The sequence below is a fragment of the Nonomuraea sp. NPDC049400 genome, from assembly GCF_044466425.1.
In the GTDB taxonomy this organism is placed as follows: Bacteria; Actinomycetota; Actinomycetes; order Streptosporangiales; family Streptosporangiaceae; genus Nonomuraea.
The window spans coordinates 1-57,264 of record NZ_JBITMP010000017.1 but is presented as its reverse complement, the minus strand read 5'-3'; the positions used below and the strand labels follow the sequence as shown (position 1 = coordinate 57,264).

Genomic DNA, 57,264 nt, shown 5'->3' with positions numbered 1-57,264 from the left:
GGCGAGTGGCCGGCCCGCTTGGCCGGGTCGAGCGGGCGGAAGGGGCCGTTCGGCGCGAAGGGCTCGCCGTACGGGGTGTAGTCGACGCGGGTCTTGGGCTCCGGCCGGTACGGCGGGACGGGATGCTGGGCCGTCGCCTTGGCGTCTTCGCTGTCGGCCCTTGCTTCGGCGGCCCTTCCCTCGGCGGCGCTTGCTTGGGCGGCGCTTGCTTGGGCGGCCCTCGCTTGGGTGGCGCTCGCCTCGGCGGCGCTTGCTTGGGCGGGGCTTGCTTCTGCGGCGCTTGCCTGGGTGGCGCTTGCTTGGGCGGCACTGGTCTGGGCGGCCCTTGCTTCGGCGGCGTGCGCTTGCGCGGTGGCCTCGTCCACCTCGATCGGCGGCTCCTGGGCGGTCCGTCGGACCGGCTCGGGTCCCTTGACCGGCGGCGCTTCAGCGGCAGGGGCGCTGGGAGGGACAGGGGCGCCGACGGAGGCACTGCGCCTCCTGCTCAGGCGTTCGGGCATCGAGCGGGCCAGCGCCAGCAGGTCCACTCCGCTCGAGTGGGCGGCGAGCAGGGAGACGGCCAGGAAGACACCCACCACCAGCGTGCCGGTGTCGAGCCAGACCGTGGCCAGGTTGAGCGCGAGCCCGAAGGCCAGCACCGCCGTCAGCAGCGCCATCACGGCCTCGGCGTCGAAGTCGCGGCGCGTCCACTGCTCGATGATCCCCGGCTTGCCGTTCGGCTCCTTCATCAGCAGGAACGCCGCCAGGTAGAGGAACAGCCCGATGCCGGAGCCGAGCAGGAGCATGACGAAGCCCACACGGAACACCACGGGATCGATGCCGGTGTGCCGCCCGAGACCGGCGCAGACTCCCATGAGGAAGCGCCCCTCGCTGCTACGTCGCAGCGCCCGGGGCGGGGCGTCCGGTTGTCTGGGTGGAGCTTCTGTCATGGAACCATCGTGGACCCACGCGCTGGGTGCCCGCATCCGGGACACCCCTGACCCGACCCGGGGGTTGTTCCCTGATGCCCGCAGTGCCCCCGACATGTGACTATGGCCATGTTATGGCTGACCAGAAGACTCTCGCCGAGCCGACCGGCGACGCGCCCTACCGGCGCATGATGCGCCCCATGGAGGGCCGCCTGCTCGGCGGTGTCGCCCAGGGGCTGGCGGCGCAGCTCTCGCTCGATCCCGTGGTGATCAGGCTGATGTTCGTGCTGCTCAGCGTGGTCGACGGGATCGGCATGGTGGCGTACGCGGTGCTGTGGATGGTCACGCCGCGGCAGCCGTACGAGGGGCAGCCGCCGCAGCGGGACTGGAGCCAGCTCGCGGCCTTCAGCGCGATCGGGGTGGCGCTGTTCGCGTTCGGCTGGCTCACGGGGGCCTCCAAGGGCGGGATCGCCATGTTGCCGTTCGCCGTCGGCGGCATCGGCGCGTTGATCCTCTGGCAGCAGGCCGACCCGGAACGCCGCAAGAACTGGGTTCGCGGGGCGACCACGAGCATCAGGAAGAACCGGGTCCGCACGCTGCTCGGGGTGGCCCTCGTGGTGGTCGGCGCGGCCGGCTTCCTGTACGCCCAGGGCGAGCTCGCACAGGCCAGGCCCGGGCTGCTGTTCACCGTCGTGGTCGTCGGCGGTCTGGCGGTCATCGCCGCGCCCTGGCTCGCCGGTCTGTGGAAAGAGTTGCAGCTGGAGCGGCGCGAGCGCATCAGGCAGGAGGAGCGGGCCGAGGTGGCCGCCATGGTGCACGACTCGGTGCTGCACACGCTCACGCTCATCCAGCGCGTCGCCCACGACCCGCGCGAGGTCACCAGGCTGGCCCGCTCCCAGGAGCGCGAGCTGCGCAACTGGCTCTACCAGCCCGCCCAGGACGCCGACGCCACGGTGGCGGCGGCCGTACGCAGGATCGCGGCCGAGGAGGAGGACGCGCACGGGGTGCCCATCGAGGTCGTCTGCGTCGGGGACACCGCCCTCGACCCGGCGGGCAAGCTGGCCGCCACGCTCAAGGCGGCCCGGCAGGCGATGGTCAACGCGGCTAAATACTCTGAGAGTCCGTCTATTTCCGTCTATGCGGAAGTGGAGGGTGAAGAGGTCACGATTTTCGTGAAGGATCGGGGTAAGGGCTTCGACCTCGAGGCGGTGCCGCTCGACAGGATGGGCATCAGGGAGTCCATCATCGGGAGAATGGAGCGCCACGGGGGAGTGGCCAGGGTGCGTACCTCGGTTGGCGAGGGCACGGAAGTGATGTTGACGATGAAGGTGGAGAAGGCATGACGCGCGTGTTGATCGTCGACGATCACCGGCTGTTCCGTTCCGGCGTGCGCGCGGAGCTGGGCGACTCGATCGAGGTGGTCGGCGAGGCCGAGGACGTGGAGACGGCCGTCAAGGCGATCGCCGAGCACAAGCCCGACGTGGTCCTGCTGGACGTGCACATGCCTGGGGGCGGGGGCCAGGAGGTGCTGCGCCGGGTGCTGGGCGCGGGCTCCCAGGTGCGCTTCCTCGCCCTGTCGGTCTCGGACGCCGCCGAGGACGTCATCGGCGTGATCCGGGGCGGTGCCCGGGGCTACGTGACCAAGAACATCAGCGGCAAGGAGCTCACGGACGCCATCCGGCGGGTGGCCGAGGGCGACGCGGTCTTCTCGCCGCGACTGGCGGGCTTCGTCCTGGACGCGTTCGCCTCGTCGGAGGCGCCGTCCATCGACCCGGAGCTGGACTCGCTGACGCAGCGAGAACGCGAGGTGCTGCGGCTGATCGCGCGCGGGTACGCGTACAAGGAGATCGCCAAGGAGCTCTTCATCTCGGTCAAGACCGTGGAGACCCATGTCTCGTCGGTCCTGCGCAAGCTCCAGCTCTCCAACCGCCACGAACTCTCCCGCTGGGCCACCGCCCGCCGCCTGGTCTGACCCGCGCTTCCCCTCTGGATAGTTGGTCACTCGTGCGTGGTTGGACCGTTATGGGATAGTTATCGCTGATCCGCCCACAAATCTCCCGTCTCAGTTGTCACACAGGAAGGAGAAAAACACATAGTCCAGGAGTACCCCCTTGAAACGCGTCCCCCGGATGCTGCCGGCCCTGGTCGCATTGGCCGCCCTGACGGCCTGTGCGGCGGAAAGCGCCCACGTCCCGCAAGCGCAGGCCCCGGTGGTGAAGGCCGTCAGCGCGGCAGGCGTCACAGCGCCGGCGAAGAAGGTCAAGCTTGATATAGCTGACATAACCCCGATGGGGGAGAAGTCCGAGAAGGTGGGCGTCGGCTTCCCGATCATCGTCACGTTCGACCGCGACGTCGAAGACAAGGCGGCCGTGGAGGCGCTGCTGGAGGTGCAGGCGGACAAGCCGGCCGAGGGCGCCTGGCGCTGGGTGTCGGCGCGCAAGGTCATCTACCGTACGAAGACGTACTGGAAGCCCCACCAGAAGGTGCTCTTCACCGCCCGCCTGTCGCAGCTCCCCGGCAACACCGGCGCCAAGGACGTCTCCCGCCGCTTCGCCGTGGGCACGCAGAACATCTCCGTGGTCCACACCCGCAAGCACCAGATGAGGGTGTACCGCGACGGCAAACTGGCCAAGAAGATCCCGATCAGCGCAGGCAGGGGCGGGCTGATCAGGAACGGCGTGGACGTCTACCTCACCACCAGCGGCGTTCACCTCACCATGGGCAAGAAGGCCGTGGAGACCATGACCTCCTCCTGGATGGGCGTGACGGACCCGAAGGACCCGCGCTACTACAAGGAGCAGATCCCATGGGCGGTCCGCATCTCCGACAGCGGTGAGTACGTCCACCAGAGCGCCGGCTACTACCACTTCCTCGGCCGCTCCAACCAGAGCCACGGCTGCGTACGCGCCACTCCCGCCGGGGCCAAGTGGTTCTACGGCATCGCCCAGCGCGGCGACGTCGTCAAGATCACCGGTACGAAGCGCAAGCTGCAGTGGAACAACGGCTGGAGCTACTGGCAGCTCAACTGGACCCAGTGGAAGAAGGGCAGCGCCCTGAAGAGCTGAACTTCCCCGAGCCCCGCCCTCCACCGGGGGCGGGGCTCGGCGCGTCAGAGCTTCTCGAGCGGGGCGTACGCCAGCAGCAGCGTCTTCTCCCCGCCCCCGCCAAAGTCGATCTTCACCTTGGTCTTCTCCGCCACCCCGTCCACGGACACCACCGTGCCCAGGCCGAACGCGTCGTGCGTCACCCGGTCACCGGGCGCGAGCGAGGGCACCTTGCGCCCACCGCTCTTGGCCGGCGCGGGGCGGGCGGCGGGCTCCCGGCGGGTGGCCGCGCTCCAGGCGGACTTCTCCGGGTCCGTACGCCAGTCGATGAGCTGCCCCGGCACCTCGTTCACGAACCGCGAGGCCGGGTTGAACGACGGCGCTCCCCAGGAGCTGCGCACGGCCGCACGCGTGAGGTAGAGCCGCTTCTGCGCCCGGGTGATCCCGACATATGCCAGCCGCCGCTCCTCCTCCAGCTCCTTGGGCTCCCCGAGCGACCGGATGTGCGGGAACACCCCGTCCTCCATGGCCGTCAGGAAGACGACCGGGAACTCCAGCCCCTTGGCCGTGTGCAGGGTCATCAGGGTGACGACCCCCTGTCCGCCGTCCGCCTCGGGGATCTGGTCGGCATCGGCCACGAGCGACACCTGCTCAAGGAACTCCACCAGCGTGCCCTCCGGATTGGCCTCCTCGAACTCGGAGGCGACGGAGATGAGCTCGTTGAGGTTTTCCAGACGCGACTCGTCCTGCGGATCCTCGGAGGCCTCCAGCTCGGCGCGGTAGCCGGTGGCCACCAGCACCTCCTCGGCCAGCGCCGACGGGGGCATGCCCTCGGCCTTGGCGATGAGCTCCTCGAGCATCGCGACGAACTCGCGTACCGCGTTGAGCGAGCGCGTGGCCATCCCGTACGCCTCGTCGGCGCGGCGCAGCGCGTCCCAGAACGAGATGCGCTCGCGCGACGACAGCGCCTCGATCGTCGCCTCGGCACGCTCGCCGATGCCGCGCTTGGGCACGTTGAGGATGCGCCGCAGCGACACCACGTCAGCGGGGTTGGCGAGCACGCGCAGGTAGGCCAGCAGGTCCTTGACCTCCTTGCGCTCGTAGAAGCGCACGCCCCCGACCACCTTGTACGGCAGGCCGGTGCGGATGAAGATCTCCTCGAACACCCGGGAGGCGGCGTTGGTGCGGTAGAAGACGGCGACCTCGCCCGGCTTGACGTCCTCCTCGTCGCTGAGCCGATCGACCTCCTGGGCCACGAACATGGCCTCGTCGTGCTCGTTGTCGGCGACGTAGCCGACGATCTTGGGCCCGTCGCCCTGGTCGGACCAGAGGTTCTTGGGCTTGCGCGACTCGTTGCGGGCGATGACCGCGTTGGCGGCGGCCAGGATGTTCTGGGTCGAGCGGTAGTTCTGCTCCAGCAGGATCGTCCGCGCATCCGGATAGTCGCGCTCGAACTCCAGGATGTTGCGGATCGTCGCACCGCGGAAGGCGTAAATGGACTGGTCGGCGTCGCCCACCACGCACAGCTCGGACATGTCGGCGCCCGGCCGGACCAGCTCGCCGTCGGTCGTGCGCAGCTCGGGATGCCCGACCAGCTCCCTGATCAGGATGTATTGGGCGTGGTTGGTGTCCTGGTATTCGTCCACCAGCACATGCCTGAACCGCATCCGGTAGTGCTCGGCCACCTCGGGGAAGAGCTGGAACAACGTCACCGTGTTCATGATGATGTCGTCGAAGTCCATCGCGCCGGCCTCGGTCAGCTTGAGCTGATAGGCCTTGTACGCCTGCGCGAGCGTCTTCTCCAGATGCGAGCCCGCCTTGTCGAGCGCGGTCTCGTAGTCGATCAGCTCGTTCTTGAAGTTGCTGACCTGGGCCGAGAACGAGCGCGGCGGGTAGCGCTTCGGATCGAGCTCCATCTCCCTGCAGACCATCGCCATGAGCCGCTGCGAGTCGGCCTGGTCGTAGATCGAGAAGCTCGACGGGAACCCCAGCCGCTTGGCCTCCCGCCGCAGGATGCGCATGCAGGCACTGTGGAAGGTCATCACCCACATCGCCTTGGACCGCGGGCCGACCAGCTTGTCGATGCGCTCCTTCATCTCACGGGCGGCCTTGTTGGTGAACGTGATCGCCAGGATCTCGCCCGGATGCACATTGCGCTCGGCCAGCAGGTACGCGATGCGATGCGTGAGCACCCGCGTCTTCCCGGATCCCGCCCCCGCCACGATGAGCAGCGGACTGCCATGATGGATCACGGCCTCGCGCTGCTGCGGGTTGAGGCCGTCGAGCAGGGGGTGGTCTACAGAGACTTGGGTGGGCACCTACCTAGGTTAAGACGCCCCACCGACAATCGTTGACCGGAATGCCATCAGAGGGGCGCGCGGTTGTCCTTCGTAGAACATCAGAAAGGGGAGCCATGCTGCCGGAAGCCGAGATCAACAGGGTCCTTGTGGTGACGGCCCACCCAGATGACGTCGATTTCGGAGCGGCGGGCAGCGTGGCGCTGTTCGTCGACAAGGGCGTCGAGGTCACATACCTGCTGGTCACGGACGGAGATGCGGGCGGCAACGAACGCACCCTGGACAACTCCGGCATGGCCGAGCTCCGCAGGACCGAGCAGCGCACCGCAGCCAAGGCGGTCGGCGTCACGGACGTGCGCTTCCTCGGCTACTCGGACGGGCAGGTGGTGCCCTCGCTGGAGCTCAGGCGCGACATCTCCCGTGTCATCCGCCAGGTCAGGCCGGACCTGGTCATCACCCACCATCCGGATCGCAACTACCACCACGTCGCCCCCAGCCACCCCGACCACCGGGCGGTGGGCGGCTCCGCCCTGGACGCCGTCTACCCGGACGCCCGCAACCCCTACGCCTTCCCCGAGCTGCTCAAGGACGAGGGCCTGGAGGCGTGGACCGTACGCGAGGTGTGGCTCAACGGCGGCTCGACCCCCAACCACTGGGTGGACATCACCGAGGCCATGGACCGCAAGCTCGCGGCCTTGCAGTCACATGTGAGCCAGATCGCCCACGTGGAGGGCTTCGTCGACTTCGTCAAGACCCGCTTCGCCACCTGGGCCGAACAGGCCGGCTTCCCCGCCGGTCACTACGCGGAGGCGTTCCAGGTCGTCCCGACGGCTTGAGCTCTGCCTAGGGGGTCGAGCCTGGCGGCACGACCCAGAGCGACGGCTGCCCGGTGGCTTCGGAGATGATGTCGAAGCCGCGGTCGTAATGCAGGATCGTCGCCCCGTGCACCTGCGCACAGGCGGCGATCAGCAGATCGTTCGGCCCGACGGCTCGGTGGTGCGACTTGCGGGCGAGCATCGCCTGAACGTCCAGCGCCCAGACGGCCACCTCCGTAGCCGATCAGGGCAGCCCTACTCTCGCTTGGCGGCGATCCGGGCGAAGAGGTAGCCGAGGGAGTTGGTGGCGAAGTGCAGCATGGCCGGGGTCAGGAGGCCGCCGTGGCGGCGCAGCTCGCAGAACAGCACCCCGGCCGCCGCCGTGGACACCACGCTCCCCGCCACCACCCGTGCGGTGTCGAGGTGGGTGGGGGACTCGCCGGCCGTCAGGGCGCCGAGTGCGGGGTTGGCGCGGGCCATGTCGATGGCCGGGAGTATGTGCCACAGGCCGAACAGTGCCGAGGAGATCGCCGTGGCGGCGACCGTGCCGCGGCGCTGGCGCAGCATGGCGTGAAGGGCGCCTCTGAAGCCCACCTCCTCCAGCAGGACGGTGCCCAACGGGACCTGGAGCAGGGCCTCCTCCAGGGCGCGGGCGTGCGATAGCGACAGGGCGCGCTCGTCGTGGAAGAGCGGCCGGGTGCGGGGATTCGCGATGCCGACGGTGTAAACGGCCGCCACCGCCGCCGCTAAGGCGCCTCCCGCCACGGCGCCCCGGCGGCCGTGCTCGAACCCCAGCTCCTGCCACGACAGGCCGGACCGGCGAGCCATCGCGACCAGGGCGGCGGTCGCGGCGGCCGACGTCAGGGGCGCCAGGCGGGGGGCGACCTTGTTGTTCATGATGTTGGCCGCGGTGAGCACGGCGATCGAGCGGAGCAACACCCTTGCAGGCTACGTCGCGCCCCTGCTCTGCGAGGAGCGGCGCCGTCCGGCACGGGGCGGGGCGCGGCAATGCACGCCGGCAGCGCGCCCCCGGTCGCGGGTGGTTTGCGGCATGCACATCCGCCGTGAGCCGCCTGAGAAGGAGGCCCCGCCGGCGATGTGCCCGTCGTCGCGGAAGTCGGGCGCCGGCGAGACGTCTACGCGTTCGGTCGCTCGGGCGGGGCGCTACGAAGCGGCGGGGCGGCGCCAGCCGGTGGGGAAGCGGGTGCGGCGGCGCTCCTCCGGGGTGAGGCCGCCCCAGATGCCCTCCGACTCGCCCGCGCGTAACGCGTACGAGCGGCACTCCTCGATGACCTGGCAGCGCGCGCACACCGCCTTGGCGCGGGCCTCCTGCAAGGGGGTGGGGGCGAGCGGGAAGAAGAGGTCAGGGTCGCTGGACCTGCACGCACCCCTGCGCAGCCAGCCGATCTCCGCCAAAGGCATGGGTCAAAGGTAGAGCGTGGTCATGATCAGACACATCATCCTCTGGGTTGACCCAGGCATACATCCCCGAGTCTGATCCGTGCGCAGGCGTGTACATCCCCGGAAGTCTCAGCCGGCATGGTCAGCAGGCGCCCACTCCGTCACTCCAGCCCGTCGCGAACGACGCCTGGCGCTGCTCCGCCGTCCCATGCGCAGCCGGGTTCAGCCAGTCGTCCGTCGGGTCGCCGGCGGCCTCCAGGCTCAGGAGCAACTCGTCCTCGTCACCTGACTGTGCCTGGAGCGCCCCCGAGCCGACCAGGGACGAGAGGGTGCCGCCCGCGTAACAGTCGGCCTGGAGCTCCATTTGTACGTTCAGCTCGAAGTCGGTCTGGAGCTGCGCCTGCACGGCATGCCCGAACTCATGCGGAATGATCACATAGACCGACCCGTCGCCCATTTCGTTCCAGAGCGCCTCCATCCAATCCTGGTCGTAGGCGATGAAGTGGCCGACCGGGCAGTAGAAGGCGTTGTTCGAAACGGCCGGCTCGCCGCCGCAGCGGGGGCCGGAGTTCCCGGAATAGGGGACAAAGTCGGTGATAGGTCGATAAGTCTGGTTGAGCTGCTGGAAGTACTGCTTCCAGAACGCCTCCGTCAGCGTACGCGCGGTCCGCACGTCGTCCTCGAACGAGTCGGCCCCCTGCGCGTCCATGGACCGCGGCCGCACCAGGCCACAGCCGCCGAGCAACAGGACCAGGCCGATGATCAGGATGCGTTTCACGAGCGTCACACGTCCCAATTGTGCACGGGCTCATTGCTGTGCATCCGCTCGATGTAGCCAAGGGTCATGGATCGCAACGCCTCATGCCGATCTCCCCCGTGCGCGCGTACGCGTGCCACCTGCCAGCTCGCCCCCGTACGACCCGTCAGGCAGCGGCCCTCGATGATGCCGAGCAGCCGGTCGGCGACGGGGCCGTGCACGCCCCACTCGGCCAGCCCATCGCGTGCCATCGGCAGCAGGCGGCGCAAGATCAGCTCGGCCGCGGGCACCTCTCCCATCCCCGGCCAGTAGAGCCGCGCGTCCAGCCCGTGCCGGGCCGCCGCGCTGAGATTGTCCTCCGCCGCCCGGAACGACATCTGGCTCCAGATCGGCCGTTCGGCGTACGGCAGCACGCGCATCAGCCCGTAGTAGAACGCGGCGTTGGCCGCGATGTCGGCCACGGAAGGCCCGGCAGGCAGCACGCGGTTCTCCACGCGCAGGTGCGGCACCCCCTCCACCACCGCGTACACCGGCCGATTCCACCGGTAGATCGTGCCGTTGTGCAGGGTCAGCTCGTGGAGCTGCGGGATGCGTCCCTGTTCGAGCTCGGTACGCGGGTCCTCGTCCTCGCAGAGCGGCAGCAGGGCGGGGTAGTAGCTGACGTTCTCCTCGAAGAGGTCGAAGACACTCGTGATCCACCGCTCCCCGAACCACACCCTGGGCCGCACGCCCTGCGCCTTCAGCTCGGCCGGCCGCGTGTCCGTGGCCTGCTCGAACAGGGCGATCCTGGTCTCGCGGTGCAGCTCCTTGCCGAACAGGTAAGGGGAGTTGGCCGCCACCGCGATCTGAGGCCCCGCGATGGCCTGGGCGGCGTTCCAGTGCGCGGCGAACGCCTCAGGGCTGACCTGCAGGTGCAGCTGCACGCTGGTGCACGCGGCCTCGGGAGCGACGCTGTCGGCGTGCGTGTCCAGGCGTTCGACACCTTCGATGGCCAGGTGCAGGTCCTCCCCGCGGGCCGCGAAGATCTGCTCGTTGAGCAGGCGGTAGCGGGGGTTCGCGGAGAGCGTGCCCTCGCCGATGTCCTGCTCGCGCAGCGTGGGCAGGATGCCGATCAGGACCAGGTGGCCGTTCTGGGAGCGGGCGCGCTCCTCGGCGTGGTTGAGCCGCGCCCTGACGTCCTCCTCCAGGCGCAAGGCGCCGTCGCCGCCCAGCTCCTGGGGTTCGATGTTGATCTCGATGTTGAACTGTCCCAGCTCCGTCGCCCAGTCCGGCTGCTCGATGGCGGCCAGCACCTGGGCGTTGCGCATGGCGGCCTCGCCGTACGCGTCCACGATGTTGAGCTCGATCTCCAGCCCGGCGAGGGGCCGTTCGTCCTCGAAGCGGGATTCGCGGAGCATCTGGGCGAAGACGTCGAGACATCGACGCACCTTTTCCCGATATTTCCGGCGGTCGTCCCGGCTGAAGACGACGACTGGCACGTCCCTGCCCATAACAGGAAATGTCGCACGCCAGCGCCGACAAGACCAGCCCGGACCCGCCCAATGGAAAGCCCCGCGTGGCGAAAGAACCACGCGGGGCTTTCCAAACTCAAGCGATCAACGAGCCTGCATGATCTCGCGCATGAGCCGGGCGGTCTCGGAGGGGGTCTTGCCGACGCGGACGCCGACCTTCTCCAGAGCCTCCTTCTTGGCCTGGGCGGTGCCCGCGGAGCCCGACACGATCGCGCCCGCGTGCCCCATCGTCTTGCCCTCCGGCGCGGTGAAGCCCGCGACGTAGGCCACGACCGGCTTGGTGACGTGCTGCTCGATGTACGCGGCAGCCCGCTCCTCGGCGTCGCCGCCGATCTCGCCGATCATCACGATCGCGTCCGTGCCCGGGTCCTCCTGGAACGCCTGGAGCGCGTCGATGTGCGTCGTGCCGATGACGGGGTCGCCACCGATGCCGACCGCGGTCGAGAAGCCGAAGTCACGCAGCTCGTACATCAGCTGGTACGTGAGCGTGCCCGACTTCGAGACAAGGCCGATGCGGCCGGCGGTGGTGATGTCGGCCGGGATGATGCCCGCGTTGGAGGCGCCGGGGGAGGCGATGCCGGGGCAGTTGGGGCCGATGATGCGAGTCTTGTTGCCCTTGGCGACGGCGTAGGCCCAGAACTCGGTCGAGTCGTGCACCGGCACGCCCTCGGTGATCACCACGCAGAGCGGGATCTCCGCGTCGATGGCCTCCTTGACCGCGTCCTTGGTGAACGCCGGCGGCACGAAGACGACCGACACGTCCGCGCCGGTCTTCTCCATGGCCTCCTTGACCGTGCCGAACACGGGCAGGCCCTCGTGCGTGATGCCGGCCTTGCGGGCGTTGACGCCGCCGACGACGCGGGCGCCGGAGGCGAGCATGCGGCGGGTGTGCTTGGTGCCCTCACCACCGGTCATGCCCTGAACGATGATCTTGCTGTTCTCAGTCAACCAGATGGCCATGGGTCATGCACCTACCGCAGCGAGCTCGGCGGCCCGCTTGGCCGCGTCGTCCATCGTGTCTACCAGCTCGACCCGCGGGAGCGCGGCGTCGGCCAGGATCTGCCGCCCGAGCTGGGCGTTGTTGCCGTCGAGGCGGACCACAAGCGGGTGGGTCACGGCCTCGCCACGGCTCTCCAGCAGCTTGAACGCCGAGACGATGCCGTTGGCGACGGCGTCGCAGGCGGTGATGCCGCCGAAGACGTTCACGAAGATCGACTTGACGCTCGGGTCGGAGAGGATGATCTCCAGGCCGGCGGCCATGACCTCGGCCGAGGCGCCACCGCCGATGTCGAGGAAGTTGGCGGGGGACGGCTTGCCGGGGAACTCCTCGCCCGCGTAGGCCACCACGTCGAGCGTGGACATGACCAGGCCCGCGCCGTTGCCGATGATGCCGACGTTGCCGTCGAGCTTGACGTAGTTGAGGTCCTTCTCCTTGGCCTTGGCCTCGAGCGGGTCCTCGGCCGCCTTGTCGGCGAGCGCCTCGTGGTCGGCCTGGCGGAAGGTGGCGTTGTCGTCGAGCGTGACCTTGCCGTCGAGGGCCTTCACCTGGCCGTCGGCCGACAGGATCATGGGGTTGACCTCGACGAGCGTGGCGTCCTCGTCGACGAAGCAGCACCAGAGCTTCTCGATGAGCTCGGCGGCGCCGTCGAGCGCCTTCTCCGGCAGGCCGCCGGCCACCGCGATCTCACGGGCCTTGGCGCGGTCGATGCCCGTCAGCGCGGAGACCGGCACCTTGGCGACCTTCTCGGGTGAGGTGTGAGCGACCTCTTCGATGTCCATGCCGCCCGCGGCGGAGCAGATGGCGAGGAACGTACGGTTCGCGCGGTCGAGCAGGAAGGAGAAGTAGTACTCCTCCGCGATCGCGCTGGCCTCCTCCACGAGCACCTTGTGGACCGTGTGGCCCTTGATGTCCATGCCGAGGATGGCGTCGGCCTTGGTGACCGCGTCGGCGGCGTCGTCGGCCACCTTCACACCGCCGGCCTTGCCTCGGCCGCCGGTCTTGACCTGGGCCTTGACAACAACGCGGCCGGTCAGCTCCTCGGCGGCCGACCGCACCTCCTCCACGTTGTGTGCGACGATGCCGCGTGGCACCGGGATGCCGTAGTCGGCGAAGAGCTCCTTCGCCTGATGTTCGAACAGGTCCACGAGGGTCCGTCCTCTTCCCTTGGTCGCTCACCCTCTGTCGGGTTTGCGCCCTGCTTTTCCGACTGATGTTCGACGCCCCGGGCAACCCGTGCGTGCCGGGCGTTTCCGCCAGTGAAGCCTAGCCCGAAGCTTGACCTACCCAGGTCATCGGGGCATGGTTCTCCCGCTGTGTGACGCTGATCTCACTTCTCCAGGACACCCTCTGCACGAAAAGTGCACCGTTTTGGCGGCCTGTACCCCGCGTCCCGATATATGTTCGTGATCTTCTATTGGCAGGATTCTGCTCCCTCTCCTTTTGAATCCGAAGGAAACGTATGAAGCGAATTCTCGCGGGCCTGGCGTTAACCACGGCCGCAGCGCTCGTGGCCGCGACGCCTGCCGCGCAGGCCGCGCCGGTGGATCCGGTGAAGGCGCTGAAGAAGCAGTTCGTCCCGGGGCACGGGGTAAGGATCTCCGAGAAGACCCGGCTCACCGTGAACGGTAAGAGCACCGGGGCCACCACGCGGACGTCTGGAACGTTCGAGTTCGGCAAAACGGGCGTCGTCGCGTCCGATGTCAAGAACCACGCCACCGGCAGCGACAAGTCCCTGGCGGGCCTGTTCGCGCCCCCGCGCACCATCACGGTCGGCGGCCACACCTATCTCCAGGGCGGTCCGTTCAGCGAGGACCTGCCCGAGGGCAAGACGTGGGTGCGCTACCCGGGTCAGGCCTCCGGCGGCACCTACAACCAGGTCATCGACATCTTCGATCCCAAGGTGCTGAAGGCGATCGTCTCCCGCGCCAAGAGCTTCAAGGGCGGCACGTACAAGGGGGCCATGACCTACCAGGACCTGGCCAAGGTGTACGGGGAGAAGCTCAGCGGCCCGCTCGGCAAGATCAAGATCGACTACGCGCTGAAGGTCAACTCCAAGGGCCTGGCCACCCAGCTGACGTCGGGCTGGACCATGGACCTCGGCGTCCTGGGCAAGACCCGCTCCGTCACCGAGACCCGGTACACCGGGTGGGGATCCAGGGTCAAGATCAAGGCTCCGGACAAGGACCTGTGGATCGACGTCGCGGACCTCAGCGAGGACAGCCAGATCCCGCAGGAGATCCCGGACAACGCCCTCAACTCGCTCGCCAACTAGCTCGTCCGGCCTCCTCTCGCTTCGTGGGGGGCGGGAGGGGGCCTTCTTGGGGACACAAGGTCATCCCGAACGAGGCGCTCGCCTCAGGTGGTCGCGCCGGGCGGGCATCGAGCGCATGTAGGCCCGTCGGATTTGGCGCACAGCCGGCACACGTGCCTTCCGGGCGTCCCGGCGCGTGGCCGTCGGCGGTCTCCATCGGCATCTCGCAGCTGTCGCTCGTCCTCTCTGAGCAGCCCGCGGAGCAACCCGTGGTGAGGCCGCGGCGAAGGACGCCCGCCCTTCGTCCGTGACCCGGACGAACACCCGCCGCCGGTAGCGCTCGTCCCTGATCCTGGCCGCCAGGCCGCGTTCCCCGACCCGGTTGACGAGTTCGATGGTCGCGGCCTTGGACAGTTGGAGGTGCTCGGCCGGCTCGCGCAAGGTGAGTGGCCCGGCGGTCTGCAGGTGGCCGAGCGCGGCGTGCATCCTGGCGGTGGGTCGTACTCCGGCGACCGATGCCGGTCTAGCCGAGCCGGGACTCCCGGATGCCTGCCCATTCGAGCGAGTGCCTGATGCCCTCCTCGATGGAGTGGCTCGCCCGCCAGTCCAGCAGGTGGTGGGCCAGGTCGCTGCGGGTGTAGGCGCCGGCCACGTCGCCGGGGCGCGGGGGCGCCTCGACGACCTCGATCGGCCGGTCGACGACGCGGTTGAACGCCTCGGCCAGCTCCCGGACGGTGGTGCCCGCGCCGGTGCCCAGGTTGATCACGTCGGCCTCCAGCGCGTCGAACCGGCGCAGGGCCGCCACGTGGGCGGTGGCCAGGTCCCAGACGTGGACGTAGTCGCGGATGCCTGTGCCGTCCCTGGTCGGATAGTTCGTGCCGGTGATCTGGAAGGGCACGCCGTCCTCGTACGCCTCGATCATCTTGCCCAGGGCGTGGCTGGGGCGGCGCAGCTGCAGGCCGGTGCGCATCTGGGGGTCGGCGCCGATCGGGTTGAAGTAGCGCAGGGAGAGGATCTTGATCGGGTGGCCGGCGGCGATGTCGGCGAACATGGCCTCGCACACCGCCTTGGTCCGCGCGTAAGGGCTCTGCGGGTCGAGCGGGGACTCCTCGTTCACGGTGTGGTCGTCGCCCGTGCGGTAGATGGACGCGGAGGAGCTGAAGATCATCCGGGTGCGGCCGTTGCGGAGCAGGTGATCGACGAACTCGAGGCTTTTGGCGACGTTCGCGCGGTAGTAGCCGATGGGGTCGGCCACGGAGTCCGGCACGACGATGAGCGCGGCGCAGTGAACGACAGCCTCAATATCCGGATTTTCGGAAAATATCTTGTCAATCAGTGGGCCGTCGCTGATATCCCCCTCATAGAACACCCGCCCCTGAGCGAACTCCCGCCTACCCGTGACGAGGCTGTCCAGAATGACGGGCTCGATCCCGGCGTCGAGACACGCGGACGCGACGGTGCTCCCGATATATCCGGCCCCACCAGTAACCAATACACGCATCCCAGCTCCCTAGCGTCGGCCAGTTTTTGGAACCCATCATCTTGTACGGCGGAGCGCGGTGGGCGCCACCCGCCGCACCTGACCGGCCACCGTGACAACGCGCTCTGGGCCCCCCTCGCGCGGCGACCGGACCCCGTGGGGCCGCCCCCGTACCCCTGCGCCGGGAGGCTCGCGGGTTCACAAAGTGGGCAAGGGGCGGCGCGTCAACCAAGCGCTGGTCGGGAAACCTTGAGAAAATCGCCTACTGTGACGGCGATTCTCGACCAGTTGCGCACTGCCCCCCGGTCGGTGCTCGGCAAGCTCCCCGGGGTCTCGGGCGACGACGACGAGACCAGGCGGCCGCTACCCGTGTCGGGGATGCTGGCCGCCGCATGCACGCTGGGCGTCGGGCTGGCCGCACTCACCACGCTCACCCTCGTCGGCTGGATCGCCGCGCCGCGCGGCACGCTGGGTTCTGGGCTGCCGGGCGTGTTCCGCACCGCGGCCCAGCTCTGGCTGGTCGCGCACCACGCCGGGTTCGCCATACCCGGCGGGCGGGTCGGGCTGCTGCCCCTGGGGCTGACGATCCTGCCCGCCGTGCTGCTCTATCGCGCCGGCCGGTGGATGGCGCGCGATGCGGACCTGCGGCTGCGACTGCCTGCGCGGCTGCCGAAGAACAGCCCGAAGGAGCAGGCCGGAGCCCGCCGGCGGGCCCAGCTGGTCCTGGTGGTGCAGGCCGGGGTGTCGCTGGCGGCCCCGTACGCGCTGCTCGCGGGGTTGATCGCGCTCGCGGCGAGCAACGAGATCACCCAGCCGTACATCGGCGAGGCGCTGCTCAGCCACTTCGCGCTGGCGTTCGTCGCGGGGGCGTTGGCGACGGCGCGGATGATCGGCCCCTGGCGGGTGATGCTGCGGCTGTTGCCCGAGCGGGTACGCGCGCTCACCGTCGGAACGGCGGTCGCCACGGCCGTGTTGCTCGTGGCCGGGCTCGCGCTGGTGCTGGTCGCCGTCGTGCTGAACTTCGGGCAGGTCAAGGAGCTGTCCGACGTGCTGTCGCCCGGGTTCGTGGGCGGCGTGCTGCTGTTGCTGCTGCAACTGCTCTACCTGCTGAACGCCGTCATCTGGGCCTCCTCCTACATCGCCGGGCCCGGGTTCGCGATCGGCGCCGACACCCTGGTCGCGCCCACCGGGGTGCAGCTCGGCACGGTGCCGAGCCTGCCGCTGCTGGGGGCGTTGCCGGAGAGCGGGCCCGTGCCGGCGTGGATGATGGCGGTGATCGCGCTGCCGTTCGCGGCGGGGGCCGTGGCCGGGGTGATGGTGGCCAGGATCTCGCCGTCGCCGTCCTATGAGGCCGCGCCGCTCTGGGGGTTCCTCAGCGGGGTCGTCACCGGGCTCGTGGCGGGAGGGCTGGCGGCGCTGTCCGGCGGGCCCATCGGCGGCGGCCGGCTGGCCGCGGTGGGGCCCTCGCCCTGGGAGGTGGCGCTGTCGGTGGCGCTCGAGGTCGGCGTGGCCGCGGGCATCTCCGCCGGGGTGACCAACCTGCTGCTGCTCAACAAGCGTGCTCGCGCGCCGCTCGACAAGGCGGCCGCTCCGGTGCGCAAGGCCGGGGCCGCCATCGCGAAGGCGGCGAGCAAGGTGGGGCTGGCGGAGTCCGACCCGCGCCCGTTGCCCGGCCACTGGATGGACGCCACCGAGGCCGACACCCAGGAGATCCCGGTCATCAGGGACGACTGGCAGGACGAGCACGCCTCGGCCGAGGCGGAGACCCTGGCCCAGGCCCGCCCGCGCCAGCCCGAGCCGACCCGCCCACCGCGCAAGGACATCGTGGACGAGTCGGACGACCGCGGCGGCCATGTGATCTACGTCGACCCGTACGCCTGGGACCGCGATTAGTCCACCCGTACGCCTGGGACCGCGATTAGTCCACCCGTACGCCTGGGACCGCGATCAGTCGACCCGTACGCCTGGGACCGCGTTCAGGCGGCACCGGCGCCGGTCACGAGCGAGGGCGGCCCCGGTCCTGTCCGGCTGGGCCGCGCCCCGGCTAGGGCTGCATGGCGCCGAGCATCTCCAGCACGTCGGCGGGGAGCTTGCGCTGGGCCGCCTCCCTGAACTGCGCGAAGCATTCGCCCTGCGCGGAAACGGTGCCCGCGCCCTTCATGCACTCCTGGTAGGCCGAGTATTCGTCCATCAGGTAGAGCTGCATCCCCGTGGCCATGGCCGACAGCGCCAGCGCGATCGACGACACGGTGATGCCGCCCACGGCGGCGCCTGTGGACCGGCCCGAGGACCTCAGCAGCGGGTAAGCCCGGATCCCGGCCATCAGCGCGAACAACGCCATGACCAGTCCGGCGAGCGGCAACATGAACGTCATGGCCAGCGCTGCGATGGACAACCAGATCGCTCGGCGGCCCGCCGAATCAGCGGGCTGCTGGCCTGCCGGTGCCTTCACCGGTGTCGACACCTGACCTCCTCTGCGTCGCCGGGCGAGGAACAGATACTCTGACAGCCCTACCCTGTTTCCTCTTTGGAGTGCGCGTGTCAAAGGCTGGGCGGCTCGTCGTCCTCGTCTCCGGCTCTGGAACCAACCTACAGGCCCTGCTGGACGCTTCGGCCGACCCGCAGTACGGCGCTCGCGTGGTCGCGGTCGGCGCGGACAGGGATGGGATCGAGGGTCTGGCCAGGGCAGAGAGGGCCCACGTCCCGACTTTTGTTGAAAAATTGGGCGACTATGCGACACGGGCGGAATGGGATGCCGCCATCGCGGCCAGGATCGCAGAGTACGAGCCTGACCTGGTGGTCTCGGCGGGCTTCATGAAAATTTTGGGTCAGCCGACCCTGAGCGCCTTTCCCGTGGTGAACACCCATCCGGCGCTGCTGCCGTCGTTCCCCGGCGCGCACGGCGTGCGGGACGCGCTGGCCCACGGGGTGAAGGTGACCGGCTGCACGGTGATGCTGGCCGACGAGGGCGTCGACAGCGGGCCGATCATCGCCCAGGAGGCGGTGCCCGTGCTCGCGGATGACGACGAGACGGTCCTGCACGAACGCATCAAGTCCGTCGAACGGCGCCTGCTCGTCGACATCGTCGGCCGGATGGTCCGCGAGGGCTGGACGGTCAGCGGACGTATCGTCCGCATCGGCTACGAAACAGGAGGGGAATCCACGTGACTCGCATCGCCATCCGGCGCGCGCTGATCGCTGTTTACGACAAGTCCGGGCTTGAGGAGCTGGCGAGGGCCCTCGAGGGCGCAGGGGTGGAGATCGTCTCGACCGGCGGCACGGCCGCCGCGATCTCGTCGTACGGGATCCCGGTGACGAAGGTCGAGCAGCTGACCGGGTTCCCGGAATGCCTGGACGGGCGGGTCAAGACGCTGCACCCGCGCGTGCACGCCGGGCTGCTGGCCGACGTCACCAAGCCGCACCACGTGGCCCAGCTGCAGGAGCTGGAGATCGACCCGTTCCAGCTCGTCGTGGTGAACCTCTACCCGTTCCAGGAGACGGTGGCCTCCGGCGCGTCCGACGAGGAGTGCGTCGAGCAGATCGACATCGGCGGTCCCGCCATGATCAGGGGCGCCGCGAAGAACCACAACACCTGCGCCGTGGTGGTCGACCCCGCTTTCTACGGCGACGTGCGCAACGCGCTGGCCGAGGGCGGCTTCACGCTGGCCGAGCGCACGCGGCTCGCGGGCCTGGCCTACGCGCACACGGCCTCGTACGACGTGGCGGTGGCCAACTGGTTCGCGCGGACGTACGAGGACGGCGAGTTCCCCGGGTTCACGGGGGCCACGTACGAGCGCAAGGCCACGCTGCGGTACGGCGAGAACCCGCACCAGCGCGCCGCCCTCTACGTGGGTGGCACGGATGGCCTGGCCAACGCCGAGCAGCTGCACGGCAAGGAGATGTCGTACAACAACTACCTCGACTCCGACGCCGCGTGGCGGGCCGCCTGGGACTTCGCCGAGCCGTGCGTGGCCATCATCAAGCACCAGAACCCATGCGGCATCGCCATCGGCACCGACGTGGCAGAGGCGCACCGCAAGGCGCACGCGTGCGACCCCGCGTCGGCGTACGGCGGCGTGATCGCCGTCAACCGCGAGGTCACGGCCGAGCTGGCCAGGCAGATCTACGACATCTTCACCGAGGTCGTCATCGCCCCGTCCTATGAGGCGGAGGCGCTGGAGGTGCTGCGGGGCAAGAAGAGCCTGCGCCTGCTGCGCTGCCCGGAGGGGCCGTCGCGGCAGAGCGAGCTCCGCGAGATCGACGGCGGGCTCCTGGCGCAGACCGTGGACAAGGTGGACGCACCCGGCGACACGGCCGCCCAGTGGGAGCTCAAGACCGGCACGCCTGCTTCGCCCGAGCAGCTCGCCGACCTGGAGTTCGCCTGGCGCGCCTGCCGCTCGGTGAAGTCGAACGCCATCCTGCTGGCCAGCGACGGGGCGACCGTGGGCGTGGGCATGGGCCAGGTCAACCGGGTGGACTCGTGCCGCCTGGCGGTCGCCAGGGCGGGGGAGCGGGCGGCTGGGGCGGTCGCGGCCTCGGACGCGTTCTTCCCGTTCGCGGACGGGGCTCAGGTGCTGATCGACGCCGGCGTACGCTTCATCGTGGAGCCAGGCGGCTCGGTCCGGGACGAACTGGTCATCGAGGCCGCCGAGCAGGCCGGAATCACCCTCTACTTCACCGGCACCCGCCACTTCTTCCACTGACCCGCCACCTTCCCCGTCAGGGCAGCCGCACTGCCCTGACCAGGGAGGTCCTCGGGTTCAGCGTGACGGAGGCGCTCGAGCCCGCCGTGACGGGGGCGTTTGGGCCGCCCGCAGTAGTTGCCGGGCCCGATACGGGCCCGCGCAGACGACGCGACACGGTCGCACCGGGCTCTGGACGCGAACACGTGTGGTTCTCAGGCGCTCACTTGACCGTATCGCTGATGGCACGAGCGGACTGGTCGGCGTGGGCCACATGGGCCCGCCGCCATCAGTTGAACAGGCTGACGATCAGGTCCATGCTGGGTGTGACCGGTGCGAGGCGGTGCCGTGGCGGTTCGATCCCCATGAGGTTGCGGACGAGGAAGTCCCACTTACGCCGGTTGACATGGTGTTCGTAGCCGATGAAGAAGTGCTCGGCGCCGGGGACCACGAGGAGTTCGACGTCCTTGTCGGCGGCGATGAGCCGTTCCGCCAGCCGCAGCGAGTGGTGGACGTGGACGACGTCGTCCACACCGCCGTGGACCAGCAGGAGCCGGCCGTCGAGTCGGTCGGCCAGCTCCACGTTCGACGAGCGAGCCCAGGCGGCCGGGTCCAGGCCGTCGTAGGCTTCGGCGAAGTGCAGGTGGAACAGGCGGGTGTCGTGGTTGCCGGATTCCGCGACGCCGACCTTGTAGACGTCGGGGAAGGCCAGCATGGCGCGGACGGCGGCGAAGCCGCCGCCGGAGTGGCCGGTGACCCCCACGCGGTCGAGGTCCATCCAGGGGCGGGTGGCGGCCAGCTGCCGCAGGGCGGCGACGTGATCGTCGATGCCGCCCGCGGCGGCGTAGTTGCCGTAGGAGGCGTCGTGAAAGGTCTTGTCCCGGCCCGGGGTGCCCCGCCCGTCGACGCCGACCACGACGAAGCCGAGCGCTGCCAGCACCTCGGCGTCCTGACCGAGGATCCCCGGGTCGAAGGCGGGCGAGACCCGGGCGGTCTGCGGGCCGGGGTAGACGTGGTCGATGACCGGGTAGCGGCAGCCGGGGTCGAAGTCGTGCGGGCGGTAGAGGATCCCGTAGATGTCGGTGACGCCGTCGGCGGCCGTGGCACGGAATCGTTCCGGAGGAGCCCAGCCGGTCGCGAGCAGCGGGATAATGTCGGCCTGCTCCAGTTCGACCAGCACCCGTCCGTCCCAGGCGCGCACGGTGGTGACCGGAGGGTGCTCGACGGTGGAGGCCGAGTCGATGAAGCAGTCCTTGCCGGGACCGACGGTGACGATGTGGTGCAGGTCATCGTCGGTGATGCGGGCGAAGCCGGTGCCGTCGAGGTTCACCCGGCACACGGACTGACGGTAGGGGTCCTCGGCGACCAGGCCGGAGGCGGAGAAGTAGGCCACACGGGCCGCCTCGTCCACGTGCAGGATGCGCTGCACCGCCCAGGTGCCCGAGGTGACCTGCCTGATCGGCGTGCCGGTGTGCCCGTCGTACAGGTAGAGATGGCCCCAGCCATCGCGCTGGGAGTACCACAGCACCTGCGAACCGCCGGACAGGACATGGATGATCGGCGCCGGCCCCGCCTGGTGCGGTTCGACGCGGGTCGGGCCGCTCTCGCTCAGCACCCTGTGCACCTGCCCGGTCGCGGGGTCGAGCCGGTTCAGGTGGAGGGCCCGCTGGTCGCGTGGCTGGCTCAGGTAGTACACGGCCGAGCCGTCCGCGGCCCACCAGGCCCAACCCGAGGCGATCGGCGACTGCAGCGGCATGGGTTCCGGGCCGGTGCGGGCCTCGACGACGTGCCCGGTCGCCGCCTCGATCACCACGAACTCCCCTTGCGACATGTGGACGTCACCGGGGTAGGCGTAGCGCTGCGTGACCGGCCGCGGGACGCCGCCGTCCGCCGGCAACGCCTCCATGACCTGGGTTCGGCGGACCTCCCGCTGGTCGGTGCGGTGGGTCAGCACGCGCGTGGAGTCAGGTGACCAGGCGAGGGCGGGCGGCAGGTGGCTGCGCAACCCGAGCTTGTTGGGCAGCACCGAAGGGGCGAACGGCGTGGCGCCGTACTCGTAGTCCTCCTGGCCGTCGGTGGTCAGGGGCCACTCACGGCCGTCGGCCACCGAACGCGCCCACAGATCGTGACCGCGCAGGAACGCAACCAGCTTGCCGTCCGGCGAGGGCACTTCGAGGAAACCGGCGCCATGGGCGGTGGCCTGGGCGGCGGGCGCACACGTGTAGGTGTCCAGGCAGCAGCTCCAGAAGGAGCCGAAAGCGAAGAACTCGACCGATTCTGCGCTCAGCTCGATGGCGGAGAACGGCAGTGCGGCCGGGTTCACCTCCTGCCCGCTGGCCGCCGCCAGCGCGGCTGCCAGGCGGTCGTGGTCGAAGGCCGGCTCGCGGGATCCTGCGGCAGGGTGGGCGAGGATGAAACGCTTGCCCTCGGGAGTGTCCACCGTGTACCAGAAACGATCCCCGTCCCACTGCGGATTGATCTTGCCGCCGCGCACCAGCGCCGCCCGGTTGTGCCGAAGCAGGCGCTCGGCCGCCTGGTACCGGGTTGTGTCCATCGTTATCACTCCACGTCACGCAACCTTAGAGAAACGATTCGTTTCGTTTTGTATGAAGGATGACATCGGGTGCGGAGTATGTCAAAACGAATCGTTTCGTTTAGGGTGGTGGGCATGACGAGAACCCCGAACCCGGACCGCCGCCGGGACGCAAGCCGCAGGGCGACCCTCGCCGCGGCCCTGGAGCTGTGCGCGGAGCGGGGATACGCGGCGGTAACCGTCGACGCCATCGCCGCCCGTGCCGGTGTCAGTAAAGCGACCATCTACCGGTGGTGGCCCGCCAAGAGCGCGATCGTCCTGGATGCGGTCGACGAGGCCGCTCCCATCCCGGAGACGTTCCCCGACACCGGCGACCTGGCGGCCGACCTGCACGCCTGGCTCAGCGGCATCCTCGGCGTCTTCCGTGACCCGCATCTCGGCCCGGCCTTCACCGGCGTGCTCGCCGAGAGTCAGCTGGACGCGAACCTCGCCCGCCAGCTGCGCGAACGGCTGATCGACCACCGGGTCGTCCAGCTCGAGCAGCGCATGGCCAATGCGCGAAGGAACGGGGAACTCGACCCCGACGCCGATCTCGACGTGGCGTTGGACGTCCTTCACTCACCCGTCTACCGGCGGCAGGTGCTGCACTACCCGCTGCCCGATGACGCCTACCTGGAAAGGCTCATCACGCTCGTGATGCGGGCCATAGGTCCCGCTCGCACCGGCTGACCCACACCTAGCCGCGTTCGGCGGCGCGCAGCCGATTCAGCAGCACCTCGTGCAGGCGCCGGCAAACGCCAGAGGCGTTCCACAGCGAGAGATCAAAGCACAACAAAGATCGTCTTCTCCGATGACGTGCACACTACCGGCCGTCCGCATGGGGCTGCCGGATACGGGTGTCGGGGAGCAGCAGGCTGGCCAGGACGGCGGTGCCGAAGACGGCGACGTTGAACCACAGCGCGGTCGCCGTCGCCGAGGTGAACCCGTCCCGGGTCAGAGAGAAGAAGACCGCACCGACGACCGCGACCCCCAGGGCAGTGCTGAGCTGAATGGCCGTGTTGACCACCCCCGAGCCGGCGCCGGCGTCGTCCGCAGGCACATTGCTGAGCGCCACGGTGGCCAGGATCGGCACGCACAGACCCATCCCGAGCCCGATGACCAGTTCGGCCGCCACCACGTGCGGCCAGGACAGGTCCGCTCCCAGCATGCTCACTGAGACGATCATCATGGCCACCCCCGCCGCCATGACCGCCGCTCCGGCGCCGACGATCAGGACGGAGACGTGCCGATGGTGGCCGGGCCCTCGAGCACGACGACCTGCGGGCGCCCCGAGTCCGCCAGTCCCAATGCCTCGTGGAGAAGATCGAGTTGCTCCCGGCGGCCGATCAGCTCCATCGCCGGCCCTCGTGCATGATGCGGTCTCCTTCTTGCGTCTCGAAACGTGGACGGGTGAGCACGGATAGGGATCTGTCTCTCGATCGGTCCGCCGGGGCCGGCCTGGTGGTCGTCATCCGAGGTCGCGCTCGTCTTTCTGGTCGGTCGGTGGGACACCACGCGTGATCGTCTCGGCGGGCGTAATACAACCATGGGCTGCCGTCCGCCGCGGGGGAGGGGGCGCGGAGAGCACCGTGACGAGATCACGCCCACGGTGGACGCCCTAGGGCCATCCCCGCGTGGGCGGGGAGCACCCCTGGACCATGCGGATATGCACGTCCACCTGCCTTTTAGCCGTTTTGGGGACGAGCATCCGTGAGATGCGGTTAGCCTGATGGCTCCCCCACCTTGCCGACCCCCACGGAGTTCCCCTTGCTCGAGCCGATCCTGCAGGCATTCGTCACCATGAACGGCATCGCCACCAGCCCCTTCGTCCTCGTGGTGCTCGCCCTCATCGGTGCCTACCTCGGCAGCCGTGTCGTTGAGATCATCCCGTTCACCCGCCGGATCATCGAGCGCCGCGAAGCCCAGGCCGCCGAGCGCGAGTAGCCACAGGCCCGCCCACGCTGGACGTCAGCGGCCGGTCCACGACCGATGGCCGGGATACGCTCGTGGCGCTGTTCCAGCAGCACACCGGCGACACCCGCCCTCCTCGACGCCTGGCGTATCCGCGCCGAGGAACTGGCCACCGGGCGGACAAGCCCGCGGCCGGGAGGCCGACCGCGGGGTCGCGATGGTCAAGGTGCCGGCGAAAGCCCCACCCCCGAAAAAGGAGCTAGTGGGCCGTAGGCGTGCGCTGCCAGGCCAACCGCGCCGCCCCCGCCAGGGCCGCGTGCACGCCCAGCGTGCTCTGGTGGACCCGTACCGCCCGGACGAACGCCAGCCCCGCCACGTCGTCCAGCATGCGCTCCAGCGGGTCGAACAGCACCTTTCCCGCTGCCGACACGCCGCCCCCGATGACCACCGTGGTGATCTCGACTGCGGCCGCCGTGGAGGCGATCATCCCGGCCAGCGCCCGCGCGCCGCGTTCGAACGCCGCCACCGCCACCGGATCGCCGGCCGCGGCGTCCCTGGCGAGTGCTCGCGCATCCGCTTTCTGCTCAGATTGGCCCGGTGCGGGCGACCAGCCGTTCTCCAGGGCCCAGCGGGCGAGGTTGGGACCGCTGGAGTAGCGCTCGACGCAACCGCGGCCGCCGCACTCGCACCGCTCGCCGTTCGGATCGATGGACATGTGGCCGACGTGTCCGGCGTTACCGGTCGGTCCCGGCAGCGGTCTGCCGTCGATCACCAGCCCGCCGCCGATCCCGGTGGACACCACGATCCCGAGCAACGAGGCACTGTCACGCCCCGCCCCCAGCCAGTGCTCTCCGAGCGCGAAGCATTGTGCGTCGCCCCCGAGCACGGTGGGCAGTCCCGTCAGCTTCCGCACCTCCTCACGCAAGGGGAAGCCGCGCCAACTGGGCATGTTCACCGGGCTCACCGTCCCGGTGGCCAGGTCCAGTGGGCCGGCGCAGCCGATCCCGACGGCTTGTGGTGGCGGGCCGTCCTCGGTCACTTCCGCGATGAGCGCCGCCAGGGCGGCCATGACGTCCGTACGTGGCGTGGGCCGCGTACCGGAACGCAACACGGAACCCTCCTCGTCCACCAATGCGGCGGCGAGCTTGGTTCCTCCGATGTCAATGGCAAGTACGTAGGTCATCAATGTTTGTGGTGGTTGTCGGGCTGGCGTGGATCGCCAGGGTGTTCAAGTCCGGGCACGAGCTCGACCTTCTTGGCGCGCATCTCGTCCAGCCAGCGCGCGAAGGCCCTCCGCCGCGCGGCATCCAACAGCGTCGTTCCGCTCCGGTCCGGATGGGACGCGGTGGTGGCTTGCTCCGCTGAGGTGGATGCGTCGCATGTGGGAGACAGGGGAGATCTTGGTGCTGACTGAAAGGCGGCTCCTCGTGCTTCCGGATGGATGGTGGCCTCCGCCGGGACAGGTGGCGATTGTGTCGCCGCTGCTCTGGCGGCGGGGGTGGCGATTGCGACGTGCCAGCCCAAGGCGTCCTGCACTGGACCGACCAGAGTGCCGTGTGGATGGCGTTGGAGCGCTTCCGCTATTGCCGCAGGTAGGGACTCGAGTGACGCCGGGCCGAGCGGGTCGAGGGCGTCGGGCGTCGCCCGGTGGGCGCTCGAGCGGTCCGGGAAGAGCCGGTGCCGGATGAGGTACTGCGGAGAGCGCTCGGCGGGGACAAAGGATCGCCACTCCGCTGGGGCTCCCACAGCGGAGGTGACGTGCTCGAACACGGCGCGGACCCACGGGTTGCCGTTGTAGGCGGCGGTGTTGATGGAGCCCAGCTCGACGGCCGCCACACCCTCGAACGGCTCGGCCTCCACCGGATCGAGCTCCAGCTCCGAGGCCACCGCTTCGCACAGCGCCTCGGTGAGGATGACCTGGGTCAGCCACCTGGCGAGTTGACGGTCTTCCGAGCTTCCGGGCACGGGCAGCGTCGCGCGGAAGGGGCCGTTGCGCAGGTCGGCGATGCGTCGCTCGAGCCGCTCGCGGGGGATCGGACGACCGTCCACCCACCCGGCCACCGCACCCACGCCGGGTGCCGAGGTCGTGCCGGTGGCAGGCGGACGCATGCGCACCGCCACCGGGCCACTCCCCAGTGGGTGTGCGTGTGTGGGTGCTGGGCCGCTTCCGAGTGGGTGTGGGTGCGGGTGGGTCGCCGGTGAGCCGGCCGTCGGTGGGCGTCCAGGGACCGTCACCGGGTCACCTCCAGGCGGATCGCCGGGCTGTACTGGCAGCGGCCGAACCACATGACCTTGGCCAGGGCCCAGGCGTGGCCGGCTGGTGCGTCCTGCGGCACCTCCACCGGGAACGACACGTCCACCGTTTCGCCCGCTGCGACCGTGAAGCCCTGGATGACCTCGGGGAGCAGGTGCCACGTCCCCCAGGGTGACGCGAGTTGGGACTCGCCGCGGATCTCGTCGGAGGTGGTGTTGGTGAGCCTCAGCACGAGAGAGGTGCTGGTGCCCGGGCGGAGGGTGAGAGCGTCGGTGAGAGGGGAGACGGACAGGCCGGTGGGGCGGGACTCGGCGGACTTGGTGCCGCGGTCGGCCCTGATGGTCGCGGACGGTGCGCCCTGGACCGGGAGTTCGGGGGTGCTGCCGAGGGCGACCGTGGTGACGTCTTCGATGAGCTGGCCGCCTACCGAGGTGCGGGCGGAGATGAAGCGCAGGCCCATGGCACGGTGGGTGCTCCCGTCGTCCGCGGGTGTGGTGGGCGGAGTCACGGTGACCGGGAAGCGGAGGTGGCCGCCTGGAGGGAGGCGGAAGGCACGTTGGGCGGGGGTGGCGGTCCAGCCTTCCGGGAGGCGGAGGGTGACCAGGCCCTCGTGGGGCTCGTCCGTCAGGTGGGAGGAGAGCACCACGTCCACGTCGAACGGCTCGCCGTCCGGCGGGGTGACCAGGCCCGGGCTGATCGTCAGGGAGATCGGCAGGTAGCCGAGCGGGGCCGGGCCCTTGTTGTGCAGCCAGTAGCGGGTGAAGACCGGCTGGGCCTGCTCTGCTGTGGGGCCGAGCTCGGGTTTGGGCTGTGGAAGCACGGTGCCGGGTTCGCCAGTGGTGTCCCGGCTGGTGGTGGCCAGGTATGTGGCGATTTCGGAGCCGGTCAGGTGGAGGGCGGGGTCCGTGACCGGGGTGCCGGGGTGTTCCAGGAGGTTGGAGTGGATGAGCGAGTGCAGGGGGAGGAGCGGGGAGCTGAGCTCTGCTGTGGAGCCCAGGCCGGTGGATTCGACCAAGCGGATCGTCACGCCTTGGCCGGGCCCGGTGGTGTGGCCGTGGGCGTGGGGGTTGCCGGTGGCCTTGAGGGTGCCCAGGAGGACGTCTCGGGCGGGGGTGAGGGTCAGGAGGGAGTGGGTTTTAGGAAGATCGCCGGGTTGGGGGGTGGTGACGGTGCGGTGGAGCAGAGGCGTGATGTGCTCCTGGGCCTTGGCGGGCAGTTGCTGGGCTCGCCAGTCACCCTCTCCGGCGACCAGGGAGTATGAGAATTCGTGCGTCCAGTGCTGGAGCTGGAAGCCTGAGCCGTCCGGCGTCGTGCGGTGCGGCGGGTCCAGCCAGATGCCGGACGGCCAGCCCGTGCAGGAGCGCATCAACGACAGGTGCAGTGCGCCCGACGGGTCCACCGCGCAGCCCGGCAGGCCGTAGGCGAGCAGCGCGACCGTGTGGTTGTCGAGGCTCTCCGTGCCCAGGGGGCACACTGCTTCGATCGTCGCGTCCTCCAGGTCTGTCACCAGGTCGGCGACCGGGCCGGTGACGATCAGGGCCGGGAGTGCGCGTACGTCGCGTAGGTCGGCGCTCGGCTGCCAGACCGCCGCGAGCGGGCGCTCGGCAGGGACCCACACTCGGGACGCGCCCGACTTCAGGGTGTCCAGGTAGACCGGGTCTGCTCGGGAGAGGATCTCGGCGGCGAGCGGGTTGGTGTCGGGGCCACCCAGAACGATGCGTACGTCCGGAAGGTTCGAGTCGACGTCGAGCCAGCCGTACCTGGTGCCTGGAGCGGAGGACGTGGTGGCGGTCACGCCCACGCGGGCCAGGGCCACCACCAGGTCGCGGGCCTCCGGGGCGTCCTGCAGGGTGGGCACCACGACCTCGGCCACGCCCAATGCCCGCGCGCCAGCCTCGCCCAGATCGGCCTTCGCCGTGGCGGACAGGCCGAACCAGGTGTTGGCCGGGTTGTCGAGCGTCCACGGGTGCTCGGCCGAGTCCACGTCGGGGAGCGCGAAGCCGCGGCCCACCACGGCACCCGAGACGTCGGACACCGGTAGCGCGCCTTCGACCCTGGCCGGGAAGCGGACGCGGAGCAGGCGGTCGGCGCCGGTGTGGTCGAGCACGCGGGTGGCGAAGTCGATCCGGTCGGAGCCGTGCAGCAAGGTGACGGTCTGCTCGTAGGCGATCTCACCGACCTGCCCGGTGACGGTCAGGCGCCGGCCTATCGGGCTGGTGTCGGTGCGTGCGGTCACCGCCTGCGCGTCGGCGGAGCCGACCACCCGGCCCGTGGGGATGAGGTGCCAGGGGCCCTCGCCCATGTCCGGGTGCTGGGGATATTCGTCGTACAGGCGGAGCTCGTTGCCGAGCCCGGTGAGCAGCTCCCGGCCGGATGAACGGTCGAGGATCGAGGTGAGCGCGCCGCCTCGGGAGGGGTCGGCCGTGACCTGCCATCGGTCGTTCTGGATGGTGATCGGGTCGATGGCCGGCGCGCCGTCGGCCGTGCCGGTGACGGCCCTTGAGGTGGTGAGGTCGTCGGCTCTGGCCGGGCGCCAGGGGGCGGGGAAGCCGTTCACTATCTGGTATGTGCGCCAGCCCATCGACGGAACGTCGCGGGCCAGGAACGTGAGCGTGCCCTGCTCCCAGACGGCGGGGACCTCGGTGCCGGAGAGGTCGGCGAGGGTGTGCCCGGCCGGCAGGGGGACGCGGACCAGGCCGTCGCGGGCGAAGGGCAGGGTGTTGGTCACCACCACGCTCGGCGTGTCCACCCCGATCCGGCCCGTCAGGGCGGCGAGGGCGTTGTCCCGAGCGGTCGTGGCCAGGTCGTACGCCTCTCGCCACCCGGTCAGCAGGTCGATGTAGACCTGGTCGGACTCCGAGCCGGTGATCGCGTCGTGGTGCGCGCCGTAGGCCAGCTGGCGCCACACCTTGTCGAGCGCCGTGTGCGGGTAGCCGCCGAGCCCGAGCAGGGTCGCGAACGTCGACAGCCGCTCGGCGTCCAGCGCGGCCACCTCGGCGGCGCGCTGGGCCTGCTTGGTGTCGATGTACGACACGTCCTTGCCGGTGTAGACGGGATTCATGTCGCGGGTCTGGGGGCTGAATGCCGACCTGTCGGCGCGGACGGCGTTCAGGAAGTCTCGGGGCGTGGCGCAGACGAACCTGGGCCAGACATAGCGGCTGGCCCACGTGCGGTGGACGTCGGTGACCCACTTGTTGGGCGGGGTGTAGTCGGTGCCGACCGGGAGGAGGATGTTTCTGGTCGCGGCCACCGGCTTGAGTGAGCGGTAGAGGTCGTAGACCGCCTGGCAGGCCTCGTCCAGGGAAGGCGAGGAGTCCATCCACCAGCCCGCGGAGTAGTGGGCGGGCATGTAGTGGGTCAGGACGCCCTGGCCGGACGGCGAGATCCACTCGAACTCGCTGGGAAACTGCATCAGCGCGGCGTCGTTCTTGGCCTGCTTGAAGTTTTTGCTGATCGGGCCCCACTGGTGGAACGGCCCGCGCGCCCACGCGCTGCCGGTCAGCCCGGCGGCCGCGAGATAGCCGGGGAACTGCGGGTCGTGGCCGAACACGTCGAGCTGCCACGCGGTGCGCGGGTCGCCGCCCAGGATGTCGCGCTGGTAGCCGATGCCGTAGACGAGGTTGCGGATCGTCGTCTCGGCGCCGGTCAGGTTGGTGTTGGGCTCGTTGTACGTGCCGCCGATCAGCTCGACCCTGCCCTCGGCCATGAGGGCGCGCAGGTCGGCCCGCCGCTCGGGGTGGGTGTCGAAGAACGGCTTGAGATAGTCGACCTCGGCCAGCACGAAACGATAGTCGGGGTCGCGTAGCGCCAGCTCGATGTGGGCCTCGACCAGCGCGAACGCGTTTCGCTCCCACAGCGGCCTGGTGGTGCCGTCGCCGGCGAGCAGCGCCCAGGGGCTGGTGTAGGCCGCCTGCGTGTTCCACCACACCGGGTCGTAGTGGAAGTGGGACACCATGTACATCGTCCAGCCCGGCTCCTCGGCCGTGACCGTGACCTCCAGCGACTCCTCGCCCAGCGTGATCAAGCACGGCACGGCGCTGCCCGGCGGCGCGGACACGGCCAGGGGCACCTCCAGAACGGCGGCGGCCGCGGGCACGGTCACCGGCTCGGCCAGCCGCACGCCCTCGCCGCGCAGCTCCAGCGGCGACTCGTGCTCTCCCTGGGCAACGCTGACTCTCAGCACCTGGCGGGGCGCGTCGTGGGAGCCCACGAACAGGTCGGTCGACTCTGCGGACAACAGGCGGCAAGGCAAGGGGACACCTCCTGAGCATGTTGCTGGCGCCCGCAACACTAAGCCCTTCCAAGATCAATGACAACGATGTCACCGATTGCCTGTGGATAACTCGGCACAGCTGCCTGCTGTCTGTGCATAACTCTTGGATCTCGAGGTCGGCGGGCGCACCTTGCCGATGGCGCGGGGAGGTTCCACGAGGGCGCCGCCGGTGGTGGCCGGGTGGCGTGCCGAGGCTGCGGGCGAACATGGAAGGATTGCGGCATGAGCGCAGTGAAACTCGACGGCAAGGCGACCGCCGCCAAGATCAAGGCAGACCTCACGGCCCGGGTGGCCGCGCTCAAGGAACGCGGCATCACGCCCGGCCTGGGCACCGTGCTGGTGGGCGACGACCCCGGCAGCCAGATCTACGTCGCGGGCAAGCACCGCGACTGCGCCGAGGTGGGCATCGCCTCCATCCGCGTAGACCTCCCCGCGACCGCCACCCAGGAAGAGGTCGAGGCGGCCGTCGACGAGCTCAACGCCTCACCCGAGTGCACCGGCTACATCGTCCAGCTTCCCCTCCCCAAGCACCTCGACACGATGGCCCTGCTCGAGCGCATGGACCCGGCCAAGGACGCCGACGGCCTCCACCCCGTCAACCTCGGCCGCCTCGTCCACATGGTCGACGCCCCGCTCCCGTGCACCCCGCACGGCATCGTCCTGCTCCTGCAGGAGTACGGCGTGCCGATCAAGGGCGCGGAGGTGGCCGTGGTCGGGCGCGGCATCACGGTGGGCCGCTCGCTCGGCCTCCTGCTCACCCGCCGCAGCGAGAACGCCACCGTGACCCTCTGCCACACCGGCACCCAGGACCTGGCCGGCCACGTGCGCCGGGCGGACATCGTGGTGGCGGCGGCAGGCGTGCCCGGCCTGATCACCCGCGACATGGTCAAGCCCGGCGCGGCCGTCCTCGACGTGGGGGTCTCCCGGGTGGCGGGGAAGATCGCCGGTGACGTGGCGCCGGACGTGGCGGAGGTCGCGGGGTTCCTCACCCCCAACCCGGGCGGCGTCGGCCCCATGACCCGCGCCCTGCTCCTGTCCAACGTGGTGGAGGCCGCCGAGCGCCTCCACTGAGCCGCGCCGCCCGCCGTCCGGGCACGGACCGCGAGACGCGACGTGCCGGACGCCGAATGCGGGCAGGCGACCTATGGGACAAGAGGCGCAGGACGGCAAACGTGCAGGCAGGTAACGGACGAGACGCCAGCCGCCACGCGCCGAACCACGTGACGACGAGACGCCAGCCGCCGCGCGCCGAAGCGGTGTGGCACGTGACCGCCGAGACGAAGGTGCCGCACGCCAGACGTGCGGCACCCCGCGAACGACCTAGAACGGGTACGCGGCGATGTCCCCCTGCATGGTGACCCACTGCGTCTCCGTGAAGGCGTCGACGTTCGCCCCGGTGCCGCCGAACCGGGCCCCCGTCCCCGATGCCCCCACCCCGCCGAACGGCGCCACGGCCTCGTCGTCCACGGTCTGGTCGTTGATGTGCACGATCCCCGTCGGCACCAGGTCGGCCAGCGCCAGCCCCTTCATCACGTCGCGGGTCAGGATGCCCAGCGACAACCCGTACTCGGAGTCCGCGGCCAGCGCCGCCGCCTCCTCCAGCGTGGAGAACGTCGTCACCGGCGCCACCGGCCCGAACACCTCCTCCGCGTACGCGGGCGCGGTCACGGGCACCCCGGCCAGCACGGTGGGCCGGTAGAACAGCCCCTCGTACGTCCCGCCGGCGGCGAGCCTGGCCCCGGCCTCCACACTGGAGGTGACCAGCCGGTGCACCCGGTCGCGCTGCCCGGCGTCGATGAGCGGCCCGAGCGCGACCTGCCCGGTGGCGGGGTCGCCGACCGGCAGGCCCGCGGCCTTGGCGGCGAGGCGCTCGACGTACTCCTCGGCCACGGCCTCGTGCACGAGGTGCCGCCCCGAGGTCATGCAGATCTGCCCCTGGTGGAAGAACGACGCCCACGCGCCCGCGGACGCGGCAGGACCGAGGTCGGCGTCGTCGAACACGACCAGCGCCGAGTTCCCGCCCAGCTCCAGGTGCACCCGCTTGAGCAGGCGCGCGGCGGCCTCGCCGACCTTGCGCCCGGCGGCGGTGGACCCGGTGAAGGAGATCACGGGGATGTTCGGGTCGGCGACCAGCGCCTGACCGGCCTCGGGACCGCCGGGCAGCACGTGCAGCAGCCCGCTGGGCAGCCCGGCCTCCTCGAAGATCCGCGCGATCGCGAACCCGCCGCAGACGGCCGTACGCTGGTCCGGCTTGAACACGACCGCGTTCCCCAGCGCGAGCGCCGGGGCGACCGACCGGATGCCCAGGATCAGCGGGAAGTTGAACGGCGCGATCACGCCGACCACCCCGACCGGCACCCGCCGCGCGAAGCTGAGCCGCCTGCGCGCCGTCGGCAGCACCTCGCCCAGTGGCTGCGAGGCCAGCGCCGCCGCCTCGTAGCACTCCTGCGCCGCCACGTGCGTCTCGAACCCGGCCTTGCCCGGCACGCCGCCGGACTCGCGGACGATCCAGTCCTGGATCTCCTGCGCGTGCTCCTCGAACAGCCGCCCGGCCCGCCGCAGCAGCGCCGCCCGCTCCTCGTACGGCGTCGCGGCCCACGCCCGCTGCTCCTTCCGAGCCCGTACGGCCGCCGCCGCCACGTCGTCGGCGCCGGCGGTGCCCGCGCGCCCGAGTTCGCCGCCGGTCGCGGGCTCGATGACCGGGGCGTCACCGGCCCGCGAGGCCGTCCATCCGCCGTCGAAGATCGATCCCGTCCAGATCTTGGGGTCGAGGAACGTCATGGTGAGCCTCCTAAGGCTGGAAATCCGGATCCACGGTCACGGTCACGTCGAGCAGCAGGGGTTCCTCGCGGGCCGCGAGCGACGGCAGCACCTCGTCCAGCGCCGCCGTCAGCTCGTCGTACGTGCCCACCCGCCGGGCCGGGCACCCCAGCGACCTGGCCAGCCCGCCCATGTCCACCTCGGTGAACGGCGGCCACGGGGCCTTGCCGCCCTGTTTGTCGGCCAGCCGGTCCATGACCGCGTACCGGCCGTTGGCGAGCACGACGAACAGCGCGCCCACCCGGTAGTGCGCAGCGCTCCAGAGGGCGTGCATGCCGTAGAGCGCCGACCCGTCGCCCACGACCGCGACCACGGGCCGCTCGGGGAGCGCCATCCGCAGGCCCACCGCGGCGGGCACGGCGAACCCCAGCCCGCCCATGGCCGCCGACAGGAAGCCGAGCGGGGTCCTGGCGGGCACGAGCCGGTGCAGGTCGGGGCGGGAGGACGGGGTCTCCTCGATCAGCACGGTGTCGTCCGGCAGCCGCAGCGCCAGCTCACGCAGCACGTGCGCCGCCCGCAACGGCCGCCCTTCTGCTGGCAGTTCAGGAATGTCGGGTACGTCCGAACGCCGCGCAACCGGGGACCGGGACGGAAGCAGGGCGGCCAGGCGAGCACAGACGGCCGACGGCGAGGCGAGGTAGGCCAGGGCGGCCGGGCTCCGATGCGCCTCGGCCGGGTCGTCCGTGACCACCGCGACAGACGTACCCGGCGTCACCAAGGGCCCGGGCGCGTACGGGTACTGCCGGAAGACCGGAGCCCCCACCGCCAGCACCACGTCATGAGAGGCCAGCGCCTCCCGCAGCCGGACCCGGTCCGCCGGCAGCACCCCGGCGTACTGCGGATGGTCCTGCGGGAACCCGGCACGCCCGCCGAACGCCTCCTGGAACACCGGACACCCCAGCCGCTCGGCCAGCAGGACCAGCGACTCCCACCCCGCCCTCGCGCCCGCCACGATCGCCGGGGACCGGGCCCCCGCCAGCAGCTCCACCAGCGGCGCCAGGTCGTCATCGGAGACGGCGATAGGCCGCACCACCCGGACCGGCGCCGCCACGCTCTCCCCGGAGCAGGGCGCCTCCCAGTCGTCCATCGGCACCACCACCAGCGCGGGCCCGCGGAAGGTCGTCGCCTCGTGAAAGGCCCGCGCCACCGCCCCCGGCACGTCCTGCGCCCGCACCGGCTGATCAACCCGCACCGGATACTCCCCGGCCAGCCCGCGAAGGTGCCCGGCCAGGAACGGCTCCAGCGCCAGATGCCGCCGGTCCTGCTGCCCGACCAGGATCACCAGCGGAACCCGGTTCACCCGGGCGGTGGCGATGGCCCCCACGGCGTTCCCCAGCCCCGCAGTGGTGTGCAGGACGGCCAGCGCGGGCGCCTCGTGCCCGATCGCCCACCCGGTGGCCATCCCGACGACCGAGCCCTCGTGGAGGGCGAGCACGAAACGCAGGTCGTCCGGCAGCCCGGTCAGCAGCGTCACCTCGGTGGAGCCGGGATTGCCGAAGACCGTGGTGAGCCCGTACCGCCTGAGCACGTCGAACGTGGCGTCCCTGACCGTCGTCATCGCCCGCCCCTGGCCCGCTGGATCTGCCGGTACACGTGCCCGCGCAGCTCCCCGAAGCGGGGCAGCGACCGGGTCGCGAGCTGATCGCGTTCGGGGGGCAGGTCCACCTTCAGGTCCTCCATGATCACGGTCGGGGACGAGGACAGCACGATCACCCGCTGCCCCAGGTACACGGCCTCGTCGATGTCGTGGGTGACGAACAGCGTGGTGACCCCGAGCTCCCGCCACAGCCGCAGGATCAGGTCCTCCAGGTCGGCCCTGGTCTGCGCGTCCACGGCGGCGAACGGCTCGTCCATCAGCAGCACCTGCGGCTCGTACGCCACCGCCCTGGCGATGGCCACCCGCTGCTGCATGCCGCCCGACAGCTGCCAGGGATGGGCGTCGGCGGCGTCGCCGAGCCCGACCGCCTCGAGCGAGTCCGAGACGAGCGAACGCCTGCGCCCCGCGGGCACCTTCTTCTCCTTCAGCGGCAGTTCGACGTTCTGCCGCACGGTCATCCAGGGGAACAGGCTCCTGCCGTACTCCTGGAAGACCACGGCCATGCGCGGCGGCGGCCCGGTCACGAGCGCGCCGTCCACCCGCACCTCGCCCCCGCTGACCGGCAGCAGCCCGGCGACGCACCTCAGCAACGTGGTCTTGCCGCATCCGGAAGGCCCCACCACGCACACCAGCTCACCGGCGCCGACGCCGAAGGTGATCGAGTGGATCGCCTCCACCCGGCGACCCGGGCTCTCGTAGACCTTGTGCAACGAGGAGATCTCAAGCACGGGCGGCTCCACTGCCGTAGTACCAGGACAGCACCCGCCGTTCCACGCGGCGGAAGAGGACGGACAGCGCCAGACCGAGCAGCCCGAGCAGCAGGATCCCGCTCCACATCTCGGCGATCTGGAACTGCCGCTGGAACAGCACGATCGTGAACCCCAGCCCGCTGGAGCTGGCGAACATCTCGCTGATGACCATGAGGATGATCCCGATGGACAGCGCCTGACGCAGCCCGGTCATGATCTGCGGGCTGGCTCCCCGCAGCACGAACCGCCGCAACCTGGACGCGCCACGCACCCCGTACATGCGGCAGGTGTCGGCGAGGACCTCGTCAAGCGCGCGTACGCCCTCCACGGTGTTCAGTAGGATCGGCCACACGCAGCCGGACACGATGACCAGCACCTTCATGGGCGTGTCGATCCCGGCCAGCAACATGATCAGTGGCACCAGCAGGGGCGGCGGGATGGCCCTGAAGAACTCCAGCACCGGCTCAAGCGTGGCCCGCAGCCGCCACGACGACCCGATCAGCACGCCGAGGCCCACACCGAGCAGCCCCGCCACCGCGTAGCCCGCCAGCAGCCGCCCGACGCTCGGCAGCACGTCCTCGGACAGGCGCTCCGAGAACCAGGTCTCGGCGAACGCCCGCCCCACCACGCCGGGGCTCGGCAGGTAGAACGCGCTCCCGCTGACCGCCCACCAGACCAGCACCAGCAGCCCGGGCAGGGCGAGCAGCCTGACGACTCTCATGAGCTGCCTGGCGGCTCTCATGCGGCCACCTCCGACCGGACGCTGGGATGCCAGGCCAGCACCTTCCGTTCGAGCAGCCGCACGGCCGCGTTCACCCCGATGCCGACCAGCCCGGCCAGCACGATCAGCGCGTACACGGTCGGCACCGCCCCGCTGCTCTGCGCCACCTGGATCTCGGCCCCCAGCCCAGGGCTGCCGATCACCAGCTCGGCCGTCACCGCGAGGATGAACGCCACCACCGCCGCCAGCCTGAGCCCCGTCATGACGTACGGCAGCGCGGTCGGCCACACCAGGTGCCTGACCCTGGACCAGGCCGACAGCCCGTACGACCTGGCGGTGTCGAAGGCCACGGAGTCCACGGCCGCGACGCCGTACAGGACCTGGATGAGCACCTGCCAGAACGACGCGTACACGACGAGCATGAGCGTCGAGCCGAGCGACGGCCCGAACAGCAGCGTCGCCAGCGGCACCAGCGCGACCGACGGGATGGGCCGCAGGAACTCGACCGTGGAGTTCGTCAGCGCGCGCAGCCCCGGCACGATGCCGATGACCACGCCGGCCACGACCGCCGCGCAGAACGCCAGCGCCAGCCCCAGTGCCCAGCCGCGCATGGTCTCGCCGAGCGCGATCCACAACTCCGGCGTGGCCAGCCCCGCGGCGAGCGTGCCCAGGATGCGCGAGGCGGGCGGCAGGAACCGCTCGTCGACCAGGCCGAGCCGCGGTACGGCCTCCATCAGTGCCAGCAGCCCGCCGAGTCCGGCGAGACCGTACCCGATCCTCGTCAGCGAACCGGTCACGGCACCAGCGCCGAGACGTCGACCTTCTGCTTGAGCACCCCGTCCGCCAGCGCCAGGTCGGCCACGGTCTGCACGGACGCCTTGTCCACCTCGACGGGCCACTTCGGCAGGTAGATCTTCGCGATCACCTCGGGTGCGATCTTGGTGTACGTCTTCAGCACCTCTCTGACCTCGTCCGGATGCGAGTCGGCGTACTCCAGCGACTTGCGCATCGCGGCCGTGAACCGCTTCGTGAGGTCGGAGTCGGTCCTGCCCGTGGTGAAGTACATGGCGACGGTCAGATTGGGCGCGGCGTCGGCGAAGTTCCAGGCCACCGGGCGCGCTCCCTGGCTGATGGCCTGGCTGACGAACGGCTCGACCACCCAGATGGCCTCCACCCGGCCACTCTGTAGCGCGGCGGGCGCGTCGGGGAAGGGCAGCTCCACGAACTCGATGCCGCTGGGGTCGCCTCCCACGTTGCGCACGGAGGCGCGTACGGTCGTGTCGCCGATGTTCTTGAGCTGGTTGACCGAGATCTTCCTGCCCGCCAGGTCCTTGGCCGTCCTGATCGGGCTGTCCTGCTTGACCAGCACCGCGCTGAAGTCCTTGCCCGGCTGCCCGGTGGAGGAGACGCCGTTGGCGACCACCTTGACGTCGAGGCCCTGCTGCTTGGCGGTCAGCAGCGAGGTCGTGTTCGCGAAGGCGAACTGGAACTGCCCGCTCACCGCCCCCGAGACCGCCGCCGCGCCGCCCTGGACGGGGGTGATCGTGAGGTCGATGTTCTGCTCGTCGAAGAAGCCCTTGGCCTTGCCGAGGTGGATCGGAGCGGTGTCGACGATCGCGATCACTCCGGCGTTGACCTTGGCCGGGCCGGTCGAGGTGGGCTGGGTGCCGCCGCAGGCGGCCACGAGTAAGGCGGCGAGGACGATGAGAGCGCGACGCACGGTTGCTCCTATTTGTTCGCGATGCGCACATGTATTCTCTGACCGAACAACCCCGTATCGCGGAACTTACGCCTTTACCGGCCCATGTCAAGGGGATCACGATGGTTGATCACGTGCAGTCGCTGGCGCGTGGGCTCGCGGTGATTCGGGCCTTCAGCGCCACGGAGCCCCAGCTGACGCTCAGCCAGGTGGCCCGCGCGACCGGGCTCAGCAGGGCGGCGGCCCGGCGGTTCCTGCTCACGCTCGAGGACCTGGGGTACGTGCGCAGCGACGGACGGCTGTTCGCGCTCACGCCCAGGGTGCTCGAGCTGGGGTACGCGTACCTGTCGAGCCTCTCGTTGCCCGAGGTCGCCGATCCGCACCTGGAACGCCTCGCCGCCGAGGTGCACGAGTCGGCCTCGGTGGCGGTGCTGGACGGGGAGGACGTCGTCTACGTGGCCCGGGTGGCGACGGCCCGGATCATGCGCGTGACGATCAGCATCGGGACCAGGTTCCCTGCCTACTGCACGTCAATGGGGCGGGTGCTGCTCGCCGCCCTCCCTCCGGCCGAACTGGACGCGTACCTGGAGCGGGCCGAGCTGCGCCGTCTCACCTCGCACACGATCGTGCTGCCGGCGGCGTTGCGCGCGGAGCTGGACAGGGTGCGCGAGCGGGGGTGGGCGATGGTGGATCAGGAGCTGGAGGAGGGGCTCCGGTCGATCGCCGCGCCCATCCGCGACCGGTCCGGCCGTACGGTGGCCGCGCTGAACGTCTCGACCCACGCCAGCCGCACGACCCTCCAGGCGGCCCGGCGCATCCTGCTTCCCCCGCTGCTGGGCACGGCCGCCAAGATCGAAGCCGACCTCGCCGCCCTGACGGTCACCCGCGCCTGACCCCCGCGACCCGCCGCGTGCCCGGCCACCGGCCCGCCTTCTCCCAGAGGACGGCAACCACCGGCGGCGGGAGGGTCAGCGGTTGCGGTAGCGGTCCGTGGCGTCGCGGGTCGCGCGGATGGCGGCGTCGGAAGCGTCGTACGTCTGCTGCGCCAGCCCCACGAAGATGCAGTCCACGATCAGCAGCTGACTGATCCGGCTGGCCAGCGCCCCGGGCCGGAAGGCCGTCTCCCGGCCCGCCGACACCAGCGTGTGGTCCGCCAGTTCGGCCAGCGAGGAGCGCGGGTTGTTCGTGATCGCCACGACCAGCGCCCCGGTCTCGGCGGCTGTGCGGGCGGGGACCAGCACGTCGGGCGTCTCCCCGCTGCAGCTGATCGCGACCGCCACGTCCCCTTCCCGGAGCAGCGCGGCGCTGGTCAGCGCCAGGTGCGCATCGCTGAACGGATGGCTCGACAGCCCGATCCGCAGCAGCTTCTGCGACATGTCCGCCGCCACGAGCCCCGAGGCCGCGACGCCGTACACGTCCACTCGACGCGCCACCGAGATGGCCTTCACCACGTCGCCCAGCTGATCGGGATCGAGCTGCGCGGCGGTGTCGGCCAGCGCCTCGGACTCGGCCCGGGCCACCTTCGCGATCACGTCCGTCAGCGGGTCGTCGGGCGCGAGGTCGCCGGGCACGAGCCGTTCCGGCTCCTTGGCCACGGCCGCCGCCAGCGCGAAGCGCATCTGCGAGTACCCCGAGAAGCCCAGCGCGCGAGCGGTCCGGACGATGGTGGCCTCGCTCGTCCCTGAGACCCCGCTGAACTCGGTGATCGTGCTCCGTACCACCAGCCCGGGATCGTCCAGGATGATGCGGGCGATGGCCTGCGCCGCCGGCGTGAGCGACGGCAGCACGGCACGCACGGCGGCGACCGGGTTGGCGGGTTCGGTGGTCACTGAGTCAGCCATTCAGCCGCAGCCTGCGCGGACACGCGGGAGATCCCGTGGGTGGCCACGTGGACGGCGTCACCCGGGGGCGCCGGGACACCGGTGTCCACCACGATCGCGTCTGGCCGCATCGCCAGCGCCTTGGCCACCGTCTCGCGTACCCAGTCGTGCCGGGCGGCGTCGTGCACCACGAGCACGATCGGCCGGGCGTCGCTCTTGAGGTCCGGCAGTTCGCCCGCGGGCTCCAGCTGCAGGCACGCTGTGTTCGGCAGGAGGGTGGCCAGCGCCGCCGTGATGCCCGTCGGCGTGGCGGGGTCCACGGCCTTGTTGAGGCGGGTGTTGACCTCGACGACCAGCGGTCCGCGGTCGAGTGTGGCGGTGCCCGAGGTGGTCAGCGCCGCCTTGGCCGCCTCCAGGCCCACACCGCGGTCCACGTCGCTCCTGGCCTTGTCGCGCAGCGCCGCCTGCGCGCCGTACCACTCCGAGAGTGCGAGCACCCGCGCCGCCGCCTCGGCGAGCCGCTCCTCGGACAGCTCTCCGGAGCGCACGGCGGCGACGATCGCGTCGCGCATCTCGTACACGATCTCCTCGGAGCCCTGCCCCACGCAGATGGCGTCCACCCCCGCGTTCAGCGCTCTAACCGCGATCTCGCCGGGGCGGAACATGGCGGCCACCGCCTGCATGTCGATCGAGTCGGTGACGAGCATCCCGTCGAAGCCGAGCTCGCCCCTCAGGAGCTCGGTCATCGCGGTACGGCTCAACGTCGCAGGCAGCGACGGGTCGAGAGCGGGAATGAGCAGGTGGCCCGACATGACCGCGCGCACCCCCGCGCCGATCGCAGCCCGGAACGGCGGGAGGTCGCGGGAGAAGAACACCTCGCGGGAGGCGTGTACGGTCGGCAGCGCCAGGTGGGAGTCGGTGACCGTGTCCCCGTGGCCGGGGAAGTGCTTGGCGCACGCGGCCACGCCCGCACCCTGGACCCCGTTCACGTACGCGACCGTGTGGCGGGACACCAGATCGGGGGACGGACCGAACGAGCGCACGCCGATGACCGGGTTGGCCGGATTGGAGTTCACGTCGGCGTCGGGTGCGTAGTTGAGCGTGATGTCCAGCTCCGCCAGCATCCTGCCGATCTGGTGGCCCACCCGCTCGGTGAGGGCCACGTCGTCCACCACGCCCAGCGCCCTGTTGCCCGGAAAGGAGCTGCCGGCCAGGACCTCCAGCCGGGTGACCGTGCCGCCCTCCTCGTCGATGGCGATGACGGCGGCCGGATTCTCGGCGCGCAAATGCCGTACGAGCTGTGCGTCGATGGCGTTGCGGGCGAACAGGACGACCCCGCCGAGACCTTCACCCAGGGCGCGTCGCAGCCAGTCGAGAGCGGAGGTCCCCTCGTACCCTGGATGCAGCACGGTCATCGCCAGTCTGGACAGGTCACCGCTCATCGGCATTTTCCTTCACGGTTGTTGATCTGAAGGTAATTTTCTGTCATCGTCGCCTTCGATACAACCACTTTCGAGAGGCCACCCCCCAATGCCCAGCAGAAGGACTCTCCTCAAGGGTCTCGCCCTCGCGGCCGCCGCCTCCGCCGTCCCGCTGCCCGCGTTAGCGCAGGCGGACTATGTTCCGCCGCTGCGCCAGATGCGCGGCATGTGGATCGCCTCCGTGGTCAACATCAACTGGCCCTCGAAACCGGGGCTGACCGCCGAGCAGCAGAAAGCCGAGCTCATCGCCTGGCTCGACGTGGCCGTGCAGCGCAAGCTCAACTCGGTGTTCGTGCAGATCAGACCGACCGCGGACGCGTTCTGGCCATCGCCCTTCGAGCCCTGGTCACAGTACCTGACCGGCACCCAAGGGCAGGACCCCGGCTACGACCCGCTCGGGTTCGCCGTGGAGGAGACGCACAAGCGCGGGCTGGCCTTCCACGCCTGGTTCAACCCGTACCGCGTCTCGATGCAGCCCGACCCCGCCAAGCTGCACCCCGACCACCCCGGGCGCAAGCACCCCGACTGGATCCTGCCGTTCGGCGGCAAGCTCTACTACAACCCGGGCCTGCCTGAGGTGCGGAAGTTCTGCCAGGACGCGATGATGGACGCGGTCACCCGCTACGACATCGACGGCCTGCACTTCGACGACTACTTCTACCCGACCAACACCACGGCCTTCGACGACAGCGCCACGTTCGCCAAGCACGGCGCGGGCTTCCCCGACCTGGCCTCCTGGCGGCGCAACAACGTCGACCTCATGGTCCAGGAGATGCAGCAGCGGGTCCTTGCCGCCAAGCCGGACATCGCGTGGGGCATCAGCCCGTCGGGCATCTGGCGCAACAAGGCCACCGACCCGCTCGGCTCGGAGACCAACGGCGGCCAGTCGTACGACAACCTGCACGCCGACACCCGCGGCTGGGTCAAGAAGGGCTGGCTCGACTACATCGCGCCGCAGCTCTACTGGTACATCGGGCAGCCGCCGGCCGACTACTCCAAGCTCGTCCCCTGGTGGTCGGACGTGGCGAGCGGCACGAAGACCCTGCTGTGGATCGGCCAGGCCGCCTACAAGGCGGGCGACCCGGCGCAGGCGGCCCAGTGGCAGGCCCCCGGCGAGCTGTCCAGCCATCTGACGCTGAACAGGAACCACCCTGAGATCGGCGGCGACATCTGGTACAACGCCAACGACGTCAAGGTCGACAGGATCGGCTCCATCACCACCGCCGTCAAGGACCACTACCAGCGACCGGCGCTCGCTCCCGTGCTGCCCAGACTGGCGGACGGCGAGCCGCCGCGCCGGCCCGTGCTGGCGTACGCGCTGCGCCGCTCCGGCGGGGTCGAGGTACGGGCCGTGGCCACCGGCAGGGACGAGCCGTTCCTGCTCGCGATCTTCCGCTTCGACGGGCACGCCTCGCCGGAGGCGTTCGCCGACGCGCGCGACCTCGTCGCGATCGTGCCCGGCGACCGGCAGATCCGCTGGACGGACCCGGACGGCAAGCGCGGCGACCACTACTACGTGGTGGCGGTGGACCGGGCCAACCGGACCAGCAAGCCGAGCAACGGCTTCAGAGTGATCTGAGGGCGTGCTGCGCCGACGCGGGTCGCCGGCCGGGTCTCCCGGCCGGCGACGTGCCCGCTTCCCGTGGTCGCGGGCACGTCGACACTCAGGTTCCGACGCTGCCGGAACCCCTCGCCGAAGCCCCGGTCGCGATCAGGCCCCAAGAGCCGTCCCTAGAAGAAGCCTCTTCAGGATGCCCTTCGCCCAGCCGCCGATGGCTGCTCGGTCGAGGCGCCCGACGACCGCTGTGGTGGCACCACGGGGGTCGGGCGTACCAGACCGAGCGCGACGACCTCGTTGGCGAGGCGTGTGCGCCGGTTGGTGCCCTCGGGGATCCTGAACTTCTGGTAGAGCCGCAGCAGATGCTGCTTGACCGCGGCCTCGGTCACGACCAGGTCGTCGGCGATCTCGCGTGCGGTCGCCGGAGCGACGAACGCCTCATCCGACAGCGCCGGCCTGCAGAGCGAGGTCAGCACGTCGACCTCGCGCCTGGTCAGCTCGGGCGCCGCCGCCCTGCGCAGCTCGACCTCGGGGGTGAAGTCCTCACGGGGGACTCCACCGATGCGACCCCGCGCCGCGCCGAACGAGACGACGTCGCCGTCGTCAAGAACCCTCCGGGCGATCGGCCTGCCGTTCACCCGCGTGCCGTTCCTGGACAGGCCCAGGTCGACGACGTACAGGTAGGGTCCTCGTCTGACGAACTCGGCATGGAGCCGGGACACGCTGGGATCGGTGAGCCGAATGTCGACTCCCCGGCCCCTCCCGACCGTCGTGATCTCGGGGCGCAACGGGACCACCTCGCCAGTGTCCTCGATGCGTATGAACGGCCCCTCCACTGGCGGTTCCTCCCCTTGTGAGGCAGCGTATGAACGGCACGCCTCCACCTGGGCACGGCAGTTCCTCCCCAGGTAGCCCGCCGTAACTATTACTACAGCTCCGGCTTACCCAAACGAGGGGATGCGGAATCGCCTTTGCTGAAAGGAGAATCCGGCGTGAAATTGGTCTGGACCTTTGCGGCCGGTTTTGCCTGCTCACGGGTAGACTTCGGTCGAAGATAAGCGGAGGAACCACTCATGGCGGACAAGCCCACGAAAGGTCTGGCCGATGTCGTAGCGGCGTCCACAGCGCTGAGCGACATTGACGGAAAGGCCGGTCGCCTCTTCTACCGTGGATACGACATCCACGACCTGGCCGGCCGCGCGACGTTCGAGGAGACCGCACACCTGCTGCAGCGCGGCAAGCTGCCCAACCGGTCCCAGCTCGACGCCTACGGCGAGGAGCTGGCGCAGGGCCGGGAGCTGGGCGCCCTCGTCTCCGCGAACATCGCCGAGATCGCCGAGAAACAGAAACCCATGGAGGCGCTGCGCTCGCTGGTGTCGCTCTCCGGCGCGGACGACCCCGACAAGGACTCCATCGCCCCTGACGCCAACCTGCGCAAGGCGGCCCGGCTGACCGCGCAGCAACCCCTTCTGGTGGCCCGCTACCACGCCGCCCGCACCGGCGGCAGCGTCCCCGAGCCGGACCCCTCCCTGAGCATCGCCGCGAACTTCCTGCACGAGATCACCGGCCGCGTCCCCGACCCCCGTGAGGTCGAGATCTTCGACGAGTGCCTGGTGCTCCACGCCGACCACACCATGAACGCCTCCACGTTCGCCGCCCGCGTCTGCGCCGCGACCCTCTCCGACATGCACTCCGCGATCGTCGCGGCCATCGGCACCCTCAAGGGCCCGCTGCACGGCGGCGCGAACGAGCAGGTCATGAAGACGCTGGAGTCGATCCCGCCGGGCCAGGTGGCCCAGACCGTACGCGACAAGCTCGCGGCCCACGAGAAGATCATGGGCTTCGGCCACCGCGTCTACAAGACCGAGGATCCCCGCGCTACCCACCTGCGCAGGATGTCCGCCGAACTGGCTGAGGCCCGCGGCGACGACACCTACTATCGGATGTCCAAGGAAATGGAGGAGGTCGTCTTCGAGACCAAGGGCCTCTATCCGAACGTCGACTTCTACGCGGCTTCGGTCTACCACTATCTCGGCATCCCGACGGACCTGTTCACGCCGGTCTTCTCGGTCAGCCGGATGTCCGGCTGGACGGCCCACGTCATCGAGCAGCACGCGGACAATAGGCTGATCCGGCCCGACAGTGAGTACATCGGGGAGACCGATCAGAAGTGGAAGCCGGTCGACGAGCGATAGTGATGAGCGTTGAGCGATCATCGGACTGAGCGCGAGAGCTGGGGACCGTACCCGCTGATCCTGGCGGGTGCGGTCATCGGCGTGCTCGTGATCCTTCTCTGGGACCTGAACTTGGGCGGGTTCGTGCTGGGCGGCGTGATCATGATGGCCGCCGCTCTCCGCTTCGCCGGGTACAACGGGGACCTGTCCGTACGCAGCAAGAGGGCCGACGTCATCACGCTTGCCGGGTTTGGGTTCGTGCTGGTCCTGACCTCGCTCTTGCTTTACAACAACGAGCTCAAGGCGCTGATCCTGTCCCTTTTCGCCCGTTGACCGGACGGTCCGATAGCCTCAACGCATCAATTCATTGAAGGGGAACCATTCGCATGCCCAAGATCAAGGTGGAGGGTCCGGTCGTCGAGCTTGACGGCGACGAGATGACCCGGATCATCTGGCAGTTCATCAAGGACCAGCTGATCCTTCCCTACCTCGACGTCGACCTGAAGTACTACGACCTCGGCATCGAGCACCGTGACGCCACGGACGACCAGGTCACCATCGACGCCGCCAACGCCATCAAGAAGTACGGCGTCGGTGTGAAATGCGCCACCATCACCCCGGACGAGGCGCGGGTCGAGGAGTTCGGCCTCAAGAAGATGTGGAAGTCCCCCAACGGGACCATCCGCAACATCCTCGGCGGCGTCATCTTCCGCGAGCCGATCATCATGTCCAACGTGCCGCGCCTCGTCCCCGGCTGGACCAAGCCCATCGTGGTCGGCCGTCACGCGTTCGGCGACCAGTACCGCGCCACCGACCTGAAGATCCCGGGCGAGGGCACGCTGACCCTCACGTTCACGCCGAAGGACGGCTCCGAGCCGATCGAGCTCGACGTGTACGACTTCCCCGGCAGCGGCATCGCGATGGCGATGTACAACCTGGACGAGTCGATCCGCGACTTCGCCCGCGCCTCCATGCGCTACGGCCTGGCCCGCAACTACCCGGTCTACCTCTCCACGAAGAACACGATCCTCAAGGCGTACGACGGCCGCTTCAAGGACATCTTCGCCGAGGTCTTCGAGACCGAGTTCAAGGACGAGTTCGACAAGGCCGGCCTCACGTACGAGCACCGCCTCATCGACGACATGGTCGCCGCGGCGCTCAAGTGGGAGGGCGGCTACGTCTGGGCCGCGAAGAACTACGACGGCGACGTCCAGTCCGACACGGTGGCGCAGGGCTTCGGCTCGCTCGGCCTGATGACCTCGGTCCTGATGACCCCCGACGGCAGGACCGTCGAGGCCGAGGCCGCGCACGGCACCGTGACGCGCCACTACCGCGAGCACCAGAAGGGCAACCCCACCTCCACCAACCCGATCGCCTCGATCTTCGCGTGGACGCGCGGCCTGGCCCACCGGGGCAAGCTCGACAACACCCCCGCCGTGACCGAATTCGCGAACAAGCTGGAGGAGGTCTGCGTCGAGACCGTCGAGGGCGGCCAGATGACCAAGGACCTGGCGCTCCTGGTCGGCGGCGACGCCAAGTGGCTCACCACCCAGGACTTCCTGGCGGCGCTGGACGAGAACCTCAAGAAGAAGATGTCCGCCTAGATCTCGAACACGGCCTCTACCTGCGGTTATGCCGCAAGGTAGAGGCCGTTTCGCATGTCCGGGGGCCGTCACGCCGGAACGGCGCCTGTCAGCTGGACGGACCCGCGAGCAGGCCGCGCAGGACAAAAGGCATGATTCCGCCGTGCCGGTAGTAGTCGGCCTCGCGAGGCGTGTCGAGGCGGAGACGGGCCTGGAAGGTGACGGCGCCGGCGGTGACGGTCACGGTGGGCGGGAGGTGTGCTCCACCGGGCGTGGCGAGGCCGGTGACGCTGATGACTTCCCGGCCGGTGAGCCCGAGCTCGTCCGCGCCCTGGCCGGGGAGGAACTGCAGCGGCAGGATGCCCATGCCGACCAGGTTGGCGCGGTGGATGCGTTCGAACGACTTGGCGATGACGGCTCTCACGCCGAGCAGCGCGGGTCCCTTGGCGGCCCAGTCACGGGAGGAACCCGCGCCATAGCCCTCCCCGGCCAGCACCACGGCCGGTACCGCGGCCTCCTGGTAGGCGCGGGCGGCCTCGTACACGCTGGTGATCGTGCCGCCGTCCAGGAGGTTCGGGGTCAGACCGCCCTCGGTGCGGGGGGCGAGCTGGTTGCGCAGGCGGAGGTTGGCGAAGGCGCCGCGCATCATGACCTCGTGGTTGCCGCGGCGGGAGGCGTACGTGTTGAGCTGGTGGCGTGGTACGCCGAGGCCGGTGAGGTAGCGGCCGGCGGTGCTGGCCGGGAGGATGGCCCCGGCCGGTGAGATGTGGTCGGTGGTGATGAAGTCGCCCAGCTTGACCAGGACGCGGGCGCCGGTGATGTCGGTGACGGGCGGCGGCTCGGGCGACATGCCGTCGAGGTAGGGGGCGCGGCGCACGTAGGTGGAGTCGGGGTCCCAGGGGTAGGTGGCGGAGCTGGAGACGTCCAGGCGCTGCCAGCGCCGGTCGCCGTCGAGGACGTCGGCATAGGCGCGGGCGAACATCTCCGGCCTGATCACCTGCTCGATGACCGCGCCCACCTCCTCGGGGGCGGGCCAGAGGTCACGCAGGTAGACAGGGTCACCGCTGGGGTCGGTGCCGAGAGGTTCGGTGGTGAGGTCGAGGTCCATGGTGCCGGCGATGGCATAGGCGACGACGAGCGGGGGCGAGGCGAGGTAGTTGGAGCGGACGTCGGGCTGGATCCGGCCTTCGAAGTTGCGGTTGCCGGACAGGACCGCCGCGACGTCGAGATCGTGCTCGGCCACGGCCTTCGACACCTCCTCGACGAGCGGTCCTGAGGCGCCGATGCAGGTCATGCAGCCGAACCCGGCCAGGGTGAAGCCCAGGCGCTCCAGGTACGGCGTCAGGCCCGCTGCGCCGTAGTAGTCCATGACGACGCGCGAACCGGGAGAAAGGGTGGTCTTCACCCATGGCTTGGCACGCAGCCCGCGCTCGGCGGCCTTCTTGGCGAGCAGCCCGGCGGCGACCATGACCGAGGGGTTGGAGGTGTTGGTGCAGGAGGTGATGGCGGCGACGGCGACGGCGCCGTGCCCGATCTCCTGGCCGCTGTCACCGAGGCGGGCGCGCGCGGGCAGATGGGCCTGCGCGCGGAAGGCGGCCTTCACCCCCTCCAAAGGAATGCGGTCCTGGGGGCGGCGCGGGCCGGCGATGGACGGGACGACGGCGGCCAGGTCGAGGTCGAGCTCGGCGGTGTAGGCGGGCGACGCGTCCGGCTCGTGCCACAGGCCCTGCGCCTTCGCGTAGGCCTCGACCAGGTCGGCGTGGTCGGCGGAGCGGCCGGTGAAGCGCAGGTAGCGGACGGTCTCGGCGTCGATGGGGAACAGCGCGGCGGTGGAGCCGAACTCGGGGCTCATGTTGGAGATCGTCACCCGGTCGGTGACCGGCAGCGCGGTGACGCCGGGCCCGTGGAACTCGACGATCTTGCCGACCACGCCGTGGTCGCGCAGCAGCTCGGTGAGGGTCAGCACGAGGTCGGTCGCGGTGGCCGCGACCGGGAGCTCGCCGTGCAGGCGCACGCCCACCACGTCAGGGACGAGGATGGACACCGACTGGCCCAGCATGGCCGCCTCGGCTTCGATGCCGCCGATGCCCCAGCCGAGCGTGCCGAGCCCGTTGACCATGGTGGTGTGCGAGTCGGTGCCCAGGCACAGATCCGGGTAAGCCTCGTCGCCGTTCAGCATGATCACGCGGGCCAGGTACTCCACGTTGATCTGGTGCATGATGCCCTTGCCCGGCGGCACCACGGTGAAGCCCCGCAGCGAGGCCTGGCCCCAGCGCAGGAAGCGGTAGCGCTCGGCGTTGCGCTCGTACTCCAGGTCGGCGTTGCGGGCCAGGGCGTCGGGGCGGCCGAAGACGTCGGCGATGATCGAGTGGTCGACGACCAGCTCCGCGGGGATGGCCGGGTTGACCCGGGCGGGGTCGCCGCCGAGTGCCGCCATGGCGTCCCGCATGGCGGCAAGATCGGCCAGCACGGGCACCCCGTTGGTGTCGTGCAGGAACACCCGAGCGGGATGCAGGTCCACGGCGGCGGTCCGGCCGGCGTGCGGCTGCCAACCGGTCAGCGCCCGCACCTGCTCGGCGGGTGCGGCGTGCCGGAGCAGGTTCTCCAGCATGATGCGCAGGCTGTACGGCAGGCGCGCGGGCGCGTCGATGGTGTGGATGCGGTACCGGCGGGATCCCACCGTGAGGTAGTCGGTCACGTGTCCTGCCCTTGCAGCGAGACGGGGCGGCAGAAGATGTTGCGGTGCTCGGCCACGCGGTCGCGGCGCACCCGCGGGTGCACGGTCACGACGGACATGCGGCCATCCACTCCGGCACGGGGATCGAGCACTCTTGGGCCAGCCGTCGCAGGCCGCGCAGGGTCTTGCCGGGCAGCCCCACCCCGGTGAGTGCGGCCTCGGCCGCGTTGCGGTCCTCGATCTCGCCGGGATAGAAGATCTCCGCGCAGCCGGGTGCGAGTGGCACCGCCTTGGTGCGGCCGATGAGGTCATCCAGGCGGCGGGCGTAGTCGGCGGGGTCGGCCACGGCGTCGAGGCGGAGCGCGAGCAGCAGGTGGCCGCAGCCACTGCGCCGGTCGGGGACGTACGGGCCGGCCACGTCGGTGGCGTACGAGCTGCCGGTCAGCACACCGGACAACACGTCCATCATGAACGCGATGCCGTACCCCTTGTGTCCGGCCATGGGCAGGATGAGGCCGTCGATGGCCTGCCGCGGGTCCGTGGTGGGAGTGCCGTCCGCCGACTGGGCCCATCCCAGCGGGATGGGCTCCCCTCGCTCCAGGGCGGCGTAGATCTTGCCGCGGGCGACCGTGGTGTTGGCGAGGTCGAGCACGACGGGGCCGCGCCGGCCGCCGGGGACCGCGATGGACCACGGGTTGGCGCCCACGCTCTTCTCCCGGCCGCCCCACGGGGCCATGGCCGGGCTGCCGTTGGTGGTCAGCAGGGCGACGCAGCCCTCGGCGGCGATCATGCGGGTGAAGTACGCGGCGGTGCCGAAGTGGTTGCTGTTGCGTACCGCGACGATGCCGACCCCGTGCTCGCCCGCGCGGCGTACGGCGTCGCGGGCCGCGTGGGCGGTGACGACCTGGCCCACGCCGTCCTCCCCGTCGAGGACGGCGACCGCGCCGCCGTCGATCATGGTCGCCACCTCGGTCAGCGGGCGCATGGCGCCGGACCGCAGGCGGTCGGCGTACCACTCCAGGCGCAGCATGCCGTGCGAGGGGTGCCCCCACATGTCGGCCGTGACCAGGCTGTCGGCCACGAGCCGCGCGTCGGGTCCGGGGACGCCGAGTGAGGTCAGGACCGCGACCCCGAAGGAGACCAGCTCGGTGGGAGGGATGCTCATGCCAGCGCCTCGCGCAACGCCCTGGCCGCCGCGAGCGGCGGGCTCAGCACCGGCAGGCCGAGCCGGTCGGCCAGTTCGGCGCGCACCGGGCTGATCGAGTACTGCCCGAGCAGGACCACCTCGACGCCGCCGAGGCCGGGCACGGCGGCCCGCGCGAGCGCGTCCGTCAGGCCCGGCCAGTCGTGGGCGGCGGCCGCGGCCGCGGCTCCAGGCGCCGAGACCGCACGCACCTCGACGCCGTCCGCCACCTCCTTGAGCCGCCGGGCCGAGTCCGCCGCGGCGGAGTCGAGCGAGCCGAGCACGAGCACGGTGCCGGGCCGCCGCCGGGCGACTTCGGCGAACATGGCCTCGTCCGAGCCCGTCACCGGCACCTCGTGCAACCGCCGCGCGAGCCCGGCGACCGGGCCGTACATCGAGCAGGACAGCAGCACCGCGTCGGCGCCGCCGCGGACCGCGTAGTCGATGAGGGCGAGCATGCGGCGCGTCAGCGCGGGTGTCATGCCGCCGGCCGCGTCGGCCTCGGTGACGAGCCGGTCGTCCAGGAGGTGCCAGGCCGTGGCCTCGGGAAACCCTTCGCCGAGCCCGTCGGCGGCGGGCTGGATGGAGGCGGGGGTGGCGTTGACGACCGCGACCGTCGGGTTCATCGCTTCACACCGGCGGCGACGGCCTCGGCGAACGCCCGGGTGCCCGCCGTGCCGCCCATGTCACGGGTGCGGGTGCCGGCCCGGACGGTGTCGGCGACCGCGGCCTCGATCAGGGTGGCGGCCCGGGCCAGGGCCGGGTCCTGGTGGCGGGCGCCGAGCCAGTCGAGCAGCATGGCGCTGGAGAGGATCATCGCGATGGGGTTGGCCAGGTCCTGCCCGGCGATGTCGGGTGCGGAGCCGTGGGCGGCCTGGGCCATGGCGCGCTCGTGGGAGGCGTTGATGGACGGGGCGATGCCGAGCGATCCGGCGATCTCGCCGGCCAGGTCGGACAGGATGTCGCCGAACATGTTCTCGGTGACGATCACGTCGAAGTCGTTCGCCCGCCGCACCAGGTGGACGGTCATCGCGTCGATGTGGAAGTCGTCCACGGTCACCTCCGGGTAGCGGGCGGCGACCTCGCGGCAGACGTCGCGGAACATGCCGGTGGTCAGTTTCAGCACGTTGGCCTTGTGGACGATCGTGAGCTTGCCGCGCCTGCGGGAGGCGAGCTCGAAGGCCTCGACGGCGATCCGCTCGACCGCGGGCCGGGTGATGATGCCCATGGCGATGGCCACGTCGGGAGTGGGCATGAACTCGCCGCTGCCTCTGTAGGTGCTGCGGTCGGCGTAGAAGCCCTGGGTGTTCTCCCGGACGATGACCAGGTCGGTGCCGGGGACGACGGCGTCGGCGCCGTCGAAGGACTTGGCCGGGCGGATGTTGGCGAACAGGTCGAAGTGCTTGCGGATGGTGCCGCTGGGGTTGAGCTTGGAGCGGTGCGGCTCGGGGTAGGCGGCGCTGTCGTGCGGGCCGAGCAGCCAGGCGTCCAGCCCTTCCAGAGCGGTCAGCGTCGATTCCGGCACGGCGTCGCCGTGGGTGTCGATGGCCGAGGCGCCCAGCGGCAGCTCCACCCAGTCGACGGGGGCGGCGCCGGCGGCGGCGAGCGCGGCGTCCAGGACCACGACGGACGCGGGGACGATCTCGGGGCCGATGCCGTCGCCTTCGAGTACGCCAAGACGGTAGGAAGTCACGAAATTTACGTCCTTACGAGTGCTTCGACGTCCTCGGGCAGGGCGTCGGTGGTCGGGTAGAGCAGGCAGGCGGCGGGCTCGACGATGAGCGTGACCTCGCCGGTCAGCCCGGAACGGGTGGTCTCAGCCTGGATGACGTGCTCGCCCAGGCGCAGGCCGTACTCGTGGCGGGAGCCGACGTAGGAACTGGTGAGCACCTCGGCGGTGAGCACGTTCACGCCGGCGGGGGCGCTGCGGCCGGGCGGGAGGATCTCCAGCCGTTCTGGGCGGACGGCCACGGTGACGCGCCGGTCCGGCGCGGCGTCCGGAACGGTGATGGTCTGCCCGGTGCAGTCCAGCCGCACCTGCGCCGGGCCGGTCGTCGTGCCGGTGAGGAAGTTGCAGCGGCCGACGAAGGCGGCCACCTCGGCGGTGGCGGGCCTCTCGTAGATGTCTTTCGGGGTGCCGATCTGCACCATGTCGCCCTTGGACATCACCGCGATGCGGTCGCTCAGGGCCAGGGCCTCTTCCTGGTCGTGGGTGACGTACACGGTGGTGATGCCGAGGTCGGTCTGCAGCCGCTTGAGCCAGGCGCGGGCCTGCTCGCGCAGTTGCGCGTCGAGGTTGGACAGCGGCTCGTCAAGCAGCAGCACGCTGGGGGAGTAGACCAGGGCGCGGGCGAGCGCGACGCGCTGCTGCTGGCCGCCGGACAGCTGGTGCGGGTAGCGGTCCTTCAGCTCGGCCAGGCCCACCTTGCCGAGCGCCTCGGTGATGAGCACGTCCTGCTCGCGCCGGTCGACCTTGCGGATCTTGAGCGGCATGGCCAGGTTCTGGGCCACGGTCATGTGCGGCCACAGCGCGTACGACTGGAAAACCATCCCGAGGTTGCGGCCCTCGGGCGGCACGAACGTGCCCGCGTCGACGAACGTGTGCTCCCCGACCGCGACGCTGCCGCCGGTTGGCCGCTCCAGGCCGGCGATGCAGGCCAGGGTGGTGGACTTCCCGCAGCCACTGGGGCCGAGCAGCGTGAAGAACTCGCCGTCGGCGACGGTGAAGGTGACGTCGTGCAGGACGGCGTTCTCCCCGAACTGCTTGGACAGGTTGGCGACCTTGACCTCAGGCATCGTTACGTCCCTTGAGAAGTAGTCCGGCGAGCCCGACGAACGTCGCCGTGATGGCGATCTGCAGGCTGGCCAGCGCGGCCACGGAGCCGGTGTTGCCCTGCACCCACAGTTCGAGCATGGTGGTGCCGATGATGTTGGAGTCCGCCGAGGCCAGGAACACCGCGGGGGAGTACTCCTTGAGCAGCGTCACGAACGTCAGGATCAGCGCCCCGGCGAAGGCCGGCCGCAGCAGCGCCGCCAGGATGCGGGTGAAGGTGCGCACCCAGTCGGCCCCGGACACCCGGGCGGCGTTGTCGAGCTCGCGGCCGATCTGCATGATCGACGGTGAGATCGAGCCGAAGCCGCTGGGCAGCGCGCGCAGCCCGAACCCGATGATCAGCGCCCACAGCGTGCCCTGAATCAGGGTGCCGAGCCCGAAGGGCGCGAAGGCCAGCGCCCAGAACAGGCCGATGCCGACGATGATGCCGGGCATCGCCTGCGGGGCGAGCGCCAGATATTCCACCGCGCGGGCGAAGCGGAAGCTCGAGCGCCTGGCCACCATGACCGCCAGCAGCGACAGCGCGCTGACCAGGACGGCGCCGACCGCCGCAACGAGCAGGCTGTTGACGATGGACTGCACGTACACGGGATAGGTGAAGATCCGCTCGTAGTTGTCGCCGGTGAGGGTCTTGAACGGCGACTGCAGCGGCGTGAACACCTGGGTGAAGGAGCGGAAGACCAGCCCGCCGATGGGCACCAGCGCGCCCATCACCACGTAGCAGGCGACGGCGGCCACGCTCACCCACTTCAGCCACCCCAGGTCCAGGGGACGCGGCCGGGTGGCCTTGCCACGCACCGAGACGAACCGCTGGGCATTCTTCAGCAGCTTGGCCTGCATCGCGACCAGGCCGACGGTGACCGCCAGGATGATCGCCGACGCCGCGCCCAGCACCCCGGAGTCCGGATTGATGGACTGCAGGCCGTTGCGGTAGAGGAAAGTGGAGAAGACGTCGATGCCGACCGGCTGGCCGAACAGCAGCGGCACGCTCAGCGTCTCGACCGACATGCTGATCACCAGGATCGAGCTGTAGACGACGGGCGGGCGCAGCAGCGGCAGGAGCACCGAACGCAGGACCCGCAGCGGCCCGGCCCCGCACACCTGGGCCGCGGCCTCCAGCGAGGCGTCGCTCTGGCGCAGCGCGTTGGCGCAGAAGGTGTAGGCGATGGGGGCCAGCGCCACCGCCTCGGTGAGGGCCATGCCGGGGATCGAGTACAGGTTCCACGGCAGGAAGCCGAGGATCCGGCGTATCTCGACGCTGACGAACCCGGCCGGGCCGTACATGGTGATCCAGCCGAAGCCGAGGATGAGCGAGGAGATGAAGAACGGCCACTGCATGGCGGCGGCGAACACCCTCCCGCCGGGCAGCTTGGTGCGCACCACGACCACCGCCATCGGCACCGCGATGAGCAGGCTGAGCACGGTGGTCAGCCCGGCGAACAGCGCCGTGTTGAGCACGACGCGGCCGAAGCCCGCCTCGGTGAACAGCCGCACGTAGTTGCCGGCGCCGAGCACGCCGCCCGCCTCGTACAGGGGGCGGTCGAGGAAGGACTGGTACAGCGTCGGGACGACCGGCGCCAGCACCAGGACGGCCAGCAGGAGCAGCACGCCGTACTGCAGCCAGCTCTCCCTGGCCAGCCCCAGCGGCCTGCGGTAGCGCGGCGGGGGATGCGCCGGCGGACGCGGCGGGGAAAGGGTGGTCATCGTGTTCCTCTCAGCGGCCGAGCAGGCCGTTCCACTTGTCGGTGAAGGACTTGACCTCGGCGTCGGGGACCTTCGCGTACTTGGCGATGATCACGTTGGCCTGGCCCACGGACTGCACCAGCTCCTGGTAGGTGTGCAGCCCGTCGCCGGTCGCGATGCCCTCGCGGTAGGAGGTGAGCCCGCCTTCAGCCACCGCCCGCTGGCCCTCCTGCGACAGCACGAAGTCCACGAACAGCTTCGAGGTCGCCGGATGCGGCGCCTTGGCGGCGATGCCGATGCCGCGCGGCAGCACGACCGTGCCGTCATCGAGGAAAGAGATCGCCAGCAGGCCGCCGCTCTTGTCCACCACCGGGTACGCCGGGGCGGCGCTGACGAAGAAGCCGGCCACGTACTCGCCCGAGGTGATCTTCTCCAGCTGGGTGCCGGACGACGTCTCCGGCCTGGCCAGCGGCAGCACCGACTGCAGCGAGGTCCACGAGTCCGGGCGGGCCTCGGCGAAGGCGTGCGAGACGGTGAAGCCGAACGCGCCGCTCACGTCCCGCGTGGTGATCTTGCCCTTGTACTGGGCGGGGTCCTTGGCCAGGATCGCCGCCAGGCTCTTCAGCCCGGTCGGCTTCTCGGGCAGCAGCGAGGTGTTGTACGCGATCGACAACGGGTCGACCGACATGGCGTACACGTTGGGCAGCAGCTCGCCGAAGTCCGGCAGCTTGCCCTTCTCCGGTGAGGCGTACTCCGACAGGGTTCCCGGCCGAGCGGCGAAGTCGGCCCATGCCTGGGCGGCGTTCGACACGACCAGGTCGGCCGGGGAGTTGCCGGTGGCCTGCTCGCTGAGCACCCGCTGGAACACCTCGTCGCTGTCCAGGTTGTTGGCCGCGATCTTCGTCACCCAGGGGTACTTCTTCCCGAAGTCCCGGAAGATCGGCGCCCAGTTCTCCTGGTCGGTGTTGGAGTAGATGGTGAGGGTGCCGCCCTCCTTCTTGGACGCCTCGATGAGCTGGGCGTACTCGCCCGGGTAGTAGGACGGGGCCTGTCCCGTCGCGATCGAGTTCGGCGGCGGCTCTTTCGCCGCCTCGCCACCTCCGCCACAGGCCGTGAGCAGGCCGAGCGCGAGTACGGCGACGCCGAGGGCGCGGAAGGTGGGGTGGAAGGTGGTCATGTGCTTCCTCCTAGACCAGGCGAGACCGACCAGCGTCGCCTGCGATGCCGCACACTTTGCTTCGTTATAATCTATGGCGTCAAGCCTTCGTTTCCGGAATGTAACGCGGCCAGCCTCATGGACGCCTTATAGCAGCCTCCATGACATAGCTGCAGGTAGCCCGAGCTCTTGTCGTCTGGACGGGGCGGCGGTGTAGGTTATAACAGTCACCGACGAGACAGGACAGCGATGAGCGAATCAGCGCCCGAGCTCTACTCCACCAAGGCGGACTTCGCGTACCTCCGCGTCAAGGAGCTGATCCTGTCCGGGACGCTGCTGCCCGGCTCGGTCATCGCGCAGGCGCAGCTGGCCCG

General features: G+C 70.2%; 49 protein-coding genes (1 of these 49 only partly in view). 16 read left to right on the top strand and 33 right to left on the bottom strand.

Translation table 11 applies throughout. The features are described 5' to 3' along the window. A protein-coding gene (locus ACIBVN_RS26555) for a PspC domain-containing protein (RefSeq protein WP_397140739.1) crosses the window boundary here: on the bottom strand, positions 1 to 929 show its 5' portion. The gene continues 667 nt to the left of window position 1, outside the view; only the first 929 of its 1,596 coding nucleotides appear in the window; it begins with the start codon at positions 927 to 929; the stop codon falls past the left edge of the window. 113 nt (positions 930 to 1,042) lie between these two features. On the opposite strand from ACIBVN_RS26555, the gene ACIBVN_RS26550 reads away from it, so the two are divergent. The 3 genes from ACIBVN_RS26550 (at position 1,043) to ACIBVN_RS26540 (ending at position 3,973) form a co-directional block, all read left to right on the top strand. Next, on the top strand, positions 1,043 to 2,251 hold the full coding sequence (locus ACIBVN_RS26550; protein WP_397140737.1) for a PspC domain-containing protein: 1,209 nt from the start codon (positions 1,043 to 1,045) through the stop codon (positions 2,249 to 2,251). Continuing rightward, entirely contained in the window at positions 2,248 to 2,880 is a 633-nt protein-coding gene (locus ACIBVN_RS26545; protein ID WP_349446816.1) for a response regulator transcription factor, read from the top strand. Before ACIBVN_RS26550 ends, ACIBVN_RS26545 begins: the two co-directional genes overlap by 4 nt. 139 nt (positions 2,881 to 3,019) lie before the next feature. Beyond that, a complete protein-coding gene (locus ACIBVN_RS26540; protein ID WP_397140734.1) occupies positions 3,020 to 3,973 on the top strand; it encodes a L,D-transpeptidase in 954 nt (317 codons plus the stop codon). A 44-nt stretch (positions 3,974 to 4,017) separates the two neighbouring features. On the opposite strand, the gene pcrA is transcribed toward ACIBVN_RS26540, so the two are convergent. Beyond that, positions 4,018 to 6,240: a DNA helicase PcrA gene (gene pcrA, locus ACIBVN_RS26535; protein ID WP_397140989.1), complete on the bottom strand. Its 2,223-nt coding sequence runs from the start codon at positions 6,238 to 6,240 to the stop codon at positions 4,018 to 4,020. Positions 6,241 to 6,365: 125 nt separating this feature from the next. Between pcrA and ACIBVN_RS26530 the strand changes: the two genes are divergently transcribed. Further along, complete coding sequence (locus tag ACIBVN_RS26530) at positions 6,366 to 7,085, top strand: PIG-L deacetylase family protein (RefSeq protein ID WP_397140732.1); 720 nt, start codon at positions 6,366 to 6,368, stop codon at positions 7,083 to 7,085. 7 nt (positions 7,086 to 7,092) lie between these two features. Here ACIBVN_RS26530 and ACIBVN_RS26525 read toward each other — a convergent pair whose 3' ends face one another. The 7 genes from ACIBVN_RS26525 to sucC all read right to left on the bottom strand — a co-directional run bounded on the left by ACIBVN_RS26525 (position 7,093) and on the right by sucC (position 12,878). Beyond that, positions 7,093 to 7,296: a PIN domain-containing protein gene (locus ACIBVN_RS26525; protein WP_397140730.1), complete on the bottom strand. Its 204-nt coding sequence runs from the start codon at positions 7,294 to 7,296 to the stop codon at positions 7,093 to 7,095. Positions 7,297 to 7,319: 23 nt separating this feature from the next. Further along, positions 7,320 to 8,003: a lysostaphin resistance A-like protein gene (locus ACIBVN_RS26520; protein WP_397140728.1), complete on the bottom strand. Its 684-nt coding sequence runs from the start codon at positions 8,001 to 8,003 to the stop codon at positions 7,320 to 7,322. A 225-nt stretch (positions 8,004 to 8,228) separates the two neighbouring features. Then, on the bottom strand, positions 8,229 to 8,486 hold the full coding sequence (locus ACIBVN_RS26515) for a WhiB family transcriptional regulator (RefSeq protein WP_397140726.1): 258 nt from the start codon (positions 8,484 to 8,486) through the stop codon (positions 8,229 to 8,231). A gap of 121 nt (positions 8,487 to 8,607) precedes the next feature. Next, complete coding sequence (locus tag ACIBVN_RS26510) at positions 8,608 to 9,252, bottom strand: neutral zinc metallopeptidase (protein WP_397140724.1); 645 nt, start codon at positions 9,250 to 9,252, stop codon at positions 8,608 to 8,610. Next, positions 9,249 to 10,712: a glutamate--cysteine ligase gene (locus ACIBVN_RS26505; RefSeq protein ID WP_397140722.1), complete on the bottom strand. Its 1,464-nt coding sequence runs from the start codon at positions 10,710 to 10,712 to the stop codon at positions 9,249 to 9,251. Before ACIBVN_RS26505 ends, ACIBVN_RS26510 begins: the two co-directional genes overlap by 4 nt. Positions 10,713 to 10,817: 105 nt before the next feature. Continuing rightward, the gene (sucD, locus tag ACIBVN_RS26500) at positions 10,818 to 11,693 is read right to left on the bottom strand and encodes a succinate--CoA ligase subunit alpha (RefSeq protein WP_175600409.1); all 876 of its coding nucleotides are present in this window, start codon (positions 11,691 to 11,693) and stop codon (positions 10,818 to 10,820) included. Between the two features lie 3 nt (positions 11,694 to 11,696). Next, complete coding sequence (gene sucC / locus ACIBVN_RS26495; protein WP_397140720.1) at positions 11,697 to 12,878, bottom strand: ADP-forming succinate--CoA ligase subunit beta; 1,182 nt, start codon at positions 12,876 to 12,878, stop codon at positions 11,697 to 11,699. A 314-nt stretch (positions 12,879 to 13,192) separates the two neighbouring features. Here sucC and ACIBVN_RS26490 point away from each other — a divergent pair, with 314 nt between their 5' ends. After that, positions 13,193 to 14,005: a hypothetical protein gene (locus ACIBVN_RS26490; RefSeq protein ID WP_397140718.1), complete on the top strand. Its 813-nt coding sequence runs from the start codon at positions 13,193 to 13,195 to the stop codon at positions 14,003 to 14,005. A 502-nt stretch (positions 14,006 to 14,507) separates the two neighbouring features. Here ACIBVN_RS26490 and galE read toward each other — a convergent pair. Continuing rightward, positions 14,508 to 15,485 (bottom strand): UDP-glucose 4-epimerase GalE, encoded by a 978-nt coding sequence (galE, locus tag ACIBVN_RS26485; protein ID WP_397140716.1) that lies wholly within the window; start codon positions 15,483 to 15,485, stop codon positions 14,508 to 14,510. Positions 15,486 to 15,731: 246 nt separating this feature from the next. Between galE and ACIBVN_RS26480 the strand changes: the two genes are divergently transcribed. Next, complete coding sequence (locus tag ACIBVN_RS26480) at positions 15,732 to 17,357, top strand: DUF6350 family protein (protein ID WP_397140714.1); 1,626 nt, start codon at positions 15,732 to 15,734, stop codon at positions 17,355 to 17,357. Positions 17,358 to 17,508: 151 nt separating this feature from the next. On the opposite strand, the gene ACIBVN_RS26475 is transcribed toward ACIBVN_RS26480, so the two are convergent. Continuing rightward, positions 17,509 to 17,928, bottom strand: a complete 420-nt coding sequence (locus ACIBVN_RS26475) for a hypothetical protein (RefSeq protein ID WP_397140712.1) — start codon at positions 17,926 to 17,928, stop codon at positions 17,509 to 17,511. Positions 17,929 to 18,002: 74 nt separating this feature from the next. On the opposite strand from ACIBVN_RS26475, the gene purN reads away from it, so the two are divergent. Both purN and purH read left to right on the top strand, forming a co-directional pair. After that, the gene (purN, locus tag ACIBVN_RS26470; RefSeq protein ID WP_397140710.1) at positions 18,003 to 18,632 is read left to right on the top strand and encodes a phosphoribosylglycinamide formyltransferase; all 630 of its coding nucleotides are present in this window, start codon (positions 18,003 to 18,005) and stop codon (positions 18,630 to 18,632) included. Beyond that, on the top strand, positions 18,629 to 20,167 hold the full coding sequence (gene purH / locus ACIBVN_RS26465; protein WP_397140708.1) for a bifunctional phosphoribosylaminoimidazolecarboxamide formyltransferase/IMP cyclohydrolase: 1,539 nt from the start codon (positions 18,629 to 18,631) through the stop codon (positions 20,165 to 20,167). The genes purN and purH overlap by 4 nt, the downstream gene beginning before the upstream one ends. A gap of 268 nt (positions 20,168 to 20,435) precedes the next feature. Here the strand turns inward: purH and ACIBVN_RS26460 are convergent, their stop codons facing one another. Beyond that, on the bottom strand, positions 20,436 to 22,700 hold the full coding sequence (locus tag ACIBVN_RS26460; RefSeq protein WP_397140706.1) for a DPP IV N-terminal domain-containing protein: 2,265 nt from the start codon (positions 22,698 to 22,700) through the stop codon (positions 20,436 to 20,438). Positions 22,701 to 22,814: 114 nt separating this feature from the next. Here ACIBVN_RS26460 and ACIBVN_RS26455 point away from each other — a divergent pair, with 114 nt between their 5' ends. Beyond that, the gene (locus tag ACIBVN_RS26455; protein WP_397140704.1) at positions 22,815 to 23,408 is read left to right on the top strand and encodes a TetR/AcrR family transcriptional regulator; all 594 of its coding nucleotides are present in this window, start codon (positions 22,815 to 22,817) and stop codon (positions 23,406 to 23,408) included. Positions 23,409 to 23,541: 133 nt separating this feature from the next. Here ACIBVN_RS26455 and ACIBVN_RS26450 read toward each other — a convergent pair whose 3' ends face one another. Beyond that, entirely contained in the window at positions 23,542 to 23,925 is a 384-nt protein-coding gene (locus ACIBVN_RS26450) for a hypothetical protein (RefSeq protein WP_397140702.1), read from the bottom strand. A gap of 23 nt (positions 23,926 to 23,948) precedes the next feature. Next, complete coding sequence (locus tag ACIBVN_RS26445; protein ID WP_397140700.1) at positions 23,949 to 24,074, bottom strand: hypothetical protein; 126 nt, start codon at positions 24,072 to 24,074, stop codon at positions 23,949 to 23,951. A gap of 411 nt (positions 24,075 to 24,485) precedes the next feature. Between ACIBVN_RS26445 and ACIBVN_RS26440 the strand changes: the two genes are divergently transcribed. After that, the gene (locus ACIBVN_RS26440) at positions 24,486 to 24,662 is read left to right on the top strand and encodes a hypothetical protein (protein WP_349446830.1); all 177 of its coding nucleotides are present in this window, start codon (positions 24,486 to 24,488) and stop codon (positions 24,660 to 24,662) included. 226 nt (positions 24,663 to 24,888) lie between these two features. Here ACIBVN_RS26440 and ACIBVN_RS26435 read toward each other — a convergent pair whose 3' ends face one another. The 3 genes from ACIBVN_RS26435 to ACIBVN_RS26425 form a co-directional block, all read right to left on the bottom strand. Next, complete coding sequence (locus ACIBVN_RS26435) at positions 24,889 to 25,812, bottom strand: ROK family protein (RefSeq protein WP_397140697.1); 924 nt, start codon at positions 25,810 to 25,812, stop codon at positions 24,889 to 24,891. Next, positions 25,812 to 26,750, bottom strand: coding sequence for a hypothetical protein (locus ACIBVN_RS26430; RefSeq protein ID WP_397140695.1), 939 nt, complete (start codon positions 26,748 to 26,750; stop codon positions 25,812 to 25,814). Before ACIBVN_RS26430 ends, ACIBVN_RS26435 begins: the two co-directional genes overlap by 1 nt. Positions 26,751 to 26,860: 110 nt before the next feature. Continuing rightward, complete coding sequence (locus ACIBVN_RS26425; RefSeq protein ID WP_397140693.1) at positions 26,861 to 31,120, bottom strand: NEW3 domain-containing protein; 4,260 nt, start codon at positions 31,118 to 31,120, stop codon at positions 26,861 to 26,863. A gap of 258 nt (positions 31,121 to 31,378) precedes the next feature. Here ACIBVN_RS26425 and ACIBVN_RS26420 point away from each other — a divergent pair, with 258 nt between their 5' ends. Next, positions 31,379 to 32,227 carry a bifunctional methylenetetrahydrofolate dehydrogenase/methenyltetrahydrofolate cyclohydrolase gene (locus tag ACIBVN_RS26420; protein WP_397140691.1) on the top strand — a complete coding sequence of 283 codons (849 nt, stop codon included), beginning with the start codon at positions 31,379 to 31,381 and terminating at the stop codon, positions 32,225 to 32,227. Positions 32,228 to 32,476: 249 nt separating this feature from the next. Here the strand turns inward: ACIBVN_RS26420 and ACIBVN_RS26415 are convergent, their stop codons facing one another. The 6 genes from ACIBVN_RS26415 to ACIBVN_RS26390 are packed head-to-tail and all read right to left on the bottom strand — an operon-like array spanning position 32,477 to position 38,763. Further along, positions 32,477 to 33,937, bottom strand: coding sequence for a benzaldehyde dehydrogenase (locus ACIBVN_RS26415; protein ID WP_397140689.1), 1,461 nt, complete (start codon positions 33,935 to 33,937; stop codon positions 32,477 to 32,479). Positions 33,938 to 33,947: 10 nt separating this feature from the next. Further along, complete coding sequence (locus ACIBVN_RS26410; RefSeq protein ID WP_397140687.1) at positions 33,948 to 35,534, bottom strand: thiamine pyrophosphate-dependent enzyme; 1,587 nt, start codon at positions 35,532 to 35,534, stop codon at positions 33,948 to 33,950. Further along, complete coding sequence (locus ACIBVN_RS26405; RefSeq protein WP_397140685.1) at positions 35,531 to 36,301, bottom strand: ABC transporter ATP-binding protein; 771 nt, start codon at positions 36,299 to 36,301, stop codon at positions 35,531 to 35,533. The genes ACIBVN_RS26410 and ACIBVN_RS26405 overlap by 4 nt, the downstream gene beginning before the upstream one ends. Next, the gene (locus tag ACIBVN_RS26400) at positions 36,294 to 37,064 is read right to left on the bottom strand and encodes an ABC transporter permease (RefSeq protein ID WP_397140683.1); all 771 of its coding nucleotides are present in this window, start codon (positions 37,062 to 37,064) and stop codon (positions 36,294 to 36,296) included. The genes ACIBVN_RS26405 and ACIBVN_RS26400 overlap by 8 nt, the downstream gene beginning before the upstream one ends. Then, complete coding sequence (locus ACIBVN_RS26395) at positions 37,061 to 37,840, bottom strand: ABC transporter permease (protein ID WP_397140681.1); 780 nt, start codon at positions 37,838 to 37,840, stop codon at positions 37,061 to 37,063. Before ACIBVN_RS26395 ends, ACIBVN_RS26400 begins: the two co-directional genes overlap by 4 nt. Next, positions 37,837 to 38,763: an ABC transporter substrate-binding protein gene (locus ACIBVN_RS26390; RefSeq protein WP_397140679.1), complete on the bottom strand. Its 927-nt coding sequence runs from the start codon at positions 38,761 to 38,763 to the stop codon at positions 37,837 to 37,839. Before ACIBVN_RS26390 ends, ACIBVN_RS26395 begins: the two co-directional genes overlap by 4 nt. A gap of 101 nt (positions 38,764 to 38,864) precedes the next feature. On the opposite strand from ACIBVN_RS26390, the gene ACIBVN_RS26385 reads away from it, so the two are divergent. After that, positions 38,865 to 39,635, top strand: coding sequence for an IclR family transcriptional regulator (locus ACIBVN_RS26385; RefSeq protein WP_397140677.1), 771 nt, complete (start codon positions 38,865 to 38,867; stop codon positions 39,633 to 39,635). A gap of 75 nt (positions 39,636 to 39,710) precedes the next feature. On the opposite strand, the gene ACIBVN_RS26380 is transcribed toward ACIBVN_RS26385, so the two are convergent. Together ACIBVN_RS26380 and ACIBVN_RS26375 are read right to left on the bottom strand one after the other, a co-directional pair. Continuing rightward, positions 39,711 to 40,583: a MurR/RpiR family transcriptional regulator gene (locus tag ACIBVN_RS26380; RefSeq protein WP_397140674.1), complete on the bottom strand. Its 873-nt coding sequence runs from the start codon at positions 40,581 to 40,583 to the stop codon at positions 39,711 to 39,713. After that, a complete protein-coding gene (locus ACIBVN_RS26375) occupies positions 40,568 to 42,004 on the bottom strand; it encodes a glycoside hydrolase family 3 protein (protein WP_397140672.1) in 1,437 nt (478 codons plus the stop codon). Before ACIBVN_RS26375 ends, ACIBVN_RS26380 begins: the two co-directional genes overlap by 16 nt. Positions 42,005 to 42,092: 88 nt before the next feature. Between ACIBVN_RS26375 and ACIBVN_RS26370 the strand changes: the two genes are divergently transcribed. Next, entirely contained in the window at positions 42,093 to 43,622 is a 1,530-nt protein-coding gene (locus tag ACIBVN_RS26370; RefSeq protein ID WP_397140670.1) for a glycoside hydrolase family 10 protein, read from the top strand. Between the two features lie 167 nt (positions 43,623 to 43,789). Here ACIBVN_RS26370 and ACIBVN_RS26365 read toward each other — a convergent pair whose 3' ends face one another. Further along, the gene (locus ACIBVN_RS26365) at positions 43,790 to 44,437 is read right to left on the bottom strand and encodes an FHA domain-containing protein (RefSeq protein WP_106236302.1); all 648 of its coding nucleotides are present in this window, start codon (positions 44,435 to 44,437) and stop codon (positions 43,790 to 43,792) included. Between the two features lie 237 nt (positions 44,438 to 44,674). Here ACIBVN_RS26365 and ACIBVN_RS26360 point away from each other — a divergent pair, with 237 nt between their 5' ends. The 3 genes from ACIBVN_RS26360 to ACIBVN_RS26350 are packed head-to-tail and all read left to right on the top strand — an operon-like array spanning position 44,675 to position 47,379. Continuing rightward, a complete protein-coding gene (locus ACIBVN_RS26360; RefSeq protein WP_397140667.1) occupies positions 44,675 to 45,796 on the top strand; it encodes a citrate/2-methylcitrate synthase in 1,122 nt (373 codons plus the stop codon). A gap of 9 nt (positions 45,797 to 45,805) precedes the next feature. Then, on the top strand, positions 45,806 to 46,108 hold the full coding sequence (locus ACIBVN_RS26355; protein WP_397140665.1) for a DUF3017 domain-containing protein: 303 nt from the start codon (positions 45,806 to 45,808) through the stop codon (positions 46,106 to 46,108). Between the two features lie 53 nt (positions 46,109 to 46,161). Beyond that, positions 46,162 to 47,379: an NADP-dependent isocitrate dehydrogenase gene (locus ACIBVN_RS26350; protein WP_397140663.1), complete on the top strand. Its 1,218-nt coding sequence runs from the start codon at positions 46,162 to 46,164 to the stop codon at positions 47,377 to 47,379. Between the two features lie 88 nt (positions 47,380 to 47,467). Here the strand turns inward: ACIBVN_RS26350 and acnA are convergent, their stop codons facing one another. The 7 genes from acnA to ACIBVN_RS26315 all read right to left on the bottom strand — a co-directional run bounded on the left by acnA (position 47,468) and on the right by ACIBVN_RS26315 (position 56,911). Next, on the bottom strand, positions 47,468 to 50,056 hold the full coding sequence (acnA, locus tag ACIBVN_RS26345; RefSeq protein WP_397140661.1) for an aconitate hydratase AcnA: 2,589 nt from the start codon (positions 50,054 to 50,056) through the stop codon (positions 47,468 to 47,470). An 85-nt stretch (positions 50,057 to 50,141) separates the two neighbouring features. Beyond that, positions 50,142 to 51,200, bottom strand: coding sequence for an Ldh family oxidoreductase (locus ACIBVN_RS26340; RefSeq protein ID WP_397140659.1), 1,059 nt, complete (start codon positions 51,198 to 51,200; stop codon positions 50,142 to 50,144). After that, positions 51,197 to 51,844, bottom strand: coding sequence for an aspartate/glutamate racemase family protein (locus ACIBVN_RS26335; protein WP_397140657.1), 648 nt, complete (start codon positions 51,842 to 51,844; stop codon positions 51,197 to 51,199). Before ACIBVN_RS26335 ends, ACIBVN_RS26340 begins: the two co-directional genes overlap by 4 nt. Further along, on the bottom strand, positions 51,841 to 52,911 hold the full coding sequence (locus ACIBVN_RS26330; protein WP_397140655.1) for an isocitrate/isopropylmalate dehydrogenase family protein: 1,071 nt from the start codon (positions 52,909 to 52,911) through the stop codon (positions 51,841 to 51,843). The genes ACIBVN_RS26335 and ACIBVN_RS26330 overlap by 4 nt, the downstream gene beginning before the upstream one ends. A gap of 5 nt (positions 52,912 to 52,916) precedes the next feature. After that, a complete protein-coding gene (locus tag ACIBVN_RS26325; RefSeq protein ID WP_397140653.1) occupies positions 52,917 to 54,014 on the bottom strand; it encodes an ABC transporter ATP-binding protein in 1,098 nt (365 codons plus the stop codon). Further along, complete coding sequence (locus tag ACIBVN_RS26320) at positions 54,007 to 55,755, bottom strand: ABC transporter permease (RefSeq protein ID WP_397140651.1); 1,749 nt, start codon at positions 55,753 to 55,755, stop codon at positions 54,007 to 54,009. Before ACIBVN_RS26320 ends, ACIBVN_RS26325 begins: the two co-directional genes overlap by 8 nt. Positions 55,756 to 55,765: 10 nt before the next feature. Then, positions 55,766 to 56,911 (bottom strand): ABC transporter substrate-binding protein, encoded by a 1,146-nt coding sequence (locus ACIBVN_RS26315; RefSeq protein ID WP_397140649.1) that lies wholly within the window; start codon positions 56,909 to 56,911, stop codon positions 55,766 to 55,768. Between the last annotated feature and the right edge of the window lie 353 nt (positions 56,912 to 57,264).

Bases quoted from the DNA above. Each gene is read 5' to 3' on its own strand.
- ACIBVN_RS26325 (WP_397140653.1), bottom strand. From the start codon at position 54,014: ATGCCTGAGGTCAAGGTCGCCAACCTGTCCAAGCAGTTCGGGGAGAAC.
- sucD (WP_175600409.1), bottom strand. From the start codon at position 11,693: ATGGCCATCTGGTTGACTGAGAACAGCAAGATCATCGTTCAGGGCATG.
- ACIBVN_RS26350 (WP_397140663.1), top strand. From the start codon at position 46,162: ATGCCCAAGATCAAGGTGGAGGGTCCGGTCGTCGAGCTTGACGGCGAC.
- ACIBVN_RS26515 (WP_397140726.1), bottom strand. From the start codon at position 8,486: ATGCCTTTGGCGGAGATCGGCTGGCTGCGCAGGGGTGCGTGCAGGTCC.
- ACIBVN_RS26380 (WP_397140674.1), bottom strand. From the start codon at position 40,583: ATGGCTGACTCAGTGACCACCGAACCCGCCAACCCGGTCGCCGCCGTG.
- ACIBVN_RS26375 (WP_397140672.1), bottom strand. From the start codon at position 42,004: ATGAGCGGTGACCTGTCCAGACTGGCGATGACCGTGCTGCATCCAGGG.
- ACIBVN_RS26340 (WP_397140659.1), bottom strand. From the start codon at position 51,200: ATGAGCATCCCTCCCACCGAGCTGGTCTCCTTCGGGGTCGCGGTCCTG.
- ACIBVN_RS26435 (WP_397140697.1), bottom strand. From the start codon at position 25,812: ATGACCTACGTACTTGCCATTGACATCGGAGGAACCAAGCTCGCCGCC.
- ACIBVN_RS26530 (WP_397140732.1), top strand. From the start codon at position 6,366: ATGCTGCCGGAAGCCGAGATCAACAGGGTCCTTGTGGTGACGGCCCAC.
- ACIBVN_RS26420 (WP_397140691.1), top strand. From the start codon at position 31,379: ATGAGCGCAGTGAAACTCGACGGCAAGGCGACCGCCGCCAAGATCAAG.
- ACIBVN_RS26400 (WP_397140683.1), bottom strand. From the start codon at position 37,064: ATGAGAGCCGCCAGGCAGCTCATGAGAGTCGTCAGGCTGCTCGCCCTG.
- ACIBVN_RS26490 (WP_397140718.1), top strand. From the start codon at position 13,193: ATGAAGCGAATTCTCGCGGGCCTGGCGTTAACCACGGCCGCAGCGCTC.
- ACIBVN_RS26550 (WP_397140737.1), top strand. From the start codon at position 1,043: ATGGCTGACCAGAAGACTCTCGCCGAGCCGACCGGCGACGCGCCCTAC.
- ACIBVN_RS26360 (WP_397140667.1), top strand. From the start codon at position 44,675: ATGGCGGACAAGCCCACGAAAGGTCTGGCCGATGTCGTAGCGGCGTCC.
- ACIBVN_RS26370 (WP_397140670.1), top strand. From the start codon at position 42,093: ATGCCCAGCAGAAGGACTCTCCTCAAGGGTCTCGCCCTCGCGGCCGCC.
- ACIBVN_RS26315 (WP_397140649.1), bottom strand. From the start codon at position 56,911: ATGACCACCTTCCACCCCACCTTCCGCGCCCTCGGCGTCGCCGTACTC.
- ACIBVN_RS26415 (WP_397140689.1), bottom strand. From the start codon at position 33,937: ATGACGTTCCTCGACCCCAAGATCTGGACGGGATCGATCTTCGACGGC.
- ACIBVN_RS26450 (WP_397140702.1), bottom strand. From the start codon at position 23,925: ATGGCGGCGGGGGTGGCCATGATGATCGTCTCAGTGAGCATGCTGGGA.
- ACIBVN_RS26505 (WP_397140722.1), bottom strand. From the start codon at position 10,712: ATGGGCAGGGACGTGCCAGTCGTCGTCTTCAGCCGGGACGACCGCCGG.
- ACIBVN_RS26410 (WP_397140687.1), bottom strand. From the start codon at position 35,534: ATGACGACGGTCAGGGACGCCACGTTCGACGTGCTCAGGCGGTACGGG.
- ACIBVN_RS26335 (WP_397140657.1), bottom strand. From the start codon at position 51,844: ATGAACCCGACGGTCGCGGTCGTCAACGCCACCCCCGCCTCCATCCAG.
- ACIBVN_RS26445 (WP_397140700.1), bottom strand. From the start codon at position 24,074: ATGGAGCTGATCGGCCGCCGGGAGCAACTCGATCTTCTCCACGAGGCA.
- galE (WP_397140716.1), bottom strand. From the start codon at position 15,485: ATGCGTGTATTGGTTACTGGTGGGGCCGGATATATCGGGAGCACCGTC.
- ACIBVN_RS26385 (WP_397140677.1), top strand. From the start codon at position 38,865: ATGGTTGATCACGTGCAGTCGCTGGCGCGTGGGCTCGCGGTGATTCGG.
- ACIBVN_RS26455 (WP_397140704.1), top strand. From the start codon at position 22,815: ATGACGAGAACCCCGAACCCGGACCGCCGCCGGGACGCAAGCCGCAGG.
- ACIBVN_RS26545 (WP_349446816.1), top strand. From the start codon at position 2,248: ATGACGCGCGTGTTGATCGTCGACGATCACCGGCTGTTCCGTTCCGGC.
- ACIBVN_RS26460 (WP_397140706.1), bottom strand. From the start codon at position 22,700: ATGGACACAACCCGGTACCAGGCGGCCGAGCGCCTGCTTCGGCACAAC.
- ACIBVN_RS26320 (WP_397140651.1), bottom strand. From the start codon at position 55,755: ATGACCACCCTTTCCCCGCCGCGTCCGCCGGCGCATCCCCCGCCGCGC.